We start from the raw sequence: 55,688 nt of genomic DNA, 5'->3' as shown, positions 1-55,688 counted from the left end.
GTTCACGCCTCCAGGCGCTGCATGAGGGTACAGACAGTATGTACCATCAGGCCGCGATGGATCACAAGCCCCGCGCGATCCGCCTGCCACCATCCATGAACAGATGACTCACTCGAACGGTTCGAGATAGGCCTGGATCGCCTTGCGCAGCCAGGCCAGCACCCTGCCGTGATAGGCATTTTCCGACAGATAGACGCCGTAGTCCCGCCACTGCAGGCTGAACTTGTGCTTGAGCGTGAGCAGGGAGCCTTGGCGCAGCTGACTCTGGATCAGCGGCGACGGCAGCACGGCCCAGCCGAGGCCGTCGAGCACCGCATCGCGCATCAGCTCGAAACTCGACAGCCCGATGTGGTGGCCGCCGATGGGCAGCAGGCTCTTGACCGAGAATTCATCCACGTAGGAGAGGGTGACCTGGGTGTGGCCGGTCAGATCCTGCTGCAGTACCCGCTTCAGGCTGGCCAGCGGATGACTCGGCGCCACCACCATCAGGGTGCGGATCGGGTTGAGCACCTCGATGTTGAGGCCGCTGCGCTCCTGCTCCTCGGTGATGAGGCCGAAAGCGGCGTCGACAAACCCCTCCTCCACCAGGGCGGGCAGCTCGGGCGGCGAGGCCAGCACCAGCGAGATGCTGGTGCCGGGAAACCGGTGACGCAGCTGGCCCAGCATCTCCCGCCACACCGCCTCGGGAATGGCGTCATCCCGCGCCACCCGCAGCGCCACCTCGGCGCCGGAGGCGTAATGTTCGCACTTGAGCTTGAGACTGTTGGCCGCCTGCAGCAGCCGCTTGCAGTCGTCCAGCACCTGCTCGCCAATCTCGGTCAACCGACTCTGGTTGGCCCCTCGTTCAAAAAGTTCGACGCCAAGCTCCACCTCCAGTGCCGCTATCGCCGTACTGACCGCGCTGCGACTCTTGCCAAGCCGTCGCGCCGTGTTGGCAATAGAGCCGCTACTGGCTGATTCCACAAAGAGTTGTATCTGGTAGAGCTTCATGATCCGGGTCGAGAGCTGGGTATCCGATATTCACCTTACCTCGCCCGCTTCTGCCAAGGCAAACCGTCAGCGTCTGAATTGCCGACGCTCAGCGATTCCAGCCTCCCGCCGGGTGGCGGCTATCATGGCCCCGTCGCAGCAACAAAAGGACATTTTATGTTATTCAATCGCATGCTCCTGGCCCGCATCTTCCTGACGGGCGCCATCCTGACCGAGGTCGCCGGCACCTCCAGCATGGCCATGATCCCGGAGAACGAAGCCGGCTGGCTCAACTACCTGCCCATGTGGCTGCTTATCTCCTTCTCCTACCTGTTGTTGGCCAAAGCCGCCAAAACAATCTCCATTGGCATTGCCTTCGCGCTCTGGGAGGGGCTGGGGATCGCGCTGATCACCGTCGTCTCCGTGCTGTTCCTCGACTACCAGCTGAATGCTCAGGAGTTGATCGGACTGGCGCTGGCCATAGTGGGGATTGTTCTGGTGACGATGGGCGAGCGCCACGATGAACCGGCCGCTCGCACACCCCGTGCCAACGAGGAGGCCGTATGCACCCGCTGATGATAGTGCTGGGCGCGGCCTTGCTGGATATCGGCGCCAACATGGCGATCAACCGTTCGGTCGGTTTTCGTCACAAGGGGTGGGGATTCCTCGGCATCCTGCTGGTGCTGTGTGCCTTCACCCTGCTGTCGGAAGCGGTCAGCACCGGCAAGATCGATCTGGCCGTGGCCTACGCCACCTGGGGTGCCATCGGCATCCTGGGCACCGCCCTCGGCGGCCTGCTGCTGTTTGGCGAGCGGCTCAAGCCCATCGGCTGGGTCGGCATGCTGGTGATGGCCGTCGCGGTCACCCTGCTCACCACCGCCTGATCCCGAGATTGCATCCATGAAAAGCAGCCGCCCGGCACACCGGGCGGCTGCTTGTTTTTGGGCATGGCTTCATGACGGCGAGCGTCTCGTCACCAGGCTTCGTAAAGCTCAAGCGGCAGGCCGTCGGGGTCGGCGAAGAAGGTAAAGCGGCGGCCGGTCAACTCGTCCACCCGCACCGGCTCCACCTCGACGCCATGGCCCTGTAGATGGGCGATGACCCGGTCGAGATCCGAGACCCGAAAGGCCAGGTGGCGCAAGCCGCACGCCTCCGGCCGGGAGGGGCGCAGGGGCGGCGCCGGGAAGCTGAACAGCTCCAGCTGGCTGCCGTCCGGCAGCGCCAGATCCAGCTTCCACGACTGGCGCTCGGCCCGCAGGGTCTCGGCGATGATGGGCAGCCCCAGCACCTGGTGGTAGAAGTGGCGCGAGCGCGCATAGTCGCTGGCGATGATGGCCACGTGGTGGATGGCATCGAACAGAGGATGTGACATGAGCACTCCTGGCAGGCGGGCAGCCTGGGCTGCCCGCCGCGGTCAGTTGAAGAAACCGTTGAACCAGTTGTCCAGCGCATTGACCGGGCTGGACACCGGAGTGGCACAGCTCATGGGCTCGGCCAACCCGGCCAGCTTGGCCGGCACCTGCAGACTGCCAGGGCAGTCGCTGGCAACCCGGGCACCGCTGGCGCGGGAGAAGCTGGCCCAGCTCACCCCCTGCGGCATGTTCATGGCCAGGCTGTTGACCCCGCGCTGGCTCATGTAGCCGCTGAACAGCTGCAGGGCACCGCTGGCGCCTGTCAGGCCGGCCGGGGTGTTGTCGTCGCGACCGACCCAGATGCTGACCAGCTCGTTGTTGTCGAGCCCGGTAAACCAGGAGTCGCGCAGCTCGTTGGTAGTGCCCGTCTTGGCCGCCATGGTGGCGCCAGGGAACTTGGCACCAAGCGCCCGCGCCGTGCCCTGGCTTACCGTCTTGGTCATGGCGAACAGGGTCAGCCAGCTGGCCTGCTCGTCGGTCACCCGCTTGGCCGCCTCATCATGCTGATAGAGCTTGCTGCCGTCGCTGTTGACCACGGCCCGGATCGCCGACAGCGGCTGGGTCAGCCCCTGGTTGGCGATGGGCAGGTACATCTGGTTCACCTCCATCGGCGAGAGGGCCACCGCCCCCAGCACCAGGGACGGATAGGGCTGGATCTCCTGCTCCACCCCCAACTTGTGCAGGGTGTCCACCACCTTGTCCAGCCCCACCTGCAGCCCCAAGTTGACGGTCGGCACGTTGAGGGAGCTGGCCAGCGCATCCATCAGCGGCACGCTCTGGCGGAACTTGCGGTCGTAGTTTTGCGGGGTCCAGATCTGGCCATCCTTGCCGCGAATGCGGATCGGCTGATCTTTAAGCGGCGTGCCCAGAGTCAGGCCGTTGGAGAGACCGGTCAGGTAGACCGCGGGCTTGACCAGCGAGCCTATCTGGCGGCGGGCATCCAGCGCCCGGTTGAAGCCGGCGTAGCGCGGATCCCGGCCCCCCACCATGGCCACCACCTCGCCCTTGTGCCAGTCGGAGACCACCATGGCCGCCTCCAGCTTCTTCTTGCCACGTTGCTTCTCGATGGTGGCCAGACCCGACTCCACCGCCTGCTCGGCGGCGTGCTGGGCGATGGGATCCAGACTGGTGAAGATCTTGAGGCCGGACTGTTTGAGCAGATCCGGGCCGAAGCGGCTCTGGATCTCCCGCTTGAGCAGCCCCATGAAGGCCGGGGTACGGCCATAACTCATCTGGCCGCGGGTAATGATGCCGAGCGGCTGCTTGCTGGCCAGTTCATACTCGGCCGGCTGCAGGCTGCCGTGATCCATCAGCAGCTTGAGCACCAGATCACGGCGCGCCTTGGCCCGCTCCGGGAAGCGCCAGGGATCGTAATAGGAGGGGCCCTTCACCATGCCCACCAGCAGGGCCACCTGATCGATGTCCAGCTCGTTGACCGGAATGCCGAAGTAGAAGTAGGAGGCGAGCCCGAAGCCATAGACCCCCTGGGAGAAGTTCTGCCCCAGATAGACCTCGTTGAGGTAGGCTTCCAGGATCTCGTCCTTGCTGTAGCGATAGTCGATGAGCACCGCCATGTAGGCTTCCTGCGCCTTGCGCCACAGGCTGCGTTCCCGGGTCAGGAAGAAGTTCTTGGCCAGCTGCTGGGTCAGGGTACTGCCGCCCTGCACGGTGCGCCCCGCCAGCAGGTTGGCCGCCATGGCGCGCATGATGGCCACCGGCGAGACGCCGCCGTGCTGGTAGAAGTCCCGATCCTCGGTGGTGAGCAATGTGATCAGCAGGCTGTCCGGCACCTCGGCGAGGCGCACCAGCAGGCGATCCTCCCGATCCTCGGTGTTGAGGCGATCGAGCAGCACCGGGTCCATCTGGGCGTAACCGAGCTGACGCTGGTTCTCCAGCGACTGGATCCCCTCCAACCGCGCGCCGTTGAAGGTGAGGCGCAGGCCGCGGGCGGCATCGGCCCCGTCATGGAAGGCAAACGGCCGGCGAACAAGCTCGATGCTGTTGCCGCTCACCGCATACTCGCCCGGGGAGTGGGGCTGGCGCACCTGCTTGTAGCTCAGCATGTTGAGCTCGCGCAGCATCTGGGTCTGGGAGAGGCGCTGGCTGGGATAGAGCTCCAGCGGCCGGCTGTAGACCATCACTGGCAACTGCCACTTCTCGCCGTCGAAGCGTTCACGCACCTTGGTATCCAGGTAGATGCCAAACACCACCATGAAGGCCGCTCCCACCAGGGAGAGCTTGAAGCCCAGCCAGAACAGCGTGCGCCAGATGGTGCGTTTGGGCGCCACCTTCTTGGGAGTGCGCTTGCGTCGTTGCGTTGCCATAAATCCTCTTTGCTTCTCTTTCTACTTATGTTGTCGCATTCGCGAACGTCCGATCGGGCCTGACCAATCGAACCGGGATCCTGAGTTTCATTTCGCCAGACCAAGGGATACCCCCTCATCCCCAACCCTTCTCCCATCTCGTTGAAAAAGGCAGAGGAAAAGGGCGCAAACACCCAGCGCGATCGGTTCCCTCTCTCTGGGAACGAGTCAGGGTGAGGAGCGTCTGCTGGCGCTGGGCTTCGCCATGCCCGGCAGCAATCTACAACCCCATCTTCTTCTTGGTGACTCTGGTCGGCATCGCTTCCAGCGGGTTGTCCGGCCAGTAGTGGCGGGGGTAGCGTCCCTTCATCTCTTTTTTCACCAGCTCGTAGGAGCCGGCCCAGAAAGCGGCCAGATCGGCGGTGATCTGCAGCGGCCGCTGGGCCGGGGAGAGCAGCTCCACCACCAGCGCCACCCGGCCGTCGGCCACGCACGGAGTCGTGGCCTGGCCGAACATCTCCTGGATGCGTACCGGGATCACCGGTGCCTGACCCGGCTGATAGCGGATCCGCACCCGGCTGCCGGTCGGCGCGGTGAAGTGGCCAGGCAGCGCCTCGTCCAGCCGTCTTGGCAGGGGCCAGGGCAGAGACTGGCGCAGGATGTCGGCAAGGTCGAGCTTTTTCAACTGCTCCAGCCGGGTCATGCCGCTCACCACCGGCAGCAGCCACTGCTCCAGATTGGCCAGCAGGCTCGCCTCGTCCATGGCCGGCCACCCTTCGTCAGGCAGCCAGTCGGCGGCGCAGCGCAAGCGGGCCAGCAGCCCCTCGCTGGTGTCATCCCAAGGCAGCACATGCAGCCCCTTGCGCCGGATCCCCTGCAGCAGGCAGCGCCCCTTCTGTTCATCAGAGAGTTCCGTCAGCGGTCGCTGGCTCAGCACCAGCTCGCCGAGCACCTGCTGGCGCTCCGCCCGCACCCGCTCCTCGCGCTCGTCCCAGTCGAACCACTGGCGCTCGCCGACCAGCTCAGGCAGCTGGCGCACCAGCTCATCCAGCTCCACCGGCTCGGCGATGAAGATGCGACTGCCACGCTCGTTCTGGCCCATCTCGATGGCAATGAGCGCCCCCTGCCCCTGACAGGGGTGACCTTCTACCAGATCGCAGCTCACCCCGCCACTGAGCTGATAACGGCTGCCGCTGCGCAGCTTGCCGATGCGATCGGGCCAGGCGAGGGCACACAGCAGCCCCAGCCATTGCCCCTGTGCACTGGTGGGGCGAGCGCCGAGCCGCTCGAACCAGCGGGCCGCACTCTGGCGCAGCGCTCCCTGACGGCGGTGGAATAGTACCGAGAGGCGCTCCGATCCTCGCAGATCTTCTTCCAGCAGCGCCACCAGGAAAGCCGCATCGGCGACAATCCCTGTCAGACCCTCGGCCTCCAGCGCGCGAGCGCGCAGCAGCATGCGGGCAAGCCGGGGATGGGTACCGAAAGCCGCCATGGCGCGGCCGGCCGGGGTAAGTTGTTGCTCACCCTCCGGCTTCATGGCGCCGAGGCTCACCAGCAGCCGCTGGGCACTGGCCACGGCGGCGGTCGGCGGCATGTCCAGCAGCGGCAGATCTTCGACCTTGGCCCCCCACTGGGCGGCGTCCAGCAGCAGGCCGGTCAGCTCCTGGGTGAGGATGTCGGGCGGGCTCTGCTCGGCGAGGCGCTCCTGCACCTCGCTGCTCCAGAGCCGGTAGCAGACGCCGGGGCCGAGACGACCGGCACGACCCGCCCGCTGGGTGGCGGAGGCTTTGGCGATGGGGCGGGTCTCCAGCCGGGTGACGCCGCTCTTGAGGTCGAAGGAGGCGCGCCGCTCCAACCCGCTGTCGACCACCACCGAGATCCCCTCGATGGTGAGGGAGGTCTCCGCCACATTGGTGGTGAGTACCAGCTTACGACGCCCAGCACGCGCCGGCTCGATGGCCGCCTGCTGGGCCGCCATGTCGAGGCGGCCGTAGAGGGGGGCGAGGGTCACCTCGTCCGGCAACCGTCCTTCCAGCCACTGCGCCAGCCGCTCGATCTCTCCCTGCCCCGGCAGGAACACCAGCAGGCTGCCGGCGTGGGCGGCCAGCGCCTCCAGCACCACGGCGCCGATCTGGGGCTCCAGCCACTGCTGGCGATTGGCGGGGCGGTAGTGGTAGTCGATGGGAAAACCGCGCCCCTCGGAGCGCACCACCGGGGCCCCCGGCAGCAGGGTCTCCAGCGCCATGCCGTCCAGGGTGGCGGACATCACCAAGAGCTTGAGGTCATCCCGCAATCCCTGCTGGCTCTCGATGGCGAAGGCCAGCGCGGTATCGGCGTGCAGGCTGCGCTCGTGGAACTCATCGAAGATGACCAGGGAGACGCCGGTGAGCTCGGGATCCTGCTGCAGCATCCGGGTCAGCACCCCCTCGGTGACGATCTCGAGCCGGGTCTGGCTGCTGGTGCGGCTCTCGCCACGTACCCGCAGGCCAATGCGCTCGCCCACCTTCTCCCCAATCTGGCGCGCCAGAAAGCCCGCTATGTTGCGCGCCGCCAGGCGTCTGGGTTCCAGCATGATGATGCGACCGGGCAGCCGGTTCTGGCGCACCAGCTCCAGCGGCAGCAGGGTCGATTTGCCCGCGCCGGGGGGCGCCTGCAGGATCACGCTGGCATGGTTGTCGATGGCGGCAAAGAGTGCGGGCAGCACCGACACTATGGGGAGAGAAGACAAAGGGATCAGCACCTTCTTGTTGCAAGCCGTAAAACGGCGCCTATTCTGCCACAGCCTGCCCGGCCACCGTGAGTGGATGTCGGCCGGCGAGACAGGAGCGGACGGCTGCCATAGAATGGGCCACCCGTCCGCATCAAAGAGGCACCCTCACCCGAATGGCCAAACTCTTCTTTGCCCTGCCCGCCGAGGCGCTGGCCGCCGATATCGTCGCCTGGCGCGACCAACTGCCCTGGCCGGGCCAGCCGGTCCCCGTCGCCAACCTCCACCTGACGCTGGCCTTCCTCGGTGAAGCGGATCAGATCACCACCACGCAGCTGATGGCCGCCGTCGAGCGCCAGCACTGTCCGCCGCTCACCATAACGCTCAATGAAACAGGCTGGTTCGGCCGCGCCAAGGCCGCCTGGATTGGCCCGAAAGAGTGGCCCAACGAGCTGACCGTGCTGGCCAGGGCGCTGCGTCGCCACGGCGAGAAGCTGGGGCTTGGCAACGGCGAGCAGGGCTATCGCCCCCACGTCACCCTGTCGCGCAAGGCGAGCGAACCGCCGGCGCTGCTGCCCGCCCCCGCTTTCGTGCTGCAGGCCGACCGCTTCTGCCTCTATCAATCCCTCTCGACCCCGGACGGGGTGCGCTACGAGCCCCTCGCCTGCTGGCCGCTGCGGGCCAGAGAGAAGATGGCATCCTGACCGGCTGCCATGCCCAGACTCATCGATTAAGAGAGCCATACCATGATCTTCGATCCCCCCCTGCAATCCGGGCAGCTGGTCGCCCGCTACAAGCGCTTCCTGACCGACGTGCGGCTCGACAACGGCGAGGTGATCACCATCCACTGCGCCAATACCGGCGCCATGACCGGCTGCGCCGAGCCGGGTACCCGGGTCTGGTACTCCACATCAAGCAACCCCAAGCGCAAGCTGCCCCACAGCTGGGAGATCGCCGAGAGCCCGGCCGGTCACTTCATCTGCGTCAACACGGCCCGCGCCAACCAGCTGGCCCGGGAGCTGATCGAGCAGGATGCCCTCGCCCCGTTGCGCGGCTATGCCCGGCTGCGCACCGAGGTGAAATACGGCGAAGAGAACAGTCGCATCGATCTGCTGCTGGAGGACGACCACCTGCCTGCCTGTTATATCGAGGTGAAATCGGTGACCCTGCTCGACGAGCGGGAGCAAGCCGGCATGGGCTACTTCCCCGATGCGGTAACCACCCGTGGCGCCAAGCACTTGCGTGAATTAATGGCCATGAAGGCGGCAGGGCACAGAGCCGTGCTGTTATTTATGGTTTTGCACTCCGGAATCGTGAGAATGCGCCCGGCAGCGCATATAGATCCGCACTATAGTCTGCTTATTGAGCAAGCAATTGCGGCAGGGGTTGAAATTTTATGCTATCGACCCCATGTTGGGGTGCAGAGCATGGTGGCGCAAGATTTTATCCCGTTTGAATCTTGTCACCTGCTACCCGAGGGCAGCGAATAAATGTTGGAGTGGGTAACATTATTGGTACGGCTTGTTTGCCTCCAAGTTACCCTTCTGCTATAGATGTCGCCCTCAATTTATGGATGGCACGGGTAGCGTGCTGAATTAGGAGACAGGGCATGCCAACAGGCGAAAACAGGAAATCTCTGGGCCCCCTGGCCATTGCGGGTGTGGCGCCTTACCAGGAAAAACCGGGTGAGGAGTACATGAATGACCAACAAAAGGCACATTTTCGCAAGATCCTGGGAGCCTGGCGCAACCAACTGATGCAGGAAGTTGACCGCACCGTTGACCACATGAAGGATGAGGCTGCCAACTTTCCGGATCCAGTGGATCGCGCCGCGCAGGAAGAAGAGTTCGCGCTGGAACTGCGTACCCGCGACCGCGAGCGCAAACTGATCAAGAAGATCGAGAAGACCTTGCTGCTGCTCGAAGACGACGACTTCGGTTACTGCGAACACTGCGGCATCGAGATCGGCATCCGCCGTCTGGAAGCCCGTCCGACCGCCGACCTCTGCGTTGACTGCAAGACACTGGCCGAGATCAAGGAAAAACAGATGGCCGGTTGATACCGACCTCTGGCATGACACAAAAAAGGGAGCTCGCGGGCTCCCTTTTTTATTGAGCTTTTGGCCGGGTCGTCCCAGAATGCTGCCTCAATGCCTTTTTTATCCGAATGACCATGTCCGTGAATGCCACCCCGTCATCCCCGCCCCTCCCTTATATAGGCCGCTTTGCCCCCTCCCCTTCGGGTCCGCTCCACTTCGGCTCCCTGATTGCGGCGCTCGGCAGCTTTTTGCAGGCCAGGGCACAGCAGGGGCACTGGCTGGTGCGCATCGAAGATATCGATCCGCCGCGGGAGATGGCTGGAGCCGCCGACCTTATCCTCAAGACCCTTGAGGCCCATGGCCTCGGGTGGGATGGCGAGGTGATGTACCAGAGCCGGCGTCACGCCCGCTACGACGAGATCATCGACCAGCTCTACCGGGCCGGCGATCTCTACTGGTGCCGCTGTACCCGGCGCGAAATCATGGCGAGCGGCGGCTTTTACAACGGCCACTGCCGCACCCTCGGACTGAGCGCAGAGGGGTGCGCCGCCCGCCTGCGCCAGCATCACCCGGTCTACGATTTCGAGGATAGCCTGCAGGGTCATATCGCGGTACCGGCGGCGCTGGCCGAGGAGGATTTCATCGTGCGCCGGCGCGATGGCCTCTACGCCTACAACCTGGCGGTGGTGGTGGACGATATGGACTGCGGCATCACCGAGATAGTGCGCGGCGCCGACCTGCTGGAGCCGACGGTGCGCCAGATTGCCCTCTACCAGACCCTAGGGGCGCCAGTGCCCGCCTGGGTGCACCTGCCGCTGGCGGTGCAGGCCGACGGCAACAAGCTCTCCAAGCAGAATCACGCGCCGGCGCTGGCGCAGGACGAGGTGCGCCCGGCCCTGTGGCGGGCACTGCACTTCCTCGGTCAATGTCCGCCCCCCGAGCTGCTGGCGAGCCGGGTGGACGAGATCATCGACTGGGGCATAAGCCACTGGCAACTGGCCAAGGTGCCCGCCAGCGAGAAGATCCCGCTGGCTGACGGCTGAGCCGAACCGGCCATGTTTGTCTGATTGGACGTGAATCGCCCGAGGTTGGTCGTGATTTTACCGGGATAATCCGTTTCAAACGGGATCAATTGCCGTCACGGTTTTTCATTTGGTGAGGCGTGAGCTATGATAGGCCGCTATTTTTTTGGCCTCCCGTCAATTTGAAGTCATAACGAGGTGTACCATTTTTTCCCAGATCGCAAACTTTTGCCGCAAGGTGCTCGGCAAGGAAGACGGCGAGCAGTCGGTGGAGTCCCCCATTCCGGCCCGTGTCGCCGGGCAACGTCGTACCTTAAGCCGTGACCAGCACCCGATTTCGCGCAAAGAGATCAGCGAGAATGCACTCAAGGTGCTCTATCGCCTGAACAAGGGTGGCTACGAAGCCTACCTGGTCGGCGGCGGGGTACGGGATCTGCTGCTCGGGAAGACGCCCAAGGATTTCGACATCGCCACCGATGCGACGCCGGAGCAGATCAAGTCACTGTTCAGCAACTGCCGCCTGATCGGCCGCCGTTTCCGGCTGGCCCACATCGTCTTTGGTCGTGACGTGATCGAAGTGGCCACCTTCCGCGGTCACCACCATCAGGTCAATACCAGCAAACATGTGTCGGCCCAGTCCGATGAAGGGATGCTGCTGCGCGACAACGTCTACGGCACCATCGAAGAGGATGCCGAGCGCCGCGACTTTACCGTCAACGCCCTCTACTACAGCGCCAAGGATTTCACCCTGCACGATTTCGAGGGTGGGCTGGAAGACCTGGCCGAGCGCAAGCTGGAACTCATCGGCGACCCCGAGACCCGCTATCGCGAAGATCCGGTGCGGATGCTGCGCGCCGTGCGCTTCGCCGCCAAGCTGGACATGACCATCAGCCCGCGCACCGCCGCCCCCATCAAGGAGCTGGCGCCGCTGCTGCAGGATATTCCGGCGGCCCGCCTGTTTGAGGAGACCCTCAAGCTGTTCCTGGCCGGCGATGCGCTGGCCACCTACAAGCTGCTGCGCGAGTACGGCCTGTTCCAGCAGCTGTTCCCGCAGGTAGCCGCACTGTTCACTCCGCACGGCAACTCGCCCTACGAGCAGTTCATCGAGCAGGCGCTGATCGATACCGACACTCGCGTTCGTGAAGACAAACGCGTCACCCCCGCCTTCCTCTACGCCACCCTGCTGTGGGGCTGCGTTGAGGCCCGCGGCCGGGTGCTGGAGAACGAGAGCGGCCTGCCCTGGTATGACGCCTTCATGCTGGCGATCAACGAGGTGCTGGACAACCAGGTGCGGATCATCGCCGTCCCCCGCCGTTTCACCACAGATGTGCGCGACATCTGGGCCCTGCAGCAGCGGCTGACCCGCCGTCAGGGCCGCCACCCCGAGCGCGCCATGGAGCACCCCAAGTTCCGCGCGGCGTTCGACTTCCTGCTGCTGCGCAACCGGGTCGAGCGCGGCCTCGGCGAGCTGGCCAGCTGGTGGGAACGCTACGTGGAATCCAACCCGGACGTGCGCCCGCAGCTGCAACGGGAGGCGACTCGCCGCCCGGCCAGCGGTGAGCGCGGTCAGAGCGGTGCGGCCCGCAGCAACGATGGCGAGAAACGCAGCAGCAACAGCCGCAACCGTCGTCGCCCCCGTCGTCGCAAACCGAAAGCGGCCGAGTGACAACTGACGTGATGACCGAGGTCTTCGTCGCCATCGGCTCCAACCTGGCCGACCCCGTCGGCCAGGCTCGCCGCGCCATCGCCGCGCTGGCGACCCTGCCGGATTCCGTGCTGGTGCAGGCCTCGTCGCTTTACAGCAGCCGCCCCATGGGGCCTGCTGATCAACCGGACTACGTCAATGCCGTGGCCCGGCTCAACACCCGGCTGGCGCCGCTGGCGCTGCTGGATCAACTGCAAAAAATCGAGCTGGAACAAGGACGTGTGCGCAAGGATGAGCGGTGGGGGCCGAGAACCCTGGATCTCGATCTGCTGCTGTTTGGCGATCAAGTGATCAACACTGAGCGCCTCATCGTTCCCCATTACGGCATGCAGGAGCGGGAGTTCGTGCTGCTGCCCCTGGCCGAAATCGCGCCCGCTCTGGTGCTGCCCTGCGGCACGCCGCTCGCACAACTGGTTGCCCGCTGCCCGCGCAATGGTCTTGCCATCATTGCCGCAAGTGCAGACGAACAGGAGCCTCTATGAGCAAGATCACCACCACCAACCTGCTGAAGATGAAGCAGGAAGGCCAACGAATCACCGCCATCACCGCCTATGATGCCACCTTTGCCAAGCTGTTCGACGACGAGGGCGCTCACGTGCTGCTCATCGGCGATTCGCTGGGCATGGTGCTGCAGGGTGGCCAGGACACCCTGGCGGTCAATATGGACGAGATGGTCTATCACACCCGTTGCGTGGTGCGCGGCACGACCAATGCCCTGGTGGTGAGCGATATGCCGTTCATGAGCTATGCCACCCCCGAGCAGACCTATCAGAACGCCGCCCGCCTGATGGCAGCCGGCGCCCGCATGGTGAAGATGGAAGGGGGCGACTGGCTGTGCGACTCCATCCGCCATCTGACCCGCAACGGCGTGCCGGTGTGCGGCCACCTCGGCCTCACCCCGCAATCCGTCCACGTGTTTGGCGGCTTCAAGGTGCAGGGGCGCGACGAGTTCCAGGCCCAGGAGATCTACCGTCAGGCCCTCGAGCTGCAGGCCGCCGGCATCCAGCTGCTGGTGCTCGAGTGCGTGCCCACTTCGCTGGCCGAGCGCATCAGCAAGGCGCTGCGCATTCCGGTGATCGGCATAGGTGCCGGCCCGGCCACCGACGGCCAGATCCTGGTGATGCACGATGCCTTCGGCATCACCTCCGGCTATGTGCCCAAGTTCACCAAGAACTTCCTGGCCGAGACCGGCGACATGCGCGCCGCCATCCGGCTCTATGTGAAGCAGGTGAGCGAAGGGACCTTCCCGGGCCCGGAGCACTGCTTCAACTGATGTGATGCCGTGACGAGAGCGGGGGCCTGCGCCCCCGTTTCGCCCTCCGGGGCAGAGTGAGCCCCCTCTTTTGATGATTCATCCCAAGGTAACCGCCGATGATGATGCCGCTTGTTGACACTTCGCGCTTATCCGCACGGGCTCCTGCCCGCCTCTCTTTGATCTTTTCGAAGGTGAACAGTTGATGTTGGTCGTTAACAATCCCGCCGCTCTGCGTGAACAGATCGGCCAATGGCGCCGTGAAGGGCGCGCCATCGCATTCGTGCCCACCATGGGCAACCTGCATCAGGGCCACCTTACCCTGGTGAAGGAGGCGCACAGCCACGCCGAGAAGGTGGTGGTCAGCATCTTCGTCAACCCGATGCAGTTCGACAAGGCCGAGGATCTCGCCAACTACCCGCGCACCCAGGAGCAGGATTGCGCCGCGCTGGAGGCGGCCGGGGTGGACATGGTGTTCACGCCGACCCCGGAGATCATGTATCCGCAGGGACTGGCCAGCCAGACCTTCGTCGAGGTGCCGGGTCTCTCCACGCTGCTGGAGGGGGCGCTGCGTCCGGGTCACTTCCGCGGCGTCAGCACCGTCGTTACCAAGCTGTTCAATCTGGTGCAGCCTGACGTGGCCTGCTTCGGCCAGAAGGATTACCAGCAGCTGGCGCTCATTCGCAAGATGGTGGCCGACATGGCGATGCCCATCGAGATCGTCGGCGTGCCCACGGTGCGGGCCGAAGACGGGCTGGCACTCTCCTCGCGCAACGGCTACCTGACCGCCGCCGAACGGGCCCTGGCCCCTGAGCTGGCGCGCACCATGAACTGGATCGCCGAGCAGATTGAAGCAGGTGACCACCACCTGCCCTCCCTGGTGGCCCAGGCCAGCCAGCGCCTCGACAAGGCCGGTTTTCGGACCGATGCCATCGACATCGTCGATGCAGCCACCCTGGAAGCGGCCACCGATGAGAGCGAGCAGCTGGTGATCCTGATGGCGGCGTATCTCGGCAAAGCCCGCCTCATCGACAACCGGGTGGTGACGCTGGCCCGCCCCTGAGCCGCTGCGCCACTGACAACAAAGCCCGCATATGCGGGCTTTGTTGTATCTGGGCGTTTCCGACCTATTCGGCGCTGACCGGGTAACCCGCCCCTTTCCAGGCGAAGATTCCGCCCGGCACCCGATAGACCTGCTGATAGCCCTGGGTGACCGCCCAGGCGGCCCCGTTGTGGCTGCGGCCGCACTTGACGAAGCCGCAGTAGAACACCACCGGACGGGTCTTGTCGTCCCCCAGCAGGGCCAGCAGCTGCTCGGGCGTGCCACTCCCCTCGACGATCTGGCTCCAGTCATCGCCGGACCTGGCCTCCTTCACGAAGGCAAAATTCCTGGCCCCCGGAATATGCTCCTTCTTGTAGGAGTCCTCGAACGGCATGGTGTCGATGATCACCAGCGCCTCGCCTTTATCCATCCGGGTTTTCAGCTCGGCCACGGTCAGCAGCTGATAGCCACCCTGTTGGGTCTCCTGGGAGAGCTGTACCGCCGCCTGCTCCAGCTTGGTCTCCTGCTCGAACTGGTTGTCGCCACAGCCACCGAGGGCAAAGCTGGCCGCAATCAGCGAGGCCATCAGGGTGCGGGATTGCAATCTCATCATGTCACTGCTCCTTTGGAACGGTAAAAACGGGGCGGGAGTGACGCAGCAAGGCGCCCGCAAGCGTCAACAGCAGCAGATCCCGCAAGAGGGCCTGTGGCAGCGAGCCGAGATCAGCCCTGCCAAGACAGCCGCAAGAGATGTCGAGCCCGATGGCGATGCCATAGCCCAACACCGGAATAAACAGGGCGAGCAGCCCGATCACCAGCCACAGTCCCCAGCGCCGGTTGGCGATGACCGCCACGCCTGCGCAGAGCTCCAGCCCGATAAGCCCCCAGACGGCAAGGGGAATGAACGGCGACCAGAGCAGACCGAAGGCGCCGATCTGCTCGGCGAACAGCTCCGGCGCAGCCAGCTTGAACCCGGCGGAGGCGACGAAAAATCCCCCCAGCGCCAACCTGGCCAGCACCCGCAGATACACGGCCACGGGATAGCTCTTTATCATCCATGCCCTCCACTGCCAACTCCCCGAGCAGGACTCACCATGCCCTAGCCGGCGGCCGGATAGCGGGCCAGTTCGCAATACTCACCGTCTTCGTCACAGCGAAAGACGGCGGCGGTTTCGCCGCGCTGGCACCACTGCTGCCACTCCTCGGGCGGGCAGTGCAGGCGGATGGCGAGGCCGCAGCCGGCACTGAGCCGGCGCGGTACGTCGCAGACCCGAAACGGGTGGGGCTGCTGCTCCAGCCGCTTGCGCAGCCTGACCGTACCGAGGGTGGAGTGAAACAGGTAGAGGAACTCTGCGTTCATGACTTACCTCCCGTGCGGGCGCGCGCACCGAACAAGGCCGCCCCCAGCGCACCGGCAAACTGGGCGTCAGGGTGGGTGGCCACGTCGCAACCCAATCCTTGCGCCAGATAGTGGCGGAAGGTGGCGCAGTGGCTGACACCGCCGGTAAAGAGCACAGTCGGCCTGGCGCCGAGGCGGCCGATGAAGTTGGCACTGCGCCGGGCCATGGAGCGGACGATGCCGGCCAGGATCGACTCGGCGGGAATGCCCGCCGAGCGCAGGCTGATCGCCTCCGACTCGGCAAACACGGTACACATGCTGCTGATGTCGTGGGGCTCGGCCCCTTGCAGCAGCTCGTCGAGCTGTTCGACCCGCGCCCCCAGGGTGCGGGTGATCACCTCGAGAAAGCGGCCGGTACCGGCGGCGCACTTGTCGTTCATCAGAAAGTCGGTGAGGTTGCCCTCACCATCGAGCTGGATCACCTTGCTGTCCTGGCCGCCGATGTCGATGACGGTGTGTACCGACGGGCAGAGCAGGCGAGCCCCCAGCCCATGGCAGGAGATCTCGGTAACCCGCCGATCGGCGAACGACGCCAGATCGCGGCCATAACCGGTCAGGGTCAGATGGGGGCGCTCTGGCAGCTCGGCCGAGAGCGTCTCCCAGCCTTGCTCGATGGCGGCCAGCGGACGAAAGGGGGTCGGCGTCAGAAAGCGGCGGACGATGCGCCCGCCCTCTCTGTGGTCGAACAGGATCCCCTTGGTCGCGGTGGAGCCCGAGTCAATCCCGATGGTGAGTGACACGGCACCTCCTCACAGCATTTCGATAAAGGCCGCCAACCGGGTGGCCAGTTGTCCCTTGTCGGCGCTGGAGTAGTCGGTCTCCACCGCCATGTAGGGGATGCCGTGGCGATCACGCACGTGGCGTTTGATAGCGAGCGACTCCACCGCATAGGTGTGACAGGCCTGCAGGATCACGTCGATCACCCCGTCTGCCTGATACTCCTCCACCATCTGGCTCAGCAGATTCATGCGCTGGTGGTTGGGGGAGATGCAGGAGCAGCCGATGGCCAGATACTTGTCGGTCAGCGCATCGAACAGATCGCCCTCCTCGCTGACGCACTGCTCGGTCGCCTTGGCGCCGGTGCAGTTCTCATAACCCACCACCCAGCCGCCGTGCTCTTCAATGAGACGCACCACCTTATCGGCGGCGCCGCCGATGGGGCAGCCGGTGATGAGGATGCGCGGACGGGCATCGAGCCGCTTGCCGTCGGCGTACTCGGCCTTGATGCGGCGGGTCATCTCCTGCAGCTCGCCGATGAGCTGCTCCTTGTCGAAGCGGAAGGTGGCGCCATAGACCACCTTGAGGATGTCGGTGCCGCTCAGCGCCGGCGGGTTGAGCTGACCCAGCCGGTAGAAGTCGGCCAGCGCGCGGCGCTCGCGGTTCTTCAGCACGATGGCGTCGCGCAGCGCGTGCTCGCTGATGGGTTGGCCAAACTGCTGCTCCAGCAACTCCTTGAAGCGGACTATTTCGCTGCGCCACAGGGTGCGGGAGGCCTCGTCATCGGCGCGGTTGGGCAGCTGCATCACGTGCACCGGTTTGAACTCGGCCATGTACTCGTACATCTTCTTCTTGCCGTCGCAGGTGGTTTCCCCCACCACCAGATCAGAGAAGTAGAAGTAGGGGCACTTGTCGGTCTTGCCGAAACCGTAGCTGCTCTTGATCAGCGGGCATAGATTGCGGGGCAGATCTTTCTCGGCCTCCTCTATGGTCTCGTCGCTGGTGGAGCAGAGCGATACCACCACGGCGCCGGCGGCCATCACCACTTCTTGCGGCATGAAGGTGCAGTAGGTGCCGACCAGGGGGATCTGTCGCTCCTTGAGTGCCATCACGGCCAGAAAGCCCTGCCGGCGGGCATCTGAAAAACTGTCGAAAATGGCTGGCAACTCGGTGATCAGTGACATAGGCGATCCTGCCCTGGTGAGAAAAAGAAGAGACGGAGGGCCGCCATTGCGCAGACCTTCCAACCGCGGGAATTATACCTTTGGGGGTAATCTGAAAATTGCGGTGGATCACAAGGTGCCGGATAAAGCCTTGATAAAAGGGTGGTTATTGGCCCTGTTCGAGATGGGGCCAGCGCAGGAGAGGTAAAAGAGGCAACAAAGAAACGGGCACCGAAAGGTGCCCGTTGCATTGCATCAGTGGCGCAGCCCGGTGCCGCGTGAGATGAGCCACCAGGCCAGACCGTAGAGAGCCACAATGAAGCCGATGATGATGAGGTAGGCGGTGCCGAGCGGCACGTCGGAAATCCCGAGAAAGCCGTAACGGAATGCGTTCACCATGTAGATGATCGGGTTCACCTGGGAGACCCCCTGCCAGAAGGGTGGCAGCAGGCTGATGGAGTAGAAGACCCCGCCCAGGTAGGTGAGCGGCGTCAGCACGAAGGTGGGGATGATGCTGATGTCGTCGAAGGTCTTGGCAAACACCGCATTGATGAGGCCGCCCAGCGAGAAGAGGATGGCGGTCAGCAGCACGGTGAAGCAGACGCTGAACAGGTGGTGGATCTGCAGCGGCACGAAGAACAGCGACACCAGGGTGACGATGAGGCCGACACAGAGGCCGCGCGCCACGCCACCGCCGACGTAACCGGCGATGATGACGTAGTTGGGCACAGGCGCCACCAGCAGCTCCTCCACGTTGCGCTGGAACTTGGCGCTGAAGAAGGAGGAGGCGACGTTGGAGTAGGAGTTGGTGATGACCGACATCATGATGAGGCCGGGCACGATGAACTCCATGTAGCTGAAGCCCCCCATGTCACCGATGCGGCCGCCGATGAGGTTGCCGAAGATGACGAAGTAGAGGCTCATGGTGATGGCGGGCGGCACCAGGGTCTGGATCCAGATCCGGGTGAAGCGGCTGATCTCCTTGGCCAGAATGCTCTTGAAGGCGATGTAGTAAGTGGTCAGGTTCATGCTTTTCTCCCCTCCTCGACCAGGCTGACGAACAGCTCTTCCAGCCGGTTGGCCTTGTTGCGCATGCTCAGTACCTGCACCTGCTGGCTCGACAGCTGATCGAACAGGCTGTTGAGGGACTGGCTCTTGTCCAGATCCACCTCCAGGGTGCGCTCGTCCTGCATGCGGCCGTTGAACTCCGGCAGGTTCGGCACGGCGGAGCCCGGCGCCAGATCCAGCATGAAGGTCTCGCGGCCCAGCTTGCCCAGCAGCTTCTTCATGCTGGTGTTCTCGATGAGGCGCCCCTTGTCGATGATGCCGATGTTGCGACACAGCATCTCCGCCTCTTCCAGATAGTGGGTGGTGAGTATGATGGTGACGCCCTGCTCGTTGAGATCCTTGAGGAAATTCCACATGGAGCGACGGATCTCGATGTCCACCCCGGCGGTCGGCTCGTCGAGGATCAGCAGCTTGGGCTCATGCATCAGGGCGCGGGCGATCATCAGCCGGCGCTTCATGCCGCCGGAGAGGGTGCGGGCCGGCATGTCGCGCTTGTCCCACAGGTCGAGCTGACGCAGGTACTTCTCGGCGCGGATCTTGGCCTCGGCCCGCGGCACGCCATAGAAGCCGGCCTGATGGGTGACGATCTGGATCACCTTCTCGAACTGGCTGAAGTTGAACTCCTGCGGCACCAGCCCGAGCTGGGCCTTGGCCTCTTCCAGGTGAGTGTCGATGTCGTAGCCGAACACCTTCACCTTGCCGGCACTCTTGTTCACCAGCGAGCTGATGATGCCGATGGTGGTGGACTTGCCCGCCCCGTTGGGGCCGAGCAGGGCGAAGAAATCCCCCTGTTTGACAGTGAGATCAATGCCTTTAAGGGCTTCGACGCCCCCCTGATAGGTCTTCTTCAGGCCGCTGATTTCCAGTGCGTTCATTGCAACCCCTGTGATGGCTCATCCCATCTCGAGACAGAAAAGGCGGCCAAGGCCGCCTGCAGACAGAAAATGGCGCTCTGCCACCTTGCCCGTCATATTCCTGAACCTTGCTTACTCTTGCGGCATTACCTTGCCGATGAACGGCAGATTGCGGTACTTCTGGGCATAATCGATACCGCAGCCCACCACGAATTCATCCGGAATGGAGAAACCGATCCAGTCCACCGGCACCTGTACTTCACGGCGGGACGGCTTGTCCAGCAGGGTGCAGATGGCCAGGGATTTCGGCTCGCGCAGAGAGAGGATCTCGCGCACCTTGTTGAGGGTGTAGCCGGTGTCGATGATGTCTTCGACGATCACCACGTCCTTCCCTTTGATGTCGTCATCCAGGTCTTTCAGGATGCGCACGTCACGGGTGCTGTGCATGCCGGAGCCATAGCTGGAGGCGGTCATAAAATCCAGGGTGATGGGCAGCTGGGTCTGGCGGCACAGGTCGGCCAGGAAGACGCAGGAGCCGCGCAGCAGGCCGATCATGACCACTTCATCAGAGCCCTGGTAACGGGCGGTGATCTCTTCACCCAATTTGGCGATCCGGGCGGCGACTTCAGCCTCGGAGATCATCACCTCGACAGTGTGTTTCATCACTTACTCCATAATGGCCAAAGCAAATTTGGCCGTTCATTAACGTCAAAACCGATGATTCTACCATTCAAGCCGAAGGGCGTCAGGCATACGTGATGCTTTTATCGGCTTATTTTAATTGATAGAGTTAGCAGGCCCTCGGGCATTATCGGTGACAATACTATAAACACCATAATCAATAACTATTAGATGAAAAAACTATGGAACCACGCGCAGAAATTAGACGTCGAACCCGGCTTTCGCCGGAGGCCCGACGCAATCAATTGATGGAATGTGCCATCGAGGTGTTTTCCCGTCGCGGCATCGGCCGTGCGGGTCACGCCGAAATCGCAGAACAGGCCAAGGTCTCGGTTGCTACCGTGTTCAACTATTTCAACACCCGTGAAGAGCTGGTGGATGAAGTGTTGGCCGAGATCGAACGTTTCGTGCATCAGATGCTGGAACAGGCCTACTCCGGCCAGGGCCCGGTCAGCGACAGCATTCGCCGCCACGTGAAGCTGTTTGTTGACGCCGCCTACGATCAGCCTGACCACGCCAGCATCTGGCTGGAGTGGAGCTCATCGGTGCGGGAAGAGGTCTGGCCCCGTTACGCCAAGCTGCTGGACAAGGCTCTGGAACGCATTGCACCTCACCTGCAACGCGCCATGGATGCCGGCGAGATCCAGAGTGTGCTGTCGGCGCAGGATCTGGCCCGCTCCCTGACCGGCTTCGGCTACGTCATGATGCAGATGATCAATCAGCCACAACGCCCGAGCCGGGAAGAGGTGACCGATTTTCTGTTCAAGTACGTAACCGCCCCCATCCAGGCAGCCTAATCCGCTCCAGCAAAAAAGCGGCGCCGAACTGTTCAGGTCGGCGCCGCTTTTGTTTGTCCGCTATTCGCTCATCTCACCCTTTGGCGTAGCCCCAGCGGCGGGTCAGCTCGTGCTCGATCCCCAGATGATCGAGGATCCGCGCCACCATGAAGTCCACCAGATCCGCGATGCTTTTCGGCTCATGATAAAAGCCCGGCGCCGCTGGCATGATGGTCACCCCAAGGCGGGCCAGTTTCAGCATGTTCTCCAGGTGGATCGCCGAGAAAGGGCTCTCGCGGGGCACCAGGATCAGCTGGCCGCGCTCCTTGATCACCACGTCCGCCGCCCGCTCCAGCAGGTTGTCGGAGGTGCCGTTGGCAATGGCCGAGACGGTGCCCATGGAGCAGGGGCAGACCACCATCTGCTTGGGCGCTGCCGAGCCCGAAGCCACCGGCGAGAACCACTCCTCCTTGCCACAGGCGACGATCTGCCCCTCCTTGGCGCCATATTGGCGACAGAGAAAGGCAGAGAGCTCTTTCGGCGAGCCCGGCCACTCCTGCTGCTGCTCGGTCTTGAGCACCACACGAGCCGCCGAGGAGGCGAGCAGGTAGACCCGATAGTCCGCCTGCACCAGGCATTCCAGCAGGCGCAGGGCATATGGGGCGCCGGAGGCGCCGGTCAGCGCCAGGGTGATCGCTTTGTTCATAGCTGGCCGTGATAGTCCTTGAGGCGGGCGATCAGCTTGTCATGAATGCCGCCGAAGCCGCCGTTGCTCATGATCAGAATATGATCGCCATCGCGGCACTCGGCCACCAGCCGGTTGATCAGGGTTTCCAGATCGTTGAACACCTTGGCCGGTCGGGTCATGTGGGCGGTCACCTCGCCGAGATCCCAGCCGATGTTGGGCGGCTGGAAGAAGAACACCTCGTCGGCGCCGTCGAAGCAGCCGGCCAGCTCTTCCTTGTGCACTCCCAGCTTCATGGTGTTGGAGCGGGGCTCCAGCACCGCCAGGATGCGGGCCTTGCCCACCTTGGCACGCAGGCCGCCGAGGGTGGTTTCGATGGCAGTGGGGTGGTGGGCGAAGTCGTCATAGATGCTGATGCCGGCCACTTCCCCCTTGAGCTCCATCCGCCGCTTGGGAGACTTGAACTGGCAGAGGGCCGCTATGCCGTGCTCCACCATGACACCGGCATGGCGGGCGGCGGCGATGGCCATCAGGCCGTTGTTGACGTTGTGCTCGCCGATGCACTCCCAGTGCACCTCGCCCTGCTTCACCCCGTCCAGCCATACCTCGAAGGCAGAGCCATCGTCGGCCAGCTTGACTGCCTTCCACTTGGCATCGTCCTGACCCACCAGCTCCACTTCGCTCCAGCAGCCCATCTTGCGTACGGCAACCAGATTCTCGTCCCCCTTGGGGAAGAGCACTCGACCGTTGCTCGGCACGGTGCGCATCAGGTGGTGGAACTGACGCTGGATGGCGGCGAGATCCGGGAAGATATCCGCGTGGTCGAACTCCAGGTTGTTCATCACCAGGGTACGCGGGTGGTAGTGAACAAACTTGGAGCGCTTGTCGAAGAAGGCGCAGTCATACTCGTCCGCCTCGATGACAAAGAAGGGAGCCGAGCCCAGACGGGCGGAGACCGGGAAGTTGCCGGGCACGCCGCCGATGAGGAAACCGGGCTCCAGCTTGGCGTATTCCAGTACCCAGGCCAGCATGCTGGCGGTGGTGGTCTTGCCGTGGGTGCCGGCGACGGCCAGCACCCAGCGATCCTGCAGCACGTGCTCCAGCAGCCACTGGGGGCCGGAGATGTAGGGCAGATTGCGATCCAGCACATACTCCACACAGGGGTTGCCGCGGCTCATGGCGTTGCCGACCACCACCAGATCCGGCGCCGGATCGAGCTGGGAAGGATCGTAGCCTTCGGTCAGTTCGATGCCCTGTTGCTCGAGCTGGGTACTCATGGGGGGATAGACGTTGGCGTCAGAGCCGGTGACCCGATAACCAAGCTGTTTTGCCAACACCGCCAGACCACCCATGAAGGTGCCGCAGATCCCGAGAATGTGAATATGCATACCGCTTCCTTTCGCAGTAAAGGGAAGTGCGCATTCTAACAAGGTGACGGCAATTTGGCAGACCCAAGCTGCACGGTATCCACCAACTCTGTCGCAGTGGCCCTGAAATATGGTCATTTGACGCGACATCGCTATAATATCGGCCTGCAAACTTGACTCCAACACTCAAAGGAAACGTCATGAGCCTGAATCTGGTACCGGCTGGCAAGAGCCTGCCCGACGACATCTACGTCATCATCGAAATCCCGCAGAACGCCGACCCGATCAAATATGAAGTCGACAAGGACAGCGGTGCCATCTTCGTTGATCGCTTCATGTCTACCCCGATGTTCTATCCGTGCAACTACGGCTACGTGAACGCCACCCTGTCTCTGGATGGTGATCCGGTTGACGTGCTGGTTCCGACTCCCTACCCGCTGCTGGCCGGCTCCGTCATTCGCTGCCGCCCGGTTGGCGTGCTGAAGATGACCGACGAATCTGGCGAAGACGCCAAGATCGTGGCCGTTCCGCACTCCAAGCTGACCAAGCAGTACGACCACATCCAAGATGTGAACGATCTGCCCGAGCTGCTGCGCGCCCAGATCCAGCACTTCTTCGAGCGCTACAAAGAGCTGGAAGCTGGCAAGTGGGTCAAGGTTGAAGGCTGGGGCGACAAGGCCGCTGCCGAAGCAGAGATCAAGAGCTCTGCCGAGCGTTACGCTGCCAAGTAAGCGTAACCTTCGTGAAAAAGGCGCCTCAGGGCGCCTTTTTCGTGGGTTGTTGCGGGCGTTGACCCGGCGTCACACCACTGGGATCCCCCTGTATATAGATGTCACGTCCATCCTGCTGATAGGGCCGATAGTAATTCCCCCCGCAGCGATAACTGCCGCCAGCATCGCTCATCAGCTCGCAGTTCACCGGCAGCACCTCAAGCCACTTGATGGCCTGCTGAAAGCGCAGCCACTCCTGCCACTCATGTTCCTTCGCCAGCTTGTCGCGCAGGGCAAAGGTATCCGCACTGGACATTCCCTGGTTGACGATGACAGGCCCCGCCGCGGCCGGCAGCGTGGCCAACAGCAGCAACAAGGGTGTGATTCGCTTCATGACGGTTTCCTGCATGACTTATTTCCAGAATTAAATTAAAAGCCCGATCAATCTGTTATCAAAATCACAAATGTCAGACTCATCCAAAATCGGCCAGCTCACCTAGTTGTTTATTATCACCCCGAGCAGGATGCACATCATGAAACTGGCACAAGGTCTGTTGTTGAGTCTAGTGTTCGCGTCCATGGCCGGGGCCAACGAGGTCACCCTGAGCTGGCAGTGGCAATCGAGCGACGGTCAGCAGAAGCATCTGCAACTGAATGCGGACGAGCGGGTCATCGCCGCCAGTCGCCACGAGATGACCCTGCTCGATGCCTCCCTCAACTATCCGCTGGAAACCCTCTACTCCTACATCAGCCCGCGGCTCTACAACAGCATCAACCTCATCAACCAGACCAGCCCTGAGACCGCCACCAAGTTTCGCAATCTGGAGCAGGCCTTCACCCTGCACGACGATAGCATGGAGTCGACCCTGTTCTGGCAGGCCTATCAGCAATATCAGGACGACGCCTTCTATCAGATGCGGGTGGTGCCCTGCGTTCACCCCGCCAACCGCAAGCTGCCCTGCGTGCGCCCCAACTATTCCCAGCTGTTCTACCAGTTCAAGGGCGACCTGAGGCCCCTGGCGAAACAGTTCCTGGCCAAGGATCTCGCCACCAGCGTCGGCCTGCTGCAGGAGTGGCTGAGCGGCATCCCTACTCCGCCCGAACAGATGGACCACTTCGCACCGCCGCTGCAGGCCTTGCAGAACAACAAGGCGGACAGCGACGAGAAGGCGCTGCTGATGGCAAGCCTCTTGGCCGAGCTGGCCCCCCAGTACATGCTCAGCATCATCTATCCGAACATCAGCATCGGCAGCGTCTCGCCAGCCTGGCTGGCCATCACTGCCGACAGTGGTTTGAAAGGAGATACAGTGGTGATCGGCAACCAGCGCCACATTCTGCTGACCGGCTCTCCCCTGCTGGCCCAGCAGATGACCATGGCCAAGATCCCGCTGGTGAGCGAACCGCTCTACTGAGGCCTATCCCCTTCCTCAAGTCTGGCTGCAGAGCGCGGCCAGACTCCTCAAACCAGTTTATAAGCAATTGATTTTTATCGACTGCGTGCCATCCTAGCCGCCTTTGTCCACCAGCCCCCGTGCTGGCGGGCAGTCGAACACCTCAATGCCGGCTTTTATTTAACACTTTTTAAACAGATCCGATCAGTTTAGGATGAGTTCGGCCCCATTCCCTCAATGCAAAAATCGTTATAACATAACAAAAGGAGTGTCATCAGGATGAAACATCTCGTACTTACTCTGGCGCTGCTGCCAACGCTGGCCCTGGCTCACAACATCAAGGAATCGGCCCAGGTTCCGCTGGTCAACATCGGCGACAAGGGTGAACTGGTTCTGAAAGAGAAAGAGATCAGCTATCAGCCCTGGCAAAGCAAGGTGCTGGCCGGCAAGGTCTTTCTGATCCAGCACATCGCCGGTCGTTCCAGCGCCAAGGAGCTCAACGCCCCCATGATCGAAGCGATCAAGGCGGCCAAGCTGCCCCACGACAAGTACCAGACCGTCACCATCATCAACAGCAATGACGCCATCTGGGGTACCTCCGGCTTTGTGAAGAGCAGTGCCGAGGACAGCAAGAAGGAATTCCCCTGGTCCGCCATGGTGCTGGATGCCAAGGGCATGGCCCGCAACGCCTGGGATCTGGCGCCGGAAAGCTCGGCCATCATCCTGCTGGACAAAGAGGGCAAGGTGCTGTTCGTCAAGGACGGTCAGCTCGATGCCAACAATATCGCTACCGTGATGGGGCTCATCCAGTCCCATCTCTAAGCCAGAGATAAAGGGGCGCTGATGGCGCCCCTTTGATAGGGGTCTATGGGTCGTACCAAGCTGAAAATCTGGTTGCTGCTGCTGGGCTGGTTGTGGCTGCAACCCGTGCTGGCACAACATCCGCTGGAAGCCGACCTGCCCGGCCACAACCACGCCTGCGTCCTCTGCGCCCTGCATCTGGATGGCAAGCTGGCACTCACCCCAACCCAGGTCATCCCCTCGCCACAGCTCGTCATCGGCAAGCTCCTTGATGCCGCCTTGCCCAAACCTCATGCCACCCCCTCAGGTCAGTGCCGCATTCGCGCACCGCCACCACTTCATCGCTTATCCGGCTAAATCCATTTTTCAATAAATTTTTCAAAGGATTAACGATGAAAGCAGTCACCCTGTTACTGGCGGCCGCCGCATTTGGCGTGCAGGCAAACCACGATGAACACGACAGTCACGGCCACGGTGCCCACGAGCACGGCCACGGCCACCTCAACCTGGTGCTCGATGGCAACCAGCTGATGATCGAGCTGCAGGCCCCCGCCGCCGATCTGGTGGGCTTCGAGCACGCCGCCAAGAGCGATGACGAGAAGGCGCAATACGCCAAGGCAGTGGCTCAGCTCAAGCAACCCGATGCCCTGCTGCGCTTCGACCCGGCCGCCGGCTGCACGCTGACCCAGCAGGCGCTGCAGGCCGCCAAGGAAGATCACGACCATGACCATGACCATGACCATGACCATGACCACCAGAAGTCTGACGGCAAGCACGACGAACACCAGCACGACGATGCCGGTCACGCCGACATGGGTGCCATGTACACCTACACCTGCGCGGAGCCAGCCAAACTGACCGGGCTGGAAGCCACCCTGTTCAGCGTCTATCCGAGCCTGGAGAAGCTGAGCGTGCAGGGCATCCTGCCCAGCGGCCAGACCGCGGCCGAGCTGACCCCCTCCGCCAACAAACTGAGCTGGTAACGCCATGAAAAATGCCGTGGTTGAGATCCGCGATCTGGCCTTTTCCTGGCCGGGTCACGAGGTTGTACTCGATCTTCCCGCCCTCACCATCGGCGAGGGGGAACGGGTGTTCATCAAGGGACCGTCCGGTTCGGGCAAGTCGACCCTGCTCGGCCTGCTGGCCGGGATCCAGACCGCCAACCACGGCACCCTGGAGGTGCTGGGCCAACCGCTGGCCCGGCTCTCTGGCCGGGCCCGTGACCACTTCCGGGCGGCCAATCTGGGTTACATCTTCCAGCAGTTCAACCTGCTGCCGTTTTTATCCGTGCAGGACAACGTCACCAGCGCCCTCACCTTCTCCCCCGAGAAGCGGGCCCGGCTGCAGGGCAGCCCGGCCGACGAGGCGCGCCGCCTGCTGCGGGAATTACAACTGCCCGAGGAGGCGCTGCACAGGCCCGTCCATGCCCTCAGCATCGGCCAGCAGCAACGGGTGGCCGCCGCCCGCGCGCTGATCGGCTCGCCACCGCTGGTGATCGCCGACGAGCCCACCTCCGCGCTGGATACCGACAACCGGGCCGCCTTCATCAAGCTGCTGTTCGAGGAGTGCGACAAGCAGGGCTCGACCCTGGTCTTCGTCAGCCACGACCCCTACCTCGAGCCGCTCTTCCCGCGGGTGGAGAACCTGCAACAACTGAACCGGAGGGCAACATGCTGAAACTCGCCCTGCAAAGCCTCTGGGCCCGCCGCCTCACCGCCGGGCTCACCCTGCTGGCGGTCGCCATCAGCGTCACCCTGCTGCTCGGAGTGGAGCGAGTGCGCAATCAGGCGCGCGAGAGCTTCGCCAACACGGTGTCGGGCACGGACCTCATCGTCGGCGCCCGCTCCGGCCAGGTGAACCTGCTGCTCTATTCGGTGTTTCGCATCGGCAATCCCACCAACAACGTGGGCTGGGACGCCTATCAGGCCATCAAGCAACAACCCGGCATCGCCTGGACCATCCCGCTTTCCCTTGGCGACTCCCACAAGGGGTTTCGCGTGCTTGGCACCAATGGCGACTACTTCACCCACCTCAAATATGGCCAGCAGCAGGCACTGGAGCTGCGGGAAGGGAGAGCGTTCGACACGCCGTTCGAGGCTGTGCTCGGCGCCCAGGTGGCCGAGAAGCTCGGCTATCACCTGGGGCAGTCCATCGTCATCGCCCACGGCGCCGGCAACACCTCGTTCAGTCAGCACGACAACCTGCCGTTCAAGGTGGTGGGGATCCTGGCACCGACCGGCACCCCCATCGATCGCACCATCCATGTGCCGCTGGCCGGTATCGAGGCGATCCACCTGGGCTGGGACACCGGCCGTCACAGCAAGAACGTGACCGCCGAGCAGGCACTGGCGCAGGATCTCACCCCCAAGACCATCACCGCCTTCATGGTGGGGCTCAGCAACCGGATCCTGGCGTTCCAGCTGCAGCGCAGCGTCAATACCTACCGGGGCGAGCCGCTGATGGCGATCCTGCCGGGGGCCGCCCTGCAGGAGCTGTGGAGCCTGATGAGCGTGGCGGAGACGGCGCTGTCGGTGATCGCCGGTTTCGTGGTGGTGGCAGGCCTCATCGGCATGCTGACCACCCTGCTGGCCGGCCTCAACGAGCGGCGCCGTGAGCTTGCCATCTTGCGCTCCCTCGGCGCCGGCCCCTCCCACCTGTTCCTGCTGCTGGCGCTGGAGGCGATGGCCCTCACCACCGCCGGCATTGCGCTCGGGGTGGCCGCGCTCTACCTGGGCCAAGCCCTTGCCACCCCCTGGCTGCTCGGTCACTATGGCCTGCAATTGAGCCTGGGGCTGCCAAGCGCCCACGAGTGGCAACTGCTGGGGCTGGTCTGGCTGGCCGGCATGGTGATAGGCCTGTTGCCCGCCGCCCGCGCCTATCGCTACAGCCTGAGCGATGGCATGAGCATTCGCGTCTAGCCAGGCGCCCATAAGAAACGAGAAGGACAGATGATGAAGTGGAAAATCGTGGCGCTGCTGGCCGCCCTGCTGACGCTGCCGGCCATGGCCGCCGACTACAAGACCATCGACTGGGATGTGCTCATTCCGGAAGGTGAAAAACTGCTGCCCCCACCCCAGGTGAGCCACGATGGCAATCTTGCCTCAGTGCCCCAGCCGGTGGGTGGGGTCAACAAGAAGCTGGATAACCAAGAGGTGCGCATCCCGGGCTTCGTGGTGCCGCTGGAGGGGGACGCCAAGAAGATCACCGCCTTCCTGCTGGTGCCCTACTTCGGCGCCTGCATCCATGTGCCGCCCCCGCCCACCAACCAGGTGGTCTATGTGAGCTACCCCAAGGGAGCGCCGGTGGACGACCTGTGGGACGCCATCTGGGTGAAGGGCAAGATGCGCACGGTCAGCTCCAGTCACGAGATGGCCACCGCCTCCTATTCGCTGGAGGCGGTCGAGGTCAGCGTCTACGAAGAGCAGTAACCAGGCACAGACGGCCTCCCGCGGGAGGCCGTTTTGTTATCCGCGAAGGCAAGAACCCGGCCAGCCCCTGCCTGAGGGATTGCCCGCCATCCCGGTTGGAGTAACATTCAAGGCCTAGACCTTGCGATCACGGAGCCAGCATGGCTGACCTGCCCCCGCCCAAGAAAGAGAGTTCCATCCTGAGCAGCCAGGAGCAGACCCTGCGCCTGGCCCGCAGCCGCGGCATCGACGGCATGCTCACCCGCAACAGCGACAGCACCTTCGAGCAGCGCGCCGCTTTTCGCCAACTGGCGGATCAGGCCGCCCGCCAGCGCAACCTGGAATCCATCATGGTGATGGCCTCCCGCCACTGCGAGGAGACGGCCGCCGGCGGCGAGATGGACAGCGACTGGCTGACCCACTTCCTGCAACTGGCGGAAGACATCAGCATGGTGCCCATGCAACAGCTGTGGGGCCGCATCTTCGCCATCGAGATCGCTACCCCGGGCCGCTTCTCCATCCGTGCCCTCTCCACCCTCAAGGAGATGACCCAGCGCGAGGCCCAGCTGTTCCAGCGCATCTGCTCCCTCTCCTGCCACTACGTGGGCAGCGACGAGCAGCGCCTGCTGCTGGGACTGCACAAGGGGGCCAGCCTGCTCAGCCGCGCCCGGGTGACCCGGCTCGGCCTTGGCAAGTACCGCATCCCCTACAACGCCCTGCTGCAGCTGTTCGAGCTCGGCCTGCTGCACCGCGGCGAGCTGGAATCCGGCCCGCTGCCCGCCGACGGGGTGGAGCTGGAGTTCGGCGATCAGCGCTGGCGCCTGCAGCGCAAGCAGACCAACATCACCCTGCTCTACTACCGGTTGACCCCGGTCGGCAACGAGCTCGCCCAGCTGCTGCAGGAGCCGCCGCTGGAGGAGTACCTGCAGGATCTGAAAACCGTGCTGGTGCAGGGGCTGCAGATCGAGACCATGATGCTGACCCCGCCCGCCGGGCCTGAACCGGCCCCGGCCGAACCGACCCCCTGATCCTCCGGAGCCCGTCAGGGCTCCGCTGTTTTGCGCCTGCCGCCGCCGCTCGCGAAATGGCGCCATCGTTGCCAAAACGGTTCCTGAAATGCAAATCCCCCCCCTCTGACTCGCCAGCCCCACGCCCGTAGCTCCACTCGCCACTGGCCATCCCCCCCCCCCCGCCGTACCGCATGATTGCCGCATGAGTGCCGCATGAGTGCCGCATGAGTGCCGCATGATCGACGTTTTTCGCCCCCACTGGTGCAGCCCTTGCATTGGTGATGACTCCTTCCCCACAACTCGGTTTCGGAGCACACCATGAGAGTCAATCAGCCTGTCACCCAGCATGAGCGTCGCTATCCCGAACACCAGCACCTCATCTCCACCACGGATCTGGAGAGCCGCATCACCTACGCCAACGAGGAGTTCTGCCAGATTGCCGGCTTCACGCTGGAGGAGCTGCAGGGGGAGCACCACAATCTGGTGCGCCACCCGGACATGCCCAAGCAGGCCTTCGCCGACCTCTGGCACCATATCCGGGCCGGCAAGAGCTGGATGGGGCCGGTGAAGAATCGCTGCAAGAACGGCGATCACTACTGGGTCAGCGCCTTCGTCACGCCGATCAAGGATGCCCACGGCAAGGTGGTGGAGTACCAATCGGTGCGCACCGCCCCCAGCGAGGAGATCAAGCAGCGGGCCGAGCGCATCTATGCCGGGCTGCGCGCAGACAAAGCGCCGCTGGCGCTCAGGCTGCCGGCCTTCTCCCACACGCTGGCAATCACCCTCTGCCTGCTGCCGAGCCTGGTGGCCATGATGGCGCTGGGGTATGAGCAGGCCTCCGGCTGGCTGCTGGCCCTGGCCGTGCTGCCTTTGCTGCTGGCGGCCATGATCACCCAGGCCCTGAGCCGTCGCCTCGGCAAGCTCGACAAGCTGGCCCGCAGCCGCTTTGACAACCCGCTGATGCAACTGCTCTACACCAACAAGGTCGACAACATCGCCGCCATCGAGCTCGCCATGCTGATGAACCAGGCCGAGTTCAACGCCGTGCTGGCGCGCACCCAGCAGACCTGCAGCCGGATCCTGCACTCGGCGGAGGGCGATCTGCGCAATGCCGAATCCATCACCAGCAACCTGCAACAACAACAGGCCGAGACCAATCAGGTTGCCACCGCCATCACCCAGATGGCCGAGTCGATCCGCGAGGTGTCCCACAGCTCCACCGCCGCCTCCGACCTGCTGGATGAAACCGCCGACCTGTTCCGGGAAGGCAACCGCAGCGTGCAGGAGACCATAGGGGCGGTCGAGGGGATGCACGGCGAGATAGCCACCTCCAAGACGGTAATCCACACCCTGGCGACCCAATGCCGGGACATCGACGGCATCCTGGACGTCATCAACAACATCGCCAACCAGACCAACCTGCTGGCCCTCAATGCGGCCATCGAGGCGGCCCGTGCCGGTGAGGCGGGCCGTGGTTTCTCGGTGGTGGCGGACGAGATCAGATCCCTGGCCATCAAGACCCAGTCCTCCACCGGCGAGATCCAGAAGATGATCAACCTGCTGCAAACCAGCGCGGCCAACGCCGAGCAGGCGATGGAAAAAGGGGGGGCTCTCTCCGCCAGCTGCCAGCAGAAGGCCTCCGCTACCGGCGACGTGCTGCAGCAGATCAACAGCATGTTGCAGCAGGTCGCCTCCGGCAGCAGCCAGATAGCCCAGGCCGTGCAGGAGCAGTCCCAGGTCACTGCCGACATCGATCGCAACGTGCTCAGCATCAAGACCCTGGCCGATGACTCCAGCGTCGGCAGTCAGCATGCCGTCCACGGCATCAACCAGCTGGTGCGGCAACTGAGCGACCTGGATCGGCTGGTACGCCAGTTCCAGCAACAACCCGCCTCTCCACAAGTCGTCAATCCCAGCCCTGCCGGCCAGGTGGTGCTAGCCCGCTGATCCCGAGACCGTGCGCTAACAACAAAAAAGGCCCCTGTCGTCACCGACAGCGGGCCCATTTATCTCTGGTGGGAAACGCAGATCTGACTGGGCCGGGATGCCCATGCCATCACTGGCCCGGCCTTGATGCCATTACCTTGGCATCTGCTCTGCAACTCATTCAACAGAGTGGCATCCCGCAGTTCATTCCCCCCGCCCAAATACGCAGCGAGCATTGAGAAAGTACGGACGCTGAGATACCTCTACCGCCCCCCATGGCAGCTCAATTTATTGATCTTGCCCGAGAAATCACTCACTCCCCCTTCCCTAACCAGCTCCGTTCGGTAACATGGCCATCAGATCCTCTCTTGTCGGAGTCAGCCATGTACCAGACCAGAGCCACACCGCAGGGAAAGCGCAGCAGACTGGAGGCTGAAATTCAGGGGCGGTAGCCTTGCCTGAGGAATAGCCACGCGGGTGGCGACCGGCTGCGCGTTATTAACAAGGATGACAGCCCTGATTTTGTTGGCGCCATTATTTCACTGCCCAGGTGATAACACTAAAAAACGCCACACCCAGCCAGGCTACTAATTTCACTGGAAACGCTTCGCCATAAAAGGCAGCATTTCCCTTCAGATATAATACGCCAATACGTAATATCTCCTTGGCGCATTAAAAAATTAAAGAGTTCAGAGGCAATATGAACAACACAGACGCAGTACCGCCATATGAGACGCAAGAAATAGGCACACCACTGGATTACACATCTGACATGTACCGCGTCTATTTCGAGATTCGTGATCATGATGGTATGGCCAAGAAAATCATTTCTGGTTTTCTTGGCCCAGCACGGGCTGAAAAAATTGAAACCTTGGCCCATGGCTATGAAATGGAGCTTCCCATTCAATGCATACCAGAAATAATCAGGCTGCTGGCAACTGAAAACATAGCGATATATCAGGTCGTTCGTTATGCAAAAACCAATAACAGCTGGGGCTAGTATCATTACCATGATGCCATGGCAACCTGACCCACTTGCATTTTATGAGCTCGGCAGGATTGCTGCGCTCTGCATGGTTGCGCCTTGTTCTGATCGCCAAGGGTAAAATGAGAATGCGAACAATATATTTATTGTTGCTATTTTTGACATGCTCGACAAGCGCCCAAGAGATCATGACTCGCACAGCCAGCAGGGATGATGGCTCACCTATCTCCTATTACTTGGTCCAATATACCCATGATACAGACACCTTGCTGTTGATTCTGCAAGGCTCTGATTGCAACAGCGTGCTTAACATTGACTCGATACTCTCTGACTATAAAAATGTTTGGCCAGAAGCTGATATTCTGCTGGTCGAAAAGTACGACATCAATCGTAAATTAAAATACAGTACCGATCGGGCACGCAAGGATTGCCCTGCTCAGAACCTTGAAAAGGACAGCCCTGCGCAGCGGGTCGCGGATATCAAGGCTGTGCTCGATATCGTTCGAAAAGATGGGCAATACAAGACATTAATTCTCTTGGGCGGCAGTGAAGGGGCCGTTATCGCCAACCTAGTGAGCGCAGATGTTGACTATATCGATGCCACCATTTCCTTTAATGGTGGCGGTCGCTGGTTTATCGATGACGTTTCACACAGTATCGCTGTCAAACATAACAACCCAGCAGAGGCGAGAAAAGAGATCGACGGTTTTAAAGGGTTTGCCGAACATGTTCTTAACAGCAAACCATTTGAACTTGATGTGAGCGGACACGGCTATCATTGGTGGCAGCAGATGCTCTCCCTCGATCAGCTTGATACCCTTATAAAAGTCAATTCTCCTTTGCTGATCATTCAGGGTGGAATGGACACCTCGGTATCACCTCAAAAAACAGATGAAATGATGCTACGCCTTAAAGAGCTCGGAAAAAGCAATATCGAGTATCGACGCTACGAAGCACTGGATCATGGGTTGAAAAACAGTGATGGGACAAGCCTTCGCAAAGAGGTCGTCAGCGATATAAATATGTGGTTAAGGCCGAAGCTAAGTAATCCTAACAATAAACCCAGCGTCAACTTATTGAAGCTGGGCAGGCTGGATACTGAAATTCAGGGGAGGTAGCGTAGTTTTTACAAGTTGGCGCAGAGCGCAGCAAAGCCCAACGGACGAGCATGAACACGTAAACCAGAGCGGGATAAACATGTATTGGCCCGATCGGTAACACAAATTGGCAGATACGTTTCGAGGTAAACGTTGGGCTTCACTACGTTCAGCACCAACCTACAATTTTTGGCCCAACATACGAGATGTATTTGCACACAGTATGGATGCTAGTGGAGCCCCATATTGGATATAGAGGAAACACGACCATTTATCCTACAATTAATGCAAGAAACATTGATATAACATATTGAAAGTATGGATAACTACATTGATGTGATACAAAAAATTGGCAGGATATGTGGAACAGCCGCATGTTTCTATGTGGAAACATTCCGTATAATAAATTGTTAACTGCCTCGAGGAATCATGGAGTTATCCAACATTACATATCAAGGGCCAGAATATCAGGCAGACCAATAGGTTGAGTCATTACTCCCTGATAATCTGCTTTCACTCTTGAAACAAATAAACGGTTTTATTCAGTTTGGTAGCGGGCTACATGTGCGAGGTCTCTGTAATGAACCTGAATGGCACAGTTTAAGGGCAGCACTATTTGGAGAAAATGCGATCCATAATCTCTACCCTTCGGTAGAAAAATCAGATGTTCCGTTCGCTCAAGATTGTGTAGCAGATCAATACTTACTAAGAGATCGCACTGTCTATAAACTCTTCGCTGAAACTGGAGAGCTTGAGAGTCTTGATTTTGGTTTGGGGTCTTTCTTGGCTGCGGCATCAACTGACCCGGTGGAGTTTCTTGGTTTAGAACCGTTGTTACAGCTTCAAAATCAAGAGCAACACCTAGAACCAGGTCAAGTGATACATGTTTACCCTCCGTTCTGCACGGAAGAGGCTAAAAACGGAGTGTCACTAAAGCCCGTAAGCATCACAGAGGAAATAGTATTTTTAAGTGATTTCTCTAAGCAAATAAACACAGTGGGTAATGGCGGTAAAATTGAAATTCGAGTCACAGAGTAGTCAGCTGTTAACAAGCGGCTGCACCGGACAAATTTTCGCTGTCAACTTTTTTGCGTGGCAAAAAAGCCGCCATCAAAAATCTGCTCGGTGAGCCGGACGTTATATGCTTTCAAGTGAAGGAAGTTATGAGTAAGGAATTAATTGAATTTTTGAGACCATACGCTCTACTAGTAATTGAGCAGAATGGAAAAATTAAAGCTGCTGACTTTTATCAAAAATTGCTGCTTACATGTAAAAACTGCGGTGTAGATGAATCTTGGATTGAGTCGAATTCTCATCAAATCTCAATTTTCACTCAGAAATTGATAGATGTTGCTCTTTGCGACTGGCTGGAAAAACAATATAAAAACTACCCGCTCCCAACAGTTCGCGATGGCAATAAGGTGATTTCAGGAAAGGTCGAATCTGTCTCTGAAACTTCTGCTAGTTCGATGTATTCGTATTCAGAACAATGTGGTTGGGATCTTTGGCGTGCTAGTGGTATGTCTGGTGGAAAAAAACTCCAAGAAATCACTCTACACGATGAGGCTAATTCCTATTACGTTGTATGGGGCAAAGATGCTATTGGTGTACGCCAGTTTAATATCATTGATTTTGAGTGGGTGGATAAGAACGGATACCAAATAATAGTCAAAAAGACCTTGGAAGGGCACGGAGAAGGGTTCGGGAATTCGAAATCTGTTACTGTTAACCAAGTTCATTATCCTTCTATACGTAGTGCATATGCTCGTATCAATCCACAAGTTACTTATTCAACGGTTTGTGCTCGTCTTAGAAAAGGGCAAACACCTGAAGACGCATTTGATAAACCGAGTATGAGATTAAATAGTGACATCAATAAGCTTGGTATCGTTGTAAGAAAAGACAATTGGGTTAAAAGTCGACGATCTATTTAATACGCATATAACAAACTGTTTAAGAGTGATTCGCAACGCGTGGCATTTTTACTATGCGTTGTGTTTAGTGTTTAAGGTGGTATGCGGGGGCATCGGTATTGCGTTGCTCACACCTTAACAGGGCGTTATGTTTCCGAATGAAGAGGAAAGTTTTGGATATCAATTTATTAAATCCTATCGGTGACGGTAGGTTTGCAGATGTATGGCTAGGCACCGACGAAATTGGAAGGAACGTTGCTGTTAAAGTGCTCAGAGAGGAAGGTAAAGGTGTATCTACAATTTTAGATCACGCCAGAGCTTTGGTTAGGTCAAAGCATAAGAATGTAGTAGATGTGTATTCAATTGAAAGTGTATTCATTCCAAATATTGGGAATGAAAAGTGTATTGTCATGGAACACATTGATGGTATTACGCTGGAAGAACGATTAAATGGTGATTTAACTAATCAAGAGGCTTATAGACTTGGTCATGAAATTTCGGAAGGTGTTAAGCACATCCATGCTCAAGGTCTAGTACACATGGACTTGCACGACGAAAACGTGCTGGTAGAGCATGACGGAAATGTAAAGCTAATTGATATTATGTACTTAAGCTCGCTAAAAGATGTGCCTGAAATGACACAGGCAACTCGATTTAAGTATGATAAAAAACAATTGATTAGCCTCTTAAGTGAAATATGCTCCAAATCCCCTCTTGGAGATGAGGCTAGAATTGAATTTAGCTCGGGAATTTCAGAAGACTCAGAACTAGAGGATATAACTCAAAGTTTCGAGAATGTATTTACGCTCATTCGCTTGGGCTTAGAGTATATGATCAACACATTCAAAGTGAATGGAGTGCGTGCCAAACATTATAAATTTAGGTCAGAGTGTGCTCATGATGTGGATGAACTTAGGAAACTCATGGGCGGTGATATTCTAAGTATTCAAACCCAACAACAGTATTTTCCAGATAATAATGTTGACCTCATTACAGCATTAGAACTAGAAGATGTCCGTAACTTTATGCGTCAAGTGGTTGATGGTCATGTAATGCTTCAAACAGTCCAGTACTATTACGACTACACAGGAGAACGGGATTACGAACTTATCTAAAACATAGCAAACTGTTCAAGAGGGATTCGCAACGCGTGGCATTTTCACTATGCGTTTGTTTTAGTGTTTAAGGCGGTATGCGGCGGCTTTTGTATTGCGTTGCTCACCCCTTAACAGAGTGTTATATGTGTTTTAGCTAGCCCCAATCGAATCAAGCACATAGAATTGGCAGACTTGTTTCCAACTTGGTTTTCAGCATGAATAGATCAAGAATGTTTGGGATTGTGGCATCACTATTAGGATTGTCAGCTTTAATCTTTACTCTGATGGACGGCTCACATTTTCCAGTAATTCAATGGCCATACGAAGCATATCAAGGTTTAGTCTTTTCGTTTGTTTGGGGCTTTGGCGTATCAGCGACGGTTGGATATTTACTCTCAATCCTAGTTTTCATAGGTGTTGCTGTGGTTTGCTTTTCAGTGGGTCATAAAATATCGCGTAGCATGTTTGGGAGAGGCTAACTTTAGCTTAGAGTTCATACACATAACAAACGCCTCAAGAGGGACTGTCAACGCGCGGCGTTTCCAGTCCCAATGAGCTGCGGTGGTTACGGTTGTTGTGTTTGAGTTTAGTGGTAATGCGTTGTCAGCCCCTTAGGCGGGCGTTAGGCTACAAAGAGGATGCTAATTGGAAAAATATGCGTTGTTAGTAAGTCTATTGGCACTATTTTTTACGTTGTTCAGTTTTTGGTGGATGAACTGGCGTAAAGGTAAGCTTAATTGTGGTCCTGTAAGCGCTTTATATGCAGGTACGGCAACTGAAAGCAGTGCTGAGTTTAGTCAAAGGAAAATACAAGTATTAGGTGTCCCTCTAATTCTTTGGAATTCAGGTGCATGCCCTTTAGTTATAAGTCAACTAAGAGTTGAACTGTCAGAGTTGGGACTGGTGTGGGATTATGAAAGAACTCAAAGTACTTTTGATATACACGCCTCTAGTATCGAAGCAGACTACTTTACTATGCCACTTTCACTGAATCCTAATGAAATTAAATCAATTAATGCAGTGTTTAATTTAAGGCTAGATGGTTTTGAATTTATGCCGCGAAAGTATAAGTTTAAAGTTCAGGCTATGATGTTTGGTGAAAATAAGTGGAGAGATATCGTAGCTACAGAGCTGGATTGCTCCAAATTTAGCAAAATGCAAATTTTTGAGTTAGCTGAATACTGTAAGCCATATAAGGTTGGCAAGTAGCCTAACAAACTGTTTAAGCAACTATTGGGACACCCATCATTTTGAGCAAGCCTTGATGTCGGGAACTATTAGGAGAACTATTAGGACACCCACAATTTTGAGCAAACCTTGGTATGGCTGGCGGTGGCTGCCGTGATAGCACTATCATTGACGGCTTCGGTTCAGAGAAGAGGAAAGCTTGCGATTTAGGCTTTAAAAGTGGTTTTTCAGCCAGCTCCAGCCATGGCATCAAAGGCGATGCAGCCCGTAGGTTCGAATAGCGCAGCGTATTCGGACAATCGCGAATAACCGCGCCGAGATAACAATTCAGCTCCCTGTGTAAAACGGCCCACTCACCAGCTACAGGTAATTCCCTTGCCTTAGCGCAGCCAGCAACTCATCCACCAAGGCATCTACCGGTTTACCGGCATTCAGCAGATGGATTTCCGGCTGCTCGGGCGCCTCGTAGGCGGAGTCGATACCGGTGAAGTTGCGAATTTCCCCTGCTCGCGCCTTCTTGTAGAGCCCCTTGGGGTCGCGCTCTTCGCACACGCTAAGCGGCGCATCGACGAACACTTCGACAAACTCCCCTTCACCCACGAGATTGCGCACCAGCTCCCGCTCGGCACGGAACGGCGAGATAAAGGCGGTGAGCACGATAAGTCCCGCATCCACCATGAGTTTTGCCACCTCGCCAACCCGGCGGATATTCTCCTGGCGGGCGGCGTCATCGAAACCGAGATCGCCACAGAGGCCGTGGCGCACATTGTCCCCATCCAGCAGATAGGTGTGCTTGCCCTCGGCGGCCAGCGCCTGCTCCAGCGCCCCCGCCAGAGTGGATTTGCCCGCCCCCGACAGGCCGGTAAACCAGATCACCAGCGGCTTCTGTCCCTTCTGCTCGGCCCGGCTCTGTTTGTCGACTGCATGGGCATGCCACACGATATTGCTCATCCAAAACTCCTTGCTTGGCGCTCGCGCCTCAATGCTGAAACGGTCTGGCTCCTTGAGCTCAGCCTCTGGCCACTCGCCACTGACGGGGGCCATGGTCGTCGTGTATTCCTACTCCCTGCAAAGCCCAGTTGCGCCGCCTTAAAACGGAAACAGCAGGGGCACCATGACGATCACCCCGATGCTGTAGGCCAGGGAGACCGGCAGGGCCAGCTTGAGGTAGTCCGGCATCTTGTAGTTGCCTGCCGCATAGACCATCAGGTTGGTCTGGTAGCCGTAGGGCAGGATAAAGCTGGAGCTCGCCCCGAACAGCACCGCCAGAATGAACGGCATGGTGGAGACGTCCATGCTGAGCGCCAGCTGGTAACCCATGGGGAAGGCCAGCGCAGCCGCGGCGTTGTTGCTCATCAGCTCGGTCAGCACCAGGGTAAACAGGTAGATGCCGATAAAGGCGATGATGGGGCTCGCGCCGTTGAACTCCCCCATCAGCCAGTCGGCGATAAGTTTTGCCAACCCGCTCTGCTCCAGCTGATCGGCGATGGCCAGCGCCCCGCCCACCACCAGCCAGATATCGAGCGGAAAGCGGCGGCGGATCTCGTCCAACGTCAGAATGCGGGAGAACAGCAGCACCACCAGCATCACCAGCAACCCCTTGAACAGCGGCACCAGATCGAGCACCGACAGGGTCAGCACCCCGAGGAACCCCGCCACCACGGCGGCGCTGCGCGTGGCATCGAGCCGGGTGGAGGCCTCCAGCCCGCTCACCACCACGAACTCGCGGGAGAGGGACTTGTTGCCCGCAAACTTGGGGCCGGGGGCCAGCAGCAATGTATCCCCTGCGTGCAATTCAATCTGGCCGAGGCCGCCGGTGAGCTGGGTCTCACCCCGGCGCACCGCCAGCACCACCGCATCGAAGTGGGTGCGAAACTCCGCATCCTTGATGGTCTGACCCACCAGCCGCGAGCTGTGGCTGACGATCACCTCCACCAGGTGCTGGCCGTTGAGCCGGTGCTGGCCGTAGAGATCCAGCCCCTTGAGCTCCTGCAGCACGCCGACGCTCTCCACGTCACCGCAAAACAGCAGCATGTCCCCTTCGTGCAGCTCGTGTTCCGGCTGCACCGGGCAGATCACCTGGTTGCCACGAATGATCTCGGCGAGATAGAGGCTTTTCAGGCTGCGCAGGCCGTTCTCCTTGACGCTGCGCCCGGCCATGGGCGAGCCGGGGCCCACCTTGGCTTCGAGAAAGTAGCCGGATTCCCGGCTCATCTCGGTGTCCTGCTCCGGCAGGTGGCGGGCAAACAGCAGCACGGCGATGAGGCCTGTCAGCAGGGTCCCCGCCCCCACCATGAAGAAGTCGAACATGCCGAGCGGCTTGGCCCCCATCTTGATGAGGAAGCTGTTGACGATGAGGTTGGTGGAGGTGCCGATCAGGGTCAGCACGCCGCCAAAGGTCGCCGCGAAGCACATGGGCAGCAGCAGCCGGGACGGCGCATGGTTGGGATTGCGTTTGACCGCCCCCAGCATGGAGGCCACCACGGCGGTGTTGTTGACGAATGCCGACAGGAAAGCGGTGGAGAACCACACCTTCACCAGCACCTTGTTGAACGAGCCTGTGCCCACCAGGTTGGCAAACCAGCTCATGACCCGGGTCTTCTCCACCGCGAGCGACACCAGCAGCAACAGCACCAGGGTCAGCAGGGCGCTGTTGGTGTAGCCCGCCACCACGGCGTTGATGTCCGCCAGGCCGCTCAGGTAGGTGATGAGCACGGCGCCCGAGAAGAGCAGCGCCGGCCGGAGTTTGCCCTGGATCAGCAGGGCGACGAGGGCAGCCAGCAGACCCAGCACCAGGGATTGTTGCCAGGTCATCGGCTTACTCCTTGCTTGCGTCGTTGCTGATGGTCAGCGCCTGCCAGTGGGGGAAGTGCTTGCGCACCAGAGCGTTGAGCTCGACTTCGAACTCGCTGTATTGCCCTGCCACCGCCTTGGCCGCCAGCCCTTCCACTATCATGCCGGCACCGACGGTGACGTTGGTCAGCCGGTCGATCAGGATAAAGCTGCCGGTGTCGCGGATCTCCTGGTAGGGATCGAATGCCACCGGGTCGGTCAGGCTGAATTCACACAGGCCGATCTCGTTGAGCTTGAGCTCGGAGGCCGGCAGCTCGTCGAGCTTGTTGATCTCGATACGGTGGCGGATGGCCTCCACCTGGCCACGGCTCTTCTTGGTGGCCAGCTTGACGTCATAGACCCGGCCCGGTTGCAGGGACTCTTCCCCCATCCAGACGATGTGAGCCAGCACGTTCTGGGTCACCTGGGGCTTTTTCGCCGCATCCACCAGCAGGTCGCCCCGGCTGATGTCGATCTCGTCCGCGAAGGTGACCGTGATGGCCTGACCCGGCAGGGCGTACTCCAGATCCCCGTCGAAGGTGACGATGCGAGTCACCGTGCTCTCCTTGCCGGAGGGCAGCACGGCCAGGCGGTCGCCGACCCGCAGGATGCCGGAGGCCAAAGTGCCCGCGAAGCCGCGAAAATCAAGGTTGGGGCGGTTCACGTACTGCACCGGCAGGCGCACCGGGTGACGCTCCAGCTCGCGCTCCACTTCCGCGCTCTCCAGCAGGGAGAGCAGGGTCTCGCCCTGATACCAGGCCAACTTGTCGCTTGGGTTCACCACGTTGTCACCGTCCAGCGCAGAGACCGGCACGATGTGGATGGTGTCAACGCTGAGCTTCTTGGCGAACTCGCGGTAATCGGCACTGATGCGCTCGAACACCTCCTGGCTGAATTCCACCAGATCCATCTTGTTGACCGCCACCACGAACTGCTTGATGCCAAGTAGGCTGGCGATAAAGCTGTGACGGCGGGTCTGATCCAGCACCCCCTTGCGGGCATCGATCAATATGATGGCGAGATCGCAGGTGGAGGCGCCGGTGGCCATGTTGCGGGTGTACTGCTCGTGGCCTGGGGTATCCGAGATGATAAATTTGCGCTTGGCGGTGGAGAAATAGCGGTAGGCCACGTCGATGGTGATGCCCTGCTCGCGCTCCGCCTGCAGGCCGTCCACCAGCAGCGCCAGGTCCAGCTTCTCGCCGGTGGTGCCGAGCTTCTGGCTGTCGGACTCCAGCGCTTTGAGCTGATCTTCATAGATCTGCTGAGAGTCGTGCAGCAGGCGGCCGATGAGGGTGCTCTTGCCGTCGTCCACGCTGCCGCAGGTGAGAAAGCGCAGCAGGCTCTTGTGTTGCTGGGCGTGCAGGTAGGCTTCAATGCCCTGTTCGCTGATGGCGGTCTGAATGTGGTTGTTCATGTTGCGATTCCTTAGAACATTTTTTTAGAAATAGCCCTGACGCTTCTTCTGCTCCATGGAGCCGGCCTGATCGTGGTCGATGAGCCGCCCTTGCCGCTCGCTCGAGGTGGTGATCAGCATCTCTTCGATGATCTCCGGCAAGGTGGTGGCATTGGATTCGATGGCCCCGGTCAGCGGGTAGCAGCCGAGGGTACGAAAGCGCACCAGCTCCTGCTTCACTTCATCTTCCGGGCCGATGGGCATGCGCTCGTCATCCACCATGATCTTGATGCCATTACGCTCCACCACAGGGCGATGAGCGGCGAAGTAGAGCGGGACTATGTCGATGTTCTCGAGGTAGATGTATTGCCAGATATCCAGCTCGGTCCAGTTGGAGAGCGGGAAGACCCGGATGCTCTCCCCCTTGTTGACCTGGCTGTTGTAGACGCGCCACAGCTCCGGGCGCTGGTTCTTAGGATCCCAGCGGTGAGACTTGTCACGGAAGGAGTAGACCCGCTCCTTGGCACGGGACTTCTCCTCGTCGCGGCGGGCACCACCGAAGGCGGCATCGAAGCCGTATTTGTTGAGCGCCTGCTTGAGCCCCTCGGTCTTCATGATGTCGGTGTGCTTGCCGCTGCCGTGCACGAAGGGGTTGATGCCCATGGCGAGCCCTTCCGGGTTCTTGTGGACGATCAGATCCAGCCCGTACTTTTTGGCGGTCTCGTCACGGAACTTGATCATCTCCTTGAACTTCCAGTCGGTGTCGACGTGCAGCAGGGGGAAGGGGATCTTGCCCGGATAGAAGGCCTTGCGGGCCAGGTGCAGCATGACGGAGGAGTCCTTGCCGATGGAGTACATCATCACCGGGTTTTCAAATTCGGCAGCCACCTCGCGGATGATGTGGATGCTCTCGGCTTCCAGTTGCTGCAGATGGGTCAATCTTTCACGGTCCATGTCTGGGTCCTCGGTTCATTGCTGACGCGCCTGGTCGGTGCGCGGTCTTGGTTCAGGTCGGTGCCGCCATGGCAACACCGTCAAATCGATTCGGGTCTCTGCCTCAGGCCAGGCTCACCAGCTTGAGCTCGTGGCCGCTGTCGGCCCCCTGCGCCGTCTCGCCAAACCAGGCGAGCTGTTTACGCAGGGCAACCACCTCGCCGATGACGATAAGGGAGGGGCTCACCGCCTGGGCGGCCAGCTCGGCCAACTCAGCCAAGGTGCCGGTCAGCACGCGCTGCCGCGCCGTGGTGCCGCGCTCTATGATGGCGATGGGGGTGGCGCTGCTGCGGCCATGGTTCACCAGCTGCTGCTGGATATGCTCGGAGCGCATCAGCCCCATGTAGATCACCAGGGTCTGGCTGGTGGCGGCGAGCTGCTGCCAGTCGGGCTCCTTGCCCTCCTTCTGGCAGTGGCCCGTGATAAAAACGGCGCTCTGGGCATGGTCGCGGTGAGTGAGCGGAATGCCCGCATAGGCGGTGGCACCGGCGGCGGCCGTGATGCCGGGCACCACGGAGAAGGGGATGCCCTCCTCTGCCAGCACTTCCAGCTCCTCGCCACCACGGCCGAACATGAAGGGGTCGCCCCCCTTGAGCCGCACCACCCGGTTGCCCGCCCTGGCGTATTCCACCAGCAGGCGATTGGTCTCTTCCTGGGGCACGCTGTGGGCGCCGGCCTTCTTGCCGACCGACACCAGGGTGGCGTCGCGGCGCACCAGCTCGAGGATCTCGGCGGAGACCAGCTGGTCATAGAGCACCACCTCGGCCTGTTGGATCTGTTGCAGCGCCTTGAGGGTCAGCAGGCCCGGATCGCCGGGTCCCGCTCCTACCAGCACCACCTCGCCCACCTCGGTCTGGGCTTGGTCAAGCCCCTCGTTCAGCCACTGCTCGGCACCCTGCCAATCGGCTTTCTCAATCAAACCGGCCAGGGTATTGGAGGCAAAGGCGCGCTCCCAGAAGCGACGACGGTCGGAAATGGAAGAGAGCACCCGCTTGGCCCGGTCGCGTACCCGACCGGAGAGCTCGGCCAGGCCGCCGAGGTGGCGGGGCAGCAGGCTCTCGAGCCGCTCGCGCAGCAGGCGCACCAGCACAGGCGCCTTGCCGCCGCTGGAGACCGCCACCATGATGGGGCTGCGATCGATGATGGAGGGGAAGATAAAGCTGGAGCGCTTGGGGTCGTCCACCACGTTGACGAACAGGCCGAGCTGGTTGGCGCTCTGATAGACCAGAGCGTTCACCTCGAGGTCGTCGGTGGCGGCCACCACCAGGATCTGGCCGGCCAGATGGGCCGGGGTGAAGCGCTCCGCCAGATGGGTGAAGCGGCCGGCAAATTCATGGAAGTCGGGTTCAAGCTCGGGAGAGACCAGGGTCAGCTTGGCACCGGCCGCCAGCAGCAGGCGTGCCTTGCGCAGGGCCACTTCGCCCCCACCCACCAGCAGCACAGGGCGACCGTCCAATTTGGCAAACATCGGCAAATAATCCATTTCGGCCCATCCCTCGGAACACGACTAATATGGGGCGACTATAGGCAGGGCTGCTTATCCCTCAAAATAATAAAAAATGCTTTTTAATGCGTTTTAGTAATTAACAAAGCCGTATGATGACAAAGGCGCTTGTGGTGCCGCACGCAAGGCCATAGGCTAGTGAAAGTGTTTCATAAGGAGCTAAATGATGAATGAGTCATTGATTGTGCTGGGGATCTTTGTGTTTCTGGTACTTCTCACCCTGAGCGCCGGTATCAAGATAGTGCCGCAGGGTTACAACTGGACCGTGGAGCGCTTCGGCCGCTACACCCGCACCCTCTCCCCCGGCCTCAACCTGCTGATCCCCTACATAGATCGCATCGGCCACAAGATCATCATGATGGAGCAGGTGCTGGACATCCCGGCGCAAGAGGTGATCTCCCGCGACAACGCCAACGTCACCATAGACGCCATCAGCTTCGTGCAGGTGGTAGATGCCCGCAAGGCGGGCTACGAGGTCAACGATCTCACCAGCGCCATCCGCAACCTGACCATGACCAACATGCGGACCGTGCTGGGCGCCATGGAGCTGGACGAGATGCTCTCCCAGCGCGACACCATCAACGAGAAACTGCTGCGCACCATGGATGCGGCCACCGCCCCCTGGGGCATCAAGGTGACCCGGATCGAGATCAAGGATGTACGTCCGCCGCTGGCGCTGGTCGAGGCCATGAACGCCCAGATGAAGGCCGAGCGCCAGAAACGGGCCGAGGTGCTGGAGGCCGAAGGGGTGCGCCAGTCCAAGATCCTGAAAGCGGAAGGGGAGAAGCAGTCCCAGATCCTCAAAGCCGAGGGGGAGCGTCAAGCCGCCTTCCTCGCCGCCGAGGCGCGGGAGCGGGCCGCCGAAGCGGAAGCCAAGGCGACCCACATGGTGTCAAAAGCCATCGCCGAAGGGGATCTGCAGGCCATCAACTACTTCGTGGCCCAGAAATACACAGAGGCGCTGGCCCGCATCGGTGAAGGCCCCAACAGCAAGGTGGTGATGATGCCGCTGGAGGCGGGCAGCCTGATCGGCGCCGTGGCCGGCATGGCCGAGCTGTTCAAGGATGGCAAGGGCGGCAAGTCATGACAGCCCTGTTCGAGGGGCTGACCCACTGGCACTGGCTGGGGCTCGGCTTCGTGCTGCTGGCCATCGAAGTGCTGGGCTCGGTGGGCTTTCTGCTCTGGACCGGCATCGCCGCGCTGGAGGTGGGCCTGCTGCTGCTGGTCTGGCCCTTCGGCTGGCAGGCCCAGCTGCTGCTGTTCGCGCTACAATCCCTGCTCACCACCTGGGCCTGGTGGCGCTGGCAGCACCGCCGGGATCGCTCCGATCAAGATGCCGCCGCCCCCATCAACGAGCGGATGCAGGGGTATCTGGGGCGCGAGCTGGTGCTGCTGGATGACGTGACTCAGGGGATGAGCCGGGTACACCTGGACGACACCGCCTGGACGGTGCGCTGCAGCCAGCCACTGCTCGCCGGCAGCAAGGTGCGGGTGACGGGGCATGACTCCCATATCCTGCTGGTGGAGCCGCTGTCCTGACACGAGGGCTGGCACCAGTGACCAACAACAAAGGGCTCCGCGGAGCCCTTTTTCATTCTCTTGCAATCCGTACCGGTGAGTTAGAAGGCGTCGCTGTCGAGGGCGGCGCGCAGCAGATCCTTCCAGCTGATGATGCCGACCAGGGCGCCATTTTCCAGCACCGGCAGGCAGGAGACGTTCTTCTCCAGCATCAGCTTGACCCCTTCCCGCACCGTGAGCTGGGGAGCGATGGTGATGGGGTGGCGGCTCATGATCTGGTGGGCGCGCCGGTTGAGGGTCTCGGTGTCGCGGCTCATCTCGGCCTCGGAGTCGAGATAGGGGCTGATGGCACGAAACAGGTCCCGATCGGAGATGACTCCTACCAGCTCCTCCTCTTCCAGCACCAGCAGATGGCGAAAGTGGGCCTGCTCGAAGATCTCCTTGATGACGCTCAACCTGTCGTCCATGGATACGGTGGCGACCCGGGTCGTCATGATGTCCCTGATATGCAGCATGCTAGCCTCCACCGTCATACTGATTGATAGTTCTGTTATGACATGTTTTTGTGGTGCCAGCCAGTAGCAGGCCCGTACCTAAAGTGCAAACCGGCGCCATTTCACGTAAGATCCGCGCCAGTTTTTCTCCTTCATTTGAGCCAAGCAGACCAATCCATGATAGTTGCCAGTCAAATCGAACTGATCCGCGGCGGCCGCAAGCTGCTGGACAACGCATCCGCCACCATTCACCCCGGCCACAAAGTGGGTCTGGTGGGCAAGAACGGCTGTGGCAAGTCCACCTTTTTTGCACTGGTACGGGGCGAGCTGGCCATCGACAGCGGCAGCTTCAGCCTGCCCGCCGGCTGGCAGATTGCCGGGGTGGCACAGGAGACCCCGGCGCTGGACTGCTCCGCCCTCGACTACGTGATCGACGGCGACAAGGAGTTCCGCGCGCTGGAGGCCGAGCTGGCCCAGGCCGAGCGGGATGACAACGGTCTGCTGGTGGCCGAGCTGCACGGCAAGCTCGACACCATAGGCGCCTACAGCATCCGCGCTCGCGCCGCCGAGCTGTTGCACGGCCTCGGCTTTGGCGACGAGCAGCTCGGCTCGCCGGTGCGCAGCTTCTCTGGTGGCTGGCGCATGCGCCTCAACCTCGCCCAGGCGCTGCTCTGCCGCTCCGATCTGCTGCTGCTCGATGAACCGACCAACCACCTGGATCTCGACGCCGTCATCTGGCTGGAGAAGTGGCTCAAGGGCTATCAGGGCACGCTGGTGCTCATCTCTCACGACCGCGACTTCCTCGACTCTGTGGTGACTCGCATCATCCATATCGAGAACGGCAAGCTCAACGAATACAGCGGCGGCTACTCCGACTTCGAACTGCAGCGCGCCGAACACCTGGCCCAGCAGCAGTCCATGTACGAGAAGCAGCAGCGGGAGATGGCCCACATGCAATCCTATGTGGATCGCTTCCGCTACAAGGCCTCCAAGGCCCGTCAGGCCCAGAGCCGATTGAAGGCCATGGAGCGGATGGAGAAGATCCTGCCCGCCCACGCCGACTCCGAGTTCAGCTTCGAGTTTCGCGAGCCGTCGGCCCTGCCGACCCCGCTGATTGCCATGGAGAACCTCAGCGCCGGTTACGGCGACAAGGTGATCCTGGAGAAGATCAAACTCAACCTGGTACCGGGTTCACGCATCGGCCTGCTCGGTCGCAACGGCGCCGGCAAATCCACCTTCATCAAGATGCTGGCGGGATCCAACCCGCCGCTCTCCGGCAAGCTGGAAGTGAGCGCCGGGGTCAGCATCGGCTACTTCGCCCAGCATCAGCTGGAGACCCTGCGCCTGGACGACTCCCCCCTCGATCATCTGGTACGCCTCGCGCCGGACAAGACCGAGCAGGAGCTGCGCAACTACCTCGGCAGCTTTGGTTTTCACGGTGACAAGGCGCTGGACAAGGTGGCCCCCTTCTCCGGTGGCGAGAAGGCGCGGCTGGTGCTGGCCCTCATCACCTGGCAAAAGCCCAACCTCTTGCTGCTGGATGAACCGACCAACCACCTGGATCTGGAGATGCGCCACGCCCTGACCATGGCGCTGCAAGGGTTCGAGGGGGCCATGGTGGTGGTCTCCCACGACCGTCACCTGCTGCGTACCACCACAGATGACTTCTATCTGGTGCACGGTGGCCGGGTCGAGGCCTTCGACGGCGATCTGGACGACTACCACAAGTGGCTCGGCGAGCAGGAGAAAGAGGCCAACGCCAAACAGGACGATGGCCCTGTCTCCGCCAACTCGGCGGTGGCGCGCAAGGATCAGAAGCGGCGCGAGGCGGAGTTCCGGCAAGCGACCCGACCACTGCGCCAGAAGCTGGAGAAGCTCGAAACCAGCATGGAGAAGCTGCAGGCCAAGCTGGCCGCGGTGGAAGAGCAGCTGGCCGATCCCGCCATCTATGAAGAGAGCGCCAAGCAGAAGCTCTCCGAACTGCTCAAGTCCCAGGGCCCCATCAAGGAGGAGCTGGAAGGGGTGGAGCTGGAGTGGATGAGCCTCAGTGAGGAGCTCGAAACCATGGAGCAAGCCTTCCTTGCGTGACGAACAGCTGATGACGAGCGAGCGGATCGACGCCCACGAACTGCCGGGCCCGCTCGACTTCTGGCACTGGAGCGGCGAAACCTACGGCATGCGCAGTCAGGACTGGCTCAGCGTGCAGGCACTGGGGGGCAACGTCAACCTGGCCCTGTTGCTGCACCGGCTTGATCAGAGCAGCATCCCGGTGGATCTCACCGACCTGCAACCGGCGCTGGTGCAGACCGAGGCGGTGCTCGGCCCCTGGCGCACCCTGCGTTCGAGCGCCAAGGCGCGGCTCGGCGAGCAGGAGTATCAGGCCATGCTGGCCCACGAGCTGGAGCTGGAACGGCTGCAACAGGGAGTGCTGCTGCAGACCCTGCGCAGCCTCACCCTGTTTCGCGGCAACAGCCGCAACCTGTTGAACTATCTATCGTTACTGGGGGCCCAGCAGGGCCCCCTCAGAGACCTAATATGCTGAGTTATCGCCACGCCTTTCACGCCGGAAATCACGCCGACGTGCTGAAACACGCCGTTCAGGCCCTGATCATCGAGTCCCTCAAGAAGAAGGAGAAACCCTTCATCGTGCTGGACACCCATGCCGGTGGCGGTCTCTACGACCTGCGCGGCGACTGGTCCCAGAAGAAGGCGGAATACGCCGACGGCATCGGCCGGTTGTGGAACGAGCGGGCCCAGTGGCCGGCCATGGCCCCCTATCTGGACGTCATCGCAGATATGAATGTCGATGGTCAGTTGCGCTACTACCCCGGCTCGCCGGAGCTGTCGCGCCGCCTCGCCCGCGAGCAGGACAAGCTGGCTCTGATGGAGCTGCACAACAACGAGGTGGAGGACCTGCGCGCCAACATGGGATACGACCCCCGCGTCGCCGTGCACCATCGCGATGGCTTCGAGGGACTGGTGGCCCTGCTGCCCCCCACGCCGCGCCGCGGCCTGGTGCTGATAGACCCGCCCTATGAGCTCAAAGAAGATTACTTCGCGGTGGTCGATACCCTGAAAAAGGCGCAAAAACGCTGGGCCACCGGCATCTACGCCCTCTGGTATCCCATTCTGGGTGAAGAGGCGGACAAATCCCGCGACATGCTGCGCGCCATCAAGCGGGAAAACTTCGGCAACGTCCTGGTGGCCGAGCTGGAAGTGGCCGGCCAGACCGCCGACTGGGGCATGAACGGCTCTGGCATGCTGATAGTGAGCCCCCCCTGGATGCTGGACGAGCAGATTGAAGCCTTCTTGAAACCTCTGTGCGCCAAGCTGGCTCAGGGCGCCGGCGCCCAGTACAAGGTTGAGTGGCTGAACAAGGCCGAGGCCTGACCGTTCATCCGCCACAAAAACGACAAAGCCCCGCGAGGGGCTTTTCTATTACTGCGGCGATTGTGGCTGAGGGGGCAGCTATTGCCGGGTACCAACCTCTGCTGGGAGATCCCGCCAGAGCGCCAGAATAAGCAGCGCTAGCAGGGCGAAAGGCGGGGCCAGGCTGAGCAGCATGCACAGCACTGTGATCAGCGCCGGATGCTTGCTCTTGCGGCAGGCCAGTCGCCAGGCCACGACGCCGACGATGATCATCAGCAACAGGATAAACTGCCCCATCAGGGTGGCGTTGATATTCATATGCATGAAAGCTCCTTTTTCATGGCAAAGGCTCACTCTAACGCCGCTGTGGCCCCAGGCAACTCCCAATCCGGTGAGGGCGTTCTCACTTGATAGGCCCTCCCTATCCAACTATTAGATGAGAATAGTTTTCATTTAATGCGGTTTCGGGGGATACTCTGCTCATCACCAGAGGGAGCCGCCATCATGAAAAAGACCATCAGCTTTGCCGTTTTGCACTTCACCGTGGCCTTCACCGTGGCTTACCTGCTGACCGGTGAACTGCTCACCGCCAGCCTGATCGCCCTGATCGAACCCGCCGTCAACACGGTCGCCTTCTACTTCCACGATCTTGGCTGGCACAAGCTCAAGCCCCACCACAGCCTGCAGGCCAAGACCAGCAGCTTCGCCCTGGTGCACTTCTCGGTGGCCTTCGGCGTCGCCTACCTGCTGAGCGGCGAGCTGCTCACCGGCGGCGTGATGGCGATGATCGAGCCTGCCATCAACACCGTCGTGTTCTTCTTCCACGAGCGGCTATGGCGCGCCCGCCAGTCCCTGGCGCTGGCCTGATCTCCCTCCCCTTGTCTGGGGCCGCCCGGCGCAAAAAATGCTCGGCGGCCCAGCGCCATTGTGCTTTAGTAGCCGGGTCCCCCTTGCTGGAGCCCCTCGATGAACAAGACCTTGCTTGCCACTCTGCTGTTTGCCCCTTTATTGGCCACCGCTGCCACCCCCTCCTTCGATTGCGCCAAGGCGAAAGGCGCCGCCGAAACCCTGATCTGCAAGGATGCCGCGCTGGCGGCGCTGGATAACGAGCTGGCGGCCCTCTACCCCAAGGCAATTGCCGCGTTCTCACCCGAGCAGCAGAAAACCGAGCGCGCCATCCAGCGCGGCTGGATCAAGGGGCGCAACGACTGCTGGAAGGCGGGCGATCTGCGCCAGTGCGTGGAAGATAGCTACCAGTTGCGGATCACCGAGCTGCAAATCAAGGGCGGCCAGCTGATGGTGCCGGCACCGGTGAACTACCAGTGCGACAAGAACGTCACTCTCTCCACCTACTTCTACAACGAGGCCAAGCGGCCCGCCGCGGTGATCAACCTGGACGAGGGTGAGGGTACTGACCCGCTGCAGGTGCTCACCTATGAAACCCCCAGCGCCAGCGGTGCTCGTTATGAAGGGCAAAACCTCACCCTCTTTACCAAGGGGGGCGAAGCCAGGCTGGAGCGTGTCGGCCAGCCAACTCTCACCTGCACGCAGCGCTAATCCAGAAACCGATCACTTGGGGACGGCGGCATCCACGCCGCCTTCTCCTGCCCGCCCCCTCTGCTCTCGCCATATCTATCAATTTATTGATCTTGCTCAGAAATAACTCACAGCCCCCTTTTCCCCCATCCAAGGGGCGTTACTATGGCCAAATGGCAACATTCGCCTCGTCGGAGTCTCCCCCATGAGCCATGCCAACCCTCTCGCAGGTAACAAGCAGCACACTGGAAGCTGAAATTCAGGGGCGGTAGCCATGCCATCGGCTTGCCAACCCTGCCGCTCACAGCAAGGGGCCGGCCGGCGACTCCTCCACAACATGCAAAGCAAGGTGGTGTATGGAAACACAAACACTGCATCGCGGTCGGCTGATCGACCATCTCCAGTTGGTGGTAAAAAACCTGGCAGCCAGCCAGCGCTTTTACACGGCCGCACTGGCCGCCCTCGATATTCCCATAGGCGGCACGGGTGAGGGTTACTTCTGGGCAGACGAGCTGTTTGTCACCGCCATCGACAGCCCGGCGGCGCTGGGTGCATTGACCGGCCGTCATCACCTCGCCTTTCAGGCACAAGACAGGGCCATGGTGGATCGCTTCTATCAGGCGGCGCTGGCCAATGGGGGCCAGGACAACGGCGCCCCCGGCGAGCGCAATTATCACCCCGGCTATTACGCAGCCTTTGTGCTCGACCCGGACGGCAATAATATCGAAGCGGTTTATCACGGCGAGGCAAAGCGCAGTGCAGAATCGGTGGAGATTCGGTTTTAGCAAGAAGAAAGAATATCAATAATTAGAAGATCTTTTTATTTTGAATTCCTTAATGAAATCATTTCTATTTTTTGAACTAACGTAATGCAACCATCAAACACTATAATAAAACAAATGTACTTATATAACAGAGGACTATTGATTTATTAATACTAAAATTAAAAAGTAAAAAGTAAAAAGTAAAAATAAGTGTACTAAAGACCATACCATGGTATTGGTATAGGCCTCAATCTAGTCACTATTAGCTAAAAAAAGAGAGAGCATGAGTAAAGAATCCGCTATTGGTTTATGGGTAAGCATAATTACAGGTTTTTTTGGTATTTTTGGTGTTTTTTTGAGTGCTTATATTTATTGGGAACCACTGGATGATAAATTGACAAACTCAAGAGATTTCTTAGGAATTTGGCAGACAGAATATAGTTATAAAATCACTAACGGCACTACAACTGTTAGAGGGACAACAGAGTATTTCAAAAGTGGGATGTATAACTTTACAGGAGTTATTACAAACTCAATTAGTAATCAACTGGGTACTGTGAAGATTATGTATGATGTTGATGGGGCAGGAACGTGGAAAAATGACAAAAATAACCTCTACATTACATTATCTGACTCAAAATCTCACCCTCGCCACCTAGAAGTCGATGGTAAGCAGATTGACCTTAATGAGCATATTTTTAGAGAGCTAATTCCAAAGCTTGAGTCATTTTTACCAAAAAATACTTCTGATCAATATCTCATCGTAGAGAAAAACTCTAAAAAAATCACTTTCGAACTTGATGATCCATTTGGTAAAAATTTCCCCATGATTATGTGGAAAGTGGATAAGAAGTATCAGAGGCAATAGCTTAACTAAATACGGTTAAAATGCGGATATGATAGTATATGAAAAACAGCGATTTTAAAGATATTATCGTTAATAACTCAGAGGTCGTTCTCGACTACATATTAAAAGATGGTCTTTTAAAAGACATACCAATAATTAACAACTTAGTTAGCCTTTACAATATCAAGACAACTATTAGCGATAAAATTTTTTATAGAAAGGTAGTCAGCTTTTACGAGACCTTTTACAACGTAAATAGAGCGCATTTCGTCAGGTGGAATAGTTGGGCTTTAGAAAATACTGAATCCGCTGAAAAAATTGCAAGCACTCTTATCCTACACATTGACTCTCAGCATGAGCTTATTAAATGTAAGATTATTGGTCACATATTCAGGAGTTTAGTGGAAGAGAAAATAACTTTGAATGACTTCGAGGCTTACCTTTATGTCATTTCAATGTGTTCCGTTAGTGATTTAAAGAAACATTGTGTCGAGGGTGGTGATCTGTCATCTTCTACGGAAGCATCTTTATCTCAAAGATTACAGTTTGTCGGCTTTTACTGTTTTACTCCAGAATCACTGAGCCACAATGACAAACTCGAGTACGAAATTACTAATAGTGGCAGTGACTTCATAGCGTTAATGGAAGGGTTTAGTTGGTGAAAACCAAACTCCAATACACGGCTCAAGAAAGTAGTCAACGTTAATAGAGAACTAAAGTGGTCCCTCGAGCAGCTTTGCAGCCGCAGACTATGCCCAACTAAGCGCCATAAAAAAGCCCCGCATCGCGGGGCTTTTTATTATCGCAGTAGCCAACTCAGTTGACGGTTGCCGGTTGACCCAGCGCATCCGGCGGGGTCTGGAACTCGCGCTCGGCGTCGTCGAAGCGCTCCAGCATGGCCTTGGAGGGGGCCTTGTCCAGCAGGCTGAACACCAGGATGGCGAGTCCGGAGAAGAGGAAGCCGGGGATGATTTCATAGAGTCCCAGCCAGCCGAACTGCTTCCAGACGATGACGGTCAGAGCGCCCACCAACATGCCCGCCAGGGCGCCGTTGCGGGTCATCCGTGACCAGAGCACGGAGAGCAACACCACGGGGCCGAAGGCGGCGCCAAAGCCGGCCCAGGCGTAGCTCACCAGCCCCAGCACCCGGTTTTCCGGGTTCATGGCAACGGCGATGGCGATGAGCGCGATCACCAGCACCATGGCGCGGCCGACCCACACCAACTCTTGCTGGGAGGCGTTCTTGCGCAGGAACGGCTTGTAGAGATCCTCGGTGATGGCGCTGGAGCACACCAGCAGCTGGCAACTGAGGGTACTCATCACCGCCGCCAGGATGGCGGAGAGCAGCACGCCGGCGATCCAGGGGTTGAACAGGATCTTGGAGAGCTCGATAAAGACCCGCTCCGGGTTAGCAGTCACACCGCCAGCCTGCTCGGTGAAGGTGGAGAAGTAAGAGAGACCGAAGAAGCCGATGGCCACGGCGCCGCCCAGGCAAAGCACCATCCAGGTCATGCTGATGCGACGGGCATTGGTCATGGAGTGGTGGGAGTCCGCCGCCATGAAGCGCGCCAGGATGTGGGGCTGGCCGAAGTAACCCAGGCCCCAGGCCATCAGCGAGATGATGGCGATGAAGTCCAGGTTCTTGAACATGTCGAGGTTGCCGGCGTTCTGCGCCGCCACCTGCACCATGGCGGTGTCGATGCCGCCCACGGCGATGATGACGAACACCGGGGTGAGGATCAGGGCGAAGATC

Annotated in this window: 60 protein-coding genes (1 of these 60 running past the window's edge); 37 read left to right on the top strand and 23 right to left on the bottom strand. The window is 60.0% G+C overall.

What is annotated here, in order from left to right; translation table 11 throughout:
* Nucleotides 1–108 precede the first annotated feature (108 nt).
* Nucleotides 109–990 (bottom strand): LysR family transcriptional regulator, encoded by an 882-nt coding sequence (locus I6L38_RS00915; RefSeq protein WP_005304434.1) that lies wholly within the window; start codon nt 988–990, stop codon nt 109–111.
* 156 nt (nt 991–1,146) lie between these two features.
* Here I6L38_RS00915 and I6L38_RS00910 point away from each other — a divergent pair, with 156 nt between their 5' ends.
* Together I6L38_RS00910 and I6L38_RS00905 are read left to right on the top strand one after the other, a co-directional pair.
* Complete coding sequence (locus tag I6L38_RS00910) at nt 1,147–1,545, top strand: SMR family transporter (RefSeq protein WP_005304437.1); 399 nt, start codon at nt 1,147–1,149, stop codon at nt 1,543–1,545.
* Nucleotides 1,533–1,853: an SMR family transporter gene (locus I6L38_RS00905; RefSeq protein ID WP_005304440.1), complete on the top strand. Its 321-nt coding sequence runs from the start codon at nt 1,533–1,535 to the stop codon at nt 1,851–1,853. The genes I6L38_RS00910 and I6L38_RS00905 overlap by 13 nt, the downstream gene beginning before the upstream one ends.
* Before the next feature lie 89 nt (nt 1,854–1,942).
* Here the strand turns inward: I6L38_RS00905 and I6L38_RS00900 are convergent, their stop codons facing one another.
* The 3 genes from I6L38_RS00900 to hrpB all read right to left on the bottom strand — a co-directional run bounded on the left by I6L38_RS00900 (nt 1,943) and on the right by hrpB (nt 7,412).
* Nucleotides 1,943–2,341 carry a VOC family protein gene (locus I6L38_RS00900; RefSeq protein ID WP_216989018.1) on the bottom strand — a complete coding sequence of 133 codons (399 nt, stop codon included), beginning with the start codon at nt 2,339–2,341 and terminating at the stop codon, nt 1,943–1,945.
* A gap of 42 nt (nt 2,342–2,383) precedes the next feature.
* Nucleotides 2,384–4,705, bottom strand: coding sequence for a penicillin-binding protein 1B (gene mrcB, locus I6L38_RS00895; RefSeq protein ID WP_216989017.1), 2,322 nt, complete (start codon nt 4,703–4,705; stop codon nt 2,384–2,386).
* A 259-nt stretch (nt 4,706–4,964) separates the two neighbouring features.
* Nucleotides 4,965–7,412: an ATP-dependent helicase HrpB gene (gene hrpB, locus I6L38_RS00890; protein ID WP_216989016.1), complete on the bottom strand. Its 2,448-nt coding sequence runs from the start codon at nt 7,410–7,412 to the stop codon at nt 4,965–4,967.
* A 155-nt stretch (nt 7,413–7,567) separates the two neighbouring features.
* On the opposite strand from hrpB, the gene thpR reads away from it, so the two are divergent.
* The 8 genes from thpR to panC all read left to right on the top strand — a co-directional run bounded on the left by thpR (nt 7,568) and on the right by panC (nt 14,471).
* Nucleotides 7,568–8,095 carry an RNA 2',3'-cyclic phosphodiesterase gene (gene thpR, locus I6L38_RS00885; protein ID WP_043171254.1) on the top strand — a complete coding sequence of 176 codons (528 nt, stop codon included), beginning with the start codon at nt 7,568–7,570 and terminating at the stop codon, nt 8,093–8,095.
* Between the two features lie 42 nt (nt 8,096–8,137).
* Nucleotides 8,138–8,881, top strand: coding sequence for a DNA/RNA nuclease SfsA (sfsA, locus tag I6L38_RS00880; protein WP_017780529.1), 744 nt, complete (start codon nt 8,138–8,140; stop codon nt 8,879–8,881).
* Between the two features lie 119 nt (nt 8,882–9,000).
* The gene (gene dksA / locus I6L38_RS00875) at nt 9,001–9,450 is read left to right on the top strand and encodes an RNA polymerase-binding protein DksA (protein WP_005304459.1); all 450 of its coding nucleotides are present in this window, start codon (nt 9,001–9,003) and stop codon (nt 9,448–9,450) included.
* Between the two features lie 113 nt (nt 9,451–9,563).
* Nucleotides 9,564–10,472, top strand: coding sequence for a tRNA glutamyl-Q(34) synthetase GluQRS (gene gluQRS, locus I6L38_RS00870; RefSeq protein ID WP_216989015.1), 909 nt, complete (start codon nt 9,564–9,566; stop codon nt 10,470–10,472).
* 145 nt (nt 10,473–10,617) lie between these two features.
* On the top strand, nt 10,618–12,117 hold the full coding sequence (pcnB, locus tag I6L38_RS00865) for a polynucleotide adenylyltransferase PcnB (RefSeq protein WP_005304465.1): 1,500 nt from the start codon (nt 10,618–10,620) through the stop codon (nt 12,115–12,117).
* Between the two features lie 11 nt (nt 12,118–12,128).
* Nucleotides 12,129–12,638 carry a 2-amino-4-hydroxy-6-hydroxymethyldihydropteridine diphosphokinase gene (folK, locus tag I6L38_RS00860; RefSeq protein ID WP_042051344.1) on the top strand — a complete coding sequence of 170 codons (510 nt, stop codon included), beginning with the start codon at nt 12,129–12,131 and terminating at the stop codon, nt 12,636–12,638.
* Entirely contained in the window at nt 12,635–13,429 is a 795-nt protein-coding gene (gene panB / locus I6L38_RS00855) for a 3-methyl-2-oxobutanoate hydroxymethyltransferase (protein WP_005304470.1), read from the top strand. The genes folK and panB overlap by 4 nt, the downstream gene beginning before the upstream one ends.
* 184 nt (nt 13,430–13,613) lie before the next feature.
* The gene (panC, locus tag I6L38_RS00850; protein ID WP_216989014.1) at nt 13,614–14,471 is read left to right on the top strand and encodes a pantoate--beta-alanine ligase; all 858 of its coding nucleotides are present in this window, start codon (nt 13,614–13,616) and stop codon (nt 14,469–14,471) included.
* Nucleotides 14,472–14,535: 64 nt separating this feature from the next.
* Here the strand turns inward: panC and I6L38_RS00845 are convergent, their stop codons facing one another.
* The 8 genes from I6L38_RS00845 to hpt form a co-directional block, all read right to left on the bottom strand.
* The gene (locus I6L38_RS00845; protein ID WP_017780523.1) at nt 14,536–15,063 is read right to left on the bottom strand and encodes a rhodanese-like domain-containing protein; all 528 of its coding nucleotides are present in this window, start codon (nt 15,061–15,063) and stop codon (nt 14,536–14,538) included.
* 1 nt (nt 15,064) lies between these two features.
* A complete protein-coding gene (locus tag I6L38_RS00840) occupies nt 15,065–15,505 on the bottom strand; it encodes a MauE/DoxX family redox-associated membrane protein (RefSeq protein ID WP_042007044.1) in 441 nt (146 codons plus the stop codon).
* A gap of 44 nt (nt 15,506–15,549) precedes the next feature.
* Nucleotides 15,550–15,810, bottom strand: a complete 261-nt coding sequence (locus I6L38_RS00835) for a DUF3343 domain-containing protein (protein WP_017411022.1) — start codon at nt 15,808–15,810, stop codon at nt 15,550–15,552.
* Nucleotides 15,807–16,589, bottom strand: a complete 783-nt coding sequence (locus tag I6L38_RS00830) for an acyl-CoA dehydratase activase (RefSeq protein ID WP_216989013.1) — start codon at nt 16,587–16,589, stop codon at nt 15,807–15,809. The genes I6L38_RS00835 and I6L38_RS00830 overlap by 4 nt, the downstream gene beginning before the upstream one ends.
* A 9-nt stretch (nt 16,590–16,598) precedes the next feature.
* Nucleotides 16,599–17,750 carry a double-cubane-cluster-containing anaerobic reductase gene (locus I6L38_RS00825; RefSeq protein WP_216989012.1) on the bottom strand — a complete coding sequence of 384 codons (1,152 nt, stop codon included), beginning with the start codon at nt 17,748–17,750 and terminating at the stop codon, nt 16,599–16,601.
* A 234-nt stretch (nt 17,751–17,984) separates the two neighbouring features.
* Nucleotides 17,985–18,758 (bottom strand): ABC transporter permease, encoded by a 774-nt coding sequence (locus I6L38_RS00820; protein WP_005304632.1) that lies wholly within the window; start codon nt 18,756–18,758, stop codon nt 17,985–17,987.
* Nucleotides 18,755–19,672 carry an ABC transporter ATP-binding protein gene (locus tag I6L38_RS00815; protein ID WP_005304633.1) on the bottom strand — a complete coding sequence of 306 codons (918 nt, stop codon included), beginning with the start codon at nt 19,670–19,672 and terminating at the stop codon, nt 18,755–18,757. The genes I6L38_RS00820 and I6L38_RS00815 overlap by 4 nt, the downstream gene beginning before the upstream one ends.
* Nucleotides 19,673–19,783: 111 nt before the next feature.
* Entirely contained in the window at nt 19,784–20,314 is a 531-nt protein-coding gene (hpt, locus tag I6L38_RS00810; protein ID WP_216989011.1) for a hypoxanthine phosphoribosyltransferase, read from the bottom strand.
* Between the two features lie 200 nt (nt 20,315–20,514).
* Here hpt and I6L38_RS00805 point away from each other — a divergent pair, with 200 nt between their 5' ends.
* Entirely contained in the window at nt 20,515–21,129 is a 615-nt protein-coding gene (locus I6L38_RS00805) for a TetR/AcrR family transcriptional regulator (RefSeq protein ID WP_005304640.1), read from the top strand.
* A gap of 73 nt (nt 21,130–21,202) precedes the next feature.
* On the opposite strand, the gene I6L38_RS00800 is transcribed toward I6L38_RS00805, so the two are convergent.
* Entirely contained in the window at nt 21,203–21,814 is a 612-nt protein-coding gene (locus I6L38_RS00800) for a flavin prenyltransferase UbiX (protein WP_216989010.1), read from the bottom strand.
* A complete protein-coding gene (gene mpl / locus I6L38_RS00795) occupies nt 21,811–23,181 on the bottom strand; it encodes a UDP-N-acetylmuramate:L-alanyl-gamma-D-glutamyl-meso-diaminopimelate ligase (protein ID WP_024942490.1) in 1,371 nt (456 codons plus the stop codon). Before mpl ends, I6L38_RS00800 begins: the two co-directional genes overlap by 4 nt.
* A gap of 179 nt (nt 23,182–23,360) precedes the next feature.
* Here mpl and ppa point away from each other — a divergent pair, with 179 nt between their 5' ends.
* Nucleotides 23,361–23,891: an inorganic diphosphatase gene (ppa, locus tag I6L38_RS00790; protein ID WP_005304649.1), complete on the top strand. Its 531-nt coding sequence runs from the start codon at nt 23,361–23,363 to the stop codon at nt 23,889–23,891.
* 25 nt (nt 23,892–23,916) lie between these two features.
* Here the strand turns inward: ppa and I6L38_RS00785 are convergent, their stop codons facing one another.
* Complete coding sequence (locus I6L38_RS00785) at nt 23,917–24,279, bottom strand: hypothetical protein (RefSeq protein WP_162519050.1); 363 nt, start codon at nt 24,277–24,279, stop codon at nt 23,917–23,919.
* 124 nt (nt 24,280–24,403) lie between these two features.
* On the opposite strand from I6L38_RS00785, the gene I6L38_RS00780 reads away from it, so the two are divergent.
* The 15 genes from I6L38_RS00780 to I6L38_RS00700 all read left to right on the top strand — a co-directional run bounded on the left by I6L38_RS00780 (nt 24,404) and on the right by I6L38_RS00700 (nt 38,706).
* Entirely contained in the window at nt 24,404–25,282 is an 879-nt protein-coding gene (locus I6L38_RS00780; RefSeq protein ID WP_005304657.1) for a hypothetical protein, read from the top strand.
* 258 nt (nt 25,283–25,540) lie between these two features.
* Entirely contained in the window at nt 25,541–26,083 is a 543-nt protein-coding gene (locus tag I6L38_RS00775) for a YtfJ family protein (protein WP_005304660.1), read from the top strand.
* A gap of 45 nt (nt 26,084–26,128) precedes the next feature.
* Nucleotides 26,129–26,419 carry a hypothetical protein gene (locus tag I6L38_RS00770; protein ID WP_216973370.1) on the top strand — a complete coding sequence of 97 codons (291 nt, stop codon included), beginning with the start codon at nt 26,129–26,131 and terminating at the stop codon, nt 26,417–26,419.
* A 35-nt stretch (nt 26,420–26,454) separates the two neighbouring features.
* Nucleotides 26,455–27,045, top strand: a complete 591-nt coding sequence (locus tag I6L38_RS00765; RefSeq protein WP_216989009.1) for a DUF2796 domain-containing protein — start codon at nt 26,455–26,457, stop codon at nt 27,043–27,045.
* Between the two features lie 4 nt (nt 27,046–27,049).
* The gene (locus I6L38_RS00760; RefSeq protein ID WP_117405738.1) at nt 27,050–27,739 is read left to right on the top strand and encodes an ABC transporter ATP-binding protein; all 690 of its coding nucleotides are present in this window, start codon (nt 27,050–27,052) and stop codon (nt 27,737–27,739) included.
* Entirely contained in the window at nt 27,733–28,980 is a 1,248-nt protein-coding gene (locus I6L38_RS00755) for an ABC transporter permease (protein ID WP_017781523.1), read from the top strand. The genes I6L38_RS00760 and I6L38_RS00755 overlap by 7 nt, the downstream gene beginning before the upstream one ends.
* A 30-nt stretch (nt 28,981–29,010) precedes the next feature.
* Complete coding sequence (locus tag I6L38_RS00750) at nt 29,011–29,490, top strand: DUF3299 domain-containing protein (protein WP_017787621.1); 480 nt, start codon at nt 29,011–29,013, stop codon at nt 29,488–29,490.
* Nucleotides 29,491–29,630: 140 nt separating this feature from the next.
* Nucleotides 29,631–30,497: a TIGR03899 family protein gene (locus I6L38_RS00745; protein WP_017787620.1), complete on the top strand. Its 867-nt coding sequence runs from the start codon at nt 29,631–29,633 to the stop codon at nt 30,495–30,497.
* A gap of 300 nt (nt 30,498–30,797) precedes the next feature.
* Nucleotides 30,798–32,426 (top strand): PAS domain-containing methyl-accepting chemotaxis protein, encoded by a 1,629-nt coding sequence (locus I6L38_RS00740; RefSeq protein WP_216989008.1) that lies wholly within the window; start codon nt 30,798–30,800, stop codon nt 32,424–32,426.
* Between the two features lie 679 nt (nt 32,427–33,105).
* Nucleotides 33,106–33,405: a hypothetical protein gene (locus I6L38_RS00735; protein WP_017780509.1), complete on the top strand. Its 300-nt coding sequence runs from the start codon at nt 33,106–33,108 to the stop codon at nt 33,403–33,405.
* 173 nt (nt 33,406–33,578) lie between these two features.
* Nucleotides 33,579–34,508, top strand: a complete 930-nt coding sequence (locus tag I6L38_RS00730; RefSeq protein WP_254204174.1) for a S9 family peptidase — start codon at nt 33,579–33,581, stop codon at nt 34,506–34,508.
* Nucleotides 34,509–35,006: 498 nt separating this feature from the next.
* Nucleotides 35,007–35,525, top strand: a complete 519-nt coding sequence (locus I6L38_RS00725; RefSeq protein ID WP_216989007.1) for a hypothetical protein — start codon at nt 35,007–35,009, stop codon at nt 35,523–35,525.
* A gap of 125 nt (nt 35,526–35,650) precedes the next feature.
* A complete protein-coding gene (locus tag I6L38_RS00720) occupies nt 35,651–36,421 on the top strand; it encodes a hypothetical protein (protein WP_216989006.1) in 771 nt (256 codons plus the stop codon).
* Between the two features lie 152 nt (nt 36,422–36,573).
* The gene (locus I6L38_RS00710; protein WP_216989005.1) at nt 36,574–37,515 is read left to right on the top strand and encodes a protein kinase; all 942 of its coding nucleotides are present in this window, start codon (nt 36,574–36,576) and stop codon (nt 37,513–37,515) included.
* A gap of 627 nt (nt 37,516–38,142) precedes the next feature.
* On the top strand, nt 38,143–38,706 hold the full coding sequence (locus I6L38_RS00700; protein WP_216989004.1) for a hypothetical protein: 564 nt from the start codon (nt 38,143–38,145) through the stop codon (nt 38,704–38,706).
* Nucleotides 38,707–39,045: 339 nt separating this feature from the next.
* Here I6L38_RS00700 and cysC read toward each other — a convergent pair whose 3' ends face one another.
* From cysC to cysG, 5 genes are all read right to left on the bottom strand, one after another.
* The gene (cysC, locus tag I6L38_RS00695; protein ID WP_216989003.1) at nt 39,046–39,636 is read right to left on the bottom strand and encodes an adenylyl-sulfate kinase; all 591 of its coding nucleotides are present in this window, start codon (nt 39,634–39,636) and stop codon (nt 39,046–39,048) included.
* Nucleotides 39,637–39,774: 138 nt separating this feature from the next.
* Complete coding sequence (locus tag I6L38_RS00690; protein ID WP_043171269.1) at nt 39,775–41,499, bottom strand: SLC13 family permease; 1,725 nt, start codon at nt 41,497–41,499, stop codon at nt 39,775–39,777.
* Between the two features lie 4 nt (nt 41,500–41,503).
* Nucleotides 41,504–42,931, bottom strand: a complete 1,428-nt coding sequence (gene cysN / locus I6L38_RS00685; protein WP_216989002.1) for a sulfate adenylyltransferase subunit CysN — start codon at nt 42,929–42,931, stop codon at nt 41,504–41,506.
* Nucleotides 42,932–42,955: 24 nt separating this feature from the next.
* Nucleotides 42,956–43,864, bottom strand: coding sequence for a sulfate adenylyltransferase subunit CysD (gene cysD / locus I6L38_RS00680; protein WP_054543456.1), 909 nt, complete (start codon nt 43,862–43,864; stop codon nt 42,956–42,958).
* A gap of 103 nt (nt 43,865–43,967) precedes the next feature.
* Entirely contained in the window at nt 43,968–45,386 is a 1,419-nt protein-coding gene (cysG, locus tag I6L38_RS00675; protein ID WP_216989001.1) for a siroheme synthase CysG, read from the bottom strand.
* A 187-nt stretch (nt 45,387–45,573) separates the two neighbouring features.
* On the opposite strand from cysG, the gene I6L38_RS00670 reads away from it, so the two are divergent.
* Both I6L38_RS00670 and I6L38_RS00665 read left to right on the top strand, forming a co-directional pair.
* Complete coding sequence (locus I6L38_RS00670) at nt 45,574–46,494, top strand: SPFH domain-containing protein (RefSeq protein ID WP_005304750.1); 921 nt, start codon at nt 45,574–45,576, stop codon at nt 46,492–46,494.
* Nucleotides 46,491–46,946 (top strand): NfeD family protein, encoded by a 456-nt coding sequence (locus I6L38_RS00665; RefSeq protein ID WP_216989000.1) that lies wholly within the window; start codon nt 46,491–46,493, stop codon nt 46,944–46,946. Before I6L38_RS00670 ends, I6L38_RS00665 begins: the two co-directional genes overlap by 4 nt.
* An 80-nt stretch (nt 46,947–47,026) precedes the next feature.
* Here I6L38_RS00665 and I6L38_RS00660 read toward each other — a convergent pair whose 3' ends face one another.
* The gene (locus I6L38_RS00660) at nt 47,027–47,440 is read right to left on the bottom strand and encodes a CBS domain-containing protein (protein ID WP_005304756.1); all 414 of its coding nucleotides are present in this window, start codon (nt 47,438–47,440) and stop codon (nt 47,027–47,029) included.
* Nucleotides 47,441–47,596: 156 nt separating this feature from the next.
* Between I6L38_RS00660 and I6L38_RS00655 the strand changes: the two genes are divergently transcribed.
* From I6L38_RS00655 to I6L38_RS00645, 3 genes are read left to right on the top strand one after another with little or no spacing between them, the layout of a single operon-like run.
* Complete coding sequence (locus I6L38_RS00655; protein ID WP_216988999.1) at nt 47,597–49,507, top strand: ABC transporter ATP-binding protein; 1,911 nt, start codon at nt 47,597–47,599, stop codon at nt 49,505–49,507.
* Complete coding sequence (locus I6L38_RS00650) at nt 49,500–49,961, top strand: DUF2390 domain-containing protein (protein ID WP_216988998.1); 462 nt, start codon at nt 49,500–49,502, stop codon at nt 49,959–49,961. The genes I6L38_RS00655 and I6L38_RS00650 overlap by 8 nt, the downstream gene beginning before the upstream one ends.
* Nucleotides 49,955–50,809 carry a 23S rRNA (adenine(2030)-N(6))-methyltransferase RlmJ gene (locus I6L38_RS00645; protein WP_216988997.1) on the top strand — a complete coding sequence of 285 codons (855 nt, stop codon included), beginning with the start codon at nt 49,955–49,957 and terminating at the stop codon, nt 50,807–50,809. The genes I6L38_RS00650 and I6L38_RS00645 overlap by 7 nt, the downstream gene beginning before the upstream one ends.
* 78 nt (nt 50,810–50,887) lie before the next feature.
* On the opposite strand, the gene I6L38_RS00640 is transcribed toward I6L38_RS00645, so the two are convergent.
* Nucleotides 50,888–51,106: a hypothetical protein gene (locus I6L38_RS00640; RefSeq protein ID WP_216989560.1), complete on the bottom strand. Its 219-nt coding sequence runs from the start codon at nt 51,104–51,106 to the stop codon at nt 50,888–50,890.
* Nucleotides 51,107–51,292: 186 nt separating this feature from the next.
* On the opposite strand from I6L38_RS00640, the gene I6L38_RS00635 reads away from it, so the two are divergent.
* The 5 genes from I6L38_RS00635 to I6L38_RS00615 all read left to right on the top strand — a co-directional run bounded on the left by I6L38_RS00635 (nt 51,293) and on the right by I6L38_RS00615 (nt 54,597).
* Nucleotides 51,293–51,655 (top strand): DUF2061 domain-containing protein, encoded by a 363-nt coding sequence (locus I6L38_RS00635; RefSeq protein ID WP_005304770.1) that lies wholly within the window; start codon nt 51,293–51,295, stop codon nt 51,653–51,655.
* 99 nt (nt 51,656–51,754) lie between these two features.
* Entirely contained in the window at nt 51,755–52,345 is a 591-nt protein-coding gene (locus tag I6L38_RS00630) for an MliC family protein (protein ID WP_216988996.1), read from the top strand.
* A gap of 335 nt (nt 52,346–52,680) precedes the next feature.
* A complete protein-coding gene (locus tag I6L38_RS00625) occupies nt 52,681–53,109 on the top strand; it encodes a VOC family protein (protein WP_216988995.1) in 429 nt (142 codons plus the stop codon).
* Between the two features lie 262 nt (nt 53,110–53,371).
* Complete coding sequence (locus I6L38_RS00620; protein ID WP_139399259.1) at nt 53,372–53,956, top strand: hypothetical protein; 585 nt, start codon at nt 53,372–53,374, stop codon at nt 53,954–53,956.
* Between the two features lie 38 nt (nt 53,957–53,994).
* Nucleotides 53,995–54,597, top strand: coding sequence for a hypothetical protein (locus tag I6L38_RS00615; protein WP_017780495.1), 603 nt, complete (start codon nt 53,995–53,997; stop codon nt 54,595–54,597).
* 154 nt (nt 54,598–54,751) lie between these two features.
* Here I6L38_RS00615 and putP read toward each other — a convergent pair whose 3' ends face one another.
* On the bottom strand, nt 54,752–55,688 hold the 3' portion of the coding sequence (putP, locus tag I6L38_RS00610) for a sodium/proline symporter PutP (protein ID WP_017766278.1). The gene runs 581 nt beyond the window's last position; only the last 937 of its 1,518 coding nucleotides appear in the window; its start codon lies beyond the right edge, outside the window — the gene reads right to left on this strand; its stop codon occupies nt 54,752–54,754.

It is taken from the genome of Aeromonas sp. FDAARGOS 1408 (assembly GCF_019048665.1).
GTDB lineage: Bacteria > Pseudomonadota > Gammaproteobacteria > Enterobacterales > Aeromonadaceae > Aeromonas > Aeromonas dhakensis.
This window is presented reverse-complemented; position numbering and strand designations above follow the sequence as displayed.

Bases quoted from the DNA above. Each gene is read 5' to 3' on its own strand.
- I6L38_RS00915 (WP_005304434.1), bottom strand. From the start codon at position 990: ATGAAGCTCTACCAGATACAACTCTTTGTGGAATCAGCCAGTAGCGGC.
- I6L38_RS00910 (WP_005304437.1), top strand. From the start codon at position 1,147: ATGTTATTCAATCGCATGCTCCTGGCCCGCATCTTCCTGACGGGCGCC.
- I6L38_RS00905 (WP_005304440.1), top strand. From the start codon at position 1,533: ATGCACCCGCTGATGATAGTGCTGGGCGCGGCCTTGCTGGATATCGGC.
- I6L38_RS00900 (WP_216989018.1), bottom strand. From the start codon at position 2,341: ATGTCACATCCTCTGTTCGATGCCATCCACCACGTGGCCATCATCGCC.
- mrcB (WP_216989017.1), bottom strand. From the start codon at position 4,705: ATGGCAACGCAACGACGCAAGCGCACTCCCAAGAAGGTGGCGCCCAAA.
- thpR (WP_043171254.1), top strand. From the start codon at position 7,568: ATGGCCAAACTCTTCTTTGCCCTGCCCGCCGAGGCGCTGGCCGCCGAT.
- sfsA (WP_017780529.1), top strand. From the start codon at position 8,138: ATGATCTTCGATCCCCCCCTGCAATCCGGGCAGCTGGTCGCCCGCTAC.
- dksA (WP_005304459.1), top strand. From the start codon at position 9,001: ATGCCAACAGGCGAAAACAGGAAATCTCTGGGCCCCCTGGCCATTGCG.
- gluQRS (WP_216989015.1), top strand. From the start codon at position 9,564: ATGTCCGTGAATGCCACCCCGTCATCCCCGCCCCTCCCTTATATAGGC.
- folK (WP_042051344.1), top strand. From the start codon at position 12,129: ATGACCGAGGTCTTCGTCGCCATCGGCTCCAACCTGGCCGACCCCGTC.
- panB (WP_005304470.1), top strand. From the start codon at position 12,635: ATGAGCAAGATCACCACCACCAACCTGCTGAAGATGAAGCAGGAAGGC.
- panC (WP_216989014.1), top strand. From the start codon at position 13,614: ATGTTGGTCGTTAACAATCCCGCCGCTCTGCGTGAACAGATCGGCCAA.
- I6L38_RS00845 (WP_017780523.1), bottom strand. From the start codon at position 15,063: ATGATGAGATTGCAATCCCGCACCCTGATGGCCTCGCTGATTGCGGCC.
- I6L38_RS00840 (WP_042007044.1), bottom strand. From the start codon at position 15,505: ATGATAAAGAGCTATCCCGTGGCCGTGTATCTGCGGGTGCTGGCCAGG.
- I6L38_RS00835 (WP_017411022.1), bottom strand. From the start codon at position 15,810: ATGAACGCAGAGTTCCTCTACCTGTTTCACTCCACCCTCGGTACGGTC.
- I6L38_RS00825 (WP_216989012.1), bottom strand. From the start codon at position 17,750: ATGTCACTGATCACCGAGTTGCCAGCCATTTTCGACAGTTTTTCAGAT.
- I6L38_RS00820 (WP_005304632.1), bottom strand. From the start codon at position 18,758: ATGAACCTGACCACTTACTACATCGCCTTCAAGAGCATTCTGGCCAAG.
- I6L38_RS00815 (WP_005304633.1), bottom strand. From the start codon at position 19,672: ATGAACGCACTGGAAATCAGCGGCCTGAAGAAGACCTATCAGGGGGGC.
- hpt (WP_216989011.1), bottom strand. From the start codon at position 20,314: ATGAAACACACTGTCGAGGTGATGATCTCCGAGGCTGAAGTCGCCGCC.
- I6L38_RS00805 (WP_005304640.1), top strand. From the start codon at position 20,515: ATGGAACCACGCGCAGAAATTAGACGTCGAACCCGGCTTTCGCCGGAG.
- I6L38_RS00800 (WP_216989010.1), bottom strand. From the start codon at position 21,814: ATGAACAAAGCGATCACCCTGGCGCTGACCGGCGCCTCCGGCGCCCCA.
- mpl (WP_024942490.1), bottom strand. From the start codon at position 23,181: ATGCATATTCACATTCTCGGGATCTGCGGCACCTTCATGGGTGGTCTG.
- ppa (WP_005304649.1), top strand. From the start codon at position 23,361: ATGAGCCTGAATCTGGTACCGGCTGGCAAGAGCCTGCCCGACGACATC.
- I6L38_RS00785 (WP_162519050.1), bottom strand. From the start codon at position 24,279: ATGCAGGAAACCGTCATGAAGCGAATCACACCCTTGTTGCTGCTGTTG.
- I6L38_RS00780 (WP_005304657.1), top strand. From the start codon at position 24,404: ATGAAACTGGCACAAGGTCTGTTGTTGAGTCTAGTGTTCGCGTCCATG.
- I6L38_RS00775 (WP_005304660.1), top strand. From the start codon at position 25,541: ATGAAACATCTCGTACTTACTCTGGCGCTGCTGCCAACGCTGGCCCTG.
- I6L38_RS00770 (WP_216973370.1), top strand. From the start codon at position 26,129: ATGGGTCGTACCAAGCTGAAAATCTGGTTGCTGCTGCTGGGCTGGTTG.
- I6L38_RS00765 (WP_216989009.1), top strand. From the start codon at position 26,455: ATGAAAGCAGTCACCCTGTTACTGGCGGCCGCCGCATTTGGCGTGCAG.
- I6L38_RS00760 (WP_117405738.1), top strand. From the start codon at position 27,050: ATGAAAAATGCCGTGGTTGAGATCCGCGATCTGGCCTTTTCCTGGCCG.
- I6L38_RS00755 (WP_017781523.1), top strand. From the start codon at position 27,733: ATGCTGAAACTCGCCCTGCAAAGCCTCTGGGCCCGCCGCCTCACCGCC.
- I6L38_RS00750 (WP_017787621.1), top strand. From the start codon at position 29,011: ATGATGAAGTGGAAAATCGTGGCGCTGCTGGCCGCCCTGCTGACGCTG.
- I6L38_RS00745 (WP_017787620.1), top strand. From the start codon at position 29,631: ATGGCTGACCTGCCCCCGCCCAAGAAAGAGAGTTCCATCCTGAGCAGC.
- I6L38_RS00740 (WP_216989008.1), top strand. From the start codon at position 30,798: ATGAGAGTCAATCAGCCTGTCACCCAGCATGAGCGTCGCTATCCCGAA.
- I6L38_RS00735 (WP_017780509.1), top strand. From the start codon at position 33,106: ATGAACAACACAGACGCAGTACCGCCATATGAGACGCAAGAAATAGGC.
- I6L38_RS00730 (WP_254204174.1), top strand. From the start codon at position 33,579: ATGACTCGCACAGCCAGCAGGGATGATGGCTCACCTATCTCCTATTAC.
- I6L38_RS00720 (WP_216989006.1), top strand. From the start codon at position 35,651: ATGAGTAAGGAATTAATTGAATTTTTGAGACCATACGCTCTACTAGTA.
- cysC (WP_216989003.1), bottom strand. From the start codon at position 39,636: ATGAGCAATATCGTGTGGCATGCCCATGCAGTCGACAAACAGAGCCGG.
- I6L38_RS00690 (WP_043171269.1), bottom strand. From the start codon at position 41,499: ATGACCTGGCAACAATCCCTGGTGCTGGGTCTGCTGGCTGCCCTCGTC.
- cysN (WP_216989002.1), bottom strand. From the start codon at position 42,931: ATGAACAACCACATTCAGACCGCCATCAGCGAACAGGGCATTGAAGCC.
- cysD (WP_054543456.1), bottom strand. From the start codon at position 43,864: ATGGACCGTGAAAGATTGACCCATCTGCAGCAACTGGAAGCCGAGAGC.
- cysG (WP_216989001.1), bottom strand. From the start codon at position 45,386: ATGGATTATTTGCCGATGTTTGCCAAATTGGACGGTCGCCCTGTGCTG.
- I6L38_RS00670 (WP_005304750.1), top strand. From the start codon at position 45,574: ATGAATGAGTCATTGATTGTGCTGGGGATCTTTGTGTTTCTGGTACTT.
- I6L38_RS00665 (WP_216989000.1), top strand. From the start codon at position 46,491: ATGACAGCCCTGTTCGAGGGGCTGACCCACTGGCACTGGCTGGGGCTC.
- I6L38_RS00660 (WP_005304756.1), bottom strand. From the start codon at position 47,440: ATGCTGCATATCAGGGACATCATGACGACCCGGGTCGCCACCGTATCC.
- I6L38_RS00655 (WP_216988999.1), top strand. From the start codon at position 47,597: ATGATAGTTGCCAGTCAAATCGAACTGATCCGCGGCGGCCGCAAGCTG.
- I6L38_RS00645 (WP_216988997.1), top strand. From the start codon at position 49,955: ATGCTGAGTTATCGCCACGCCTTTCACGCCGGAAATCACGCCGACGTG.
- I6L38_RS00640 (WP_216989560.1), bottom strand. From the start codon at position 51,106: ATGAATATCAACGCCACCCTGATGGGGCAGTTTATCCTGTTGCTGATG.
- I6L38_RS00635 (WP_005304770.1), top strand. From the start codon at position 51,293: ATGAAAAAGACCATCAGCTTTGCCGTTTTGCACTTCACCGTGGCCTTC.
- I6L38_RS00630 (WP_216988996.1), top strand. From the start codon at position 51,755: ATGAACAAGACCTTGCTTGCCACTCTGCTGTTTGCCCCTTTATTGGCC.
- I6L38_RS00625 (WP_216988995.1), top strand. From the start codon at position 52,681: ATGGAAACACAAACACTGCATCGCGGTCGGCTGATCGACCATCTCCAG.
- I6L38_RS00620 (WP_139399259.1), top strand. From the start codon at position 53,372: ATGAGTAAAGAATCCGCTATTGGTTTATGGGTAAGCATAATTACAGGT.
- I6L38_RS00615 (WP_017780495.1), top strand. From the start codon at position 53,995: ATGAAAAACAGCGATTTTAAAGATATTATCGTTAATAACTCAGAGGTC.